The sequence below is a fragment of the Aeromicrobium massiliense JC14 genome (assembly GCF_000312105.1).
GTDB classification, from domain to species: domain Bacteria; phylum Actinomycetota; class Actinomycetes; order Propionibacteriales; family Nocardioidaceae; genus Aeromicrobium; species Aeromicrobium massiliense.
Map to the genome: position 1 here is coordinate 240,386 of NZ_HE978638.1, position 56,895 is coordinate 297,280.

Annotated in this window: 51 protein-coding genes (1 of these 51 running past the window's edge); 37 read left to right on the top strand and 14 right to left on the bottom strand. The window is 73.2% G+C overall.

Annotated features, from left to right (window positions below; genetic code table 11):
• Positions 1 to 78: 78 nt before the first annotated feature.
• On the bottom strand, positions 79 to 2,127 hold the full coding sequence (locus HGAM_RS19480) for an acyltransferase family protein (protein WP_019146109.1): 2,049 nt from the start codon (positions 2,125 to 2,127) through the stop codon (positions 79 to 81).
• A gap of 98 nt (positions 2,128 to 2,225) precedes the next feature.
• On the opposite strand from HGAM_RS19480, the gene HGAM_RS13910 reads away from it, so the two are divergent.
• Positions 2,226 to 4,232: a CDP-glycerol glycerophosphotransferase family protein gene (locus tag HGAM_RS13910; RefSeq protein ID WP_019146110.1), complete on the top strand. Its 2,007-nt coding sequence runs from the start codon at positions 2,226 to 2,228 to the stop codon at positions 4,230 to 4,232.
• Between the two features lies 1 nt (position 4,233).
• On the opposite strand, the gene HGAM_RS13915 is transcribed toward HGAM_RS13910, so the two are convergent.
• Together HGAM_RS13915 and HGAM_RS19485 are read right to left on the bottom strand one after the other, a co-directional pair.
• On the bottom strand, positions 4,234 to 5,184 hold the full coding sequence (locus HGAM_RS13915; RefSeq protein ID WP_019146111.1) for an SGNH hydrolase domain-containing protein: 951 nt from the start codon (positions 5,182 to 5,184) through the stop codon (positions 4,234 to 4,236).
• Positions 5,181 to 6,281, bottom strand: coding sequence for a glycosyltransferase (locus tag HGAM_RS19485; RefSeq protein WP_147543760.1), 1,101 nt, complete (start codon positions 6,279 to 6,281; stop codon positions 5,181 to 5,183). The genes HGAM_RS13915 and HGAM_RS19485 overlap by 4 nt, the downstream gene beginning before the upstream one ends.
• A gap of 72 nt (positions 6,282 to 6,353) precedes the next feature.
• On the opposite strand from HGAM_RS19485, the gene HGAM_RS13925 reads away from it, so the two are divergent.
• A complete protein-coding gene (locus HGAM_RS13925; RefSeq protein ID WP_019146113.1) occupies positions 6,354 to 7,700 on the top strand; it encodes a TrkH family potassium uptake protein in 1,347 nt (448 codons plus the stop codon).
• On the top strand, positions 7,693 to 8,373 hold the full coding sequence (locus HGAM_RS13930) for a potassium channel family protein (RefSeq protein WP_038951840.1): 681 nt from the start codon (positions 7,693 to 7,695) through the stop codon (positions 8,371 to 8,373). Before HGAM_RS13925 ends, HGAM_RS13930 begins: the two co-directional genes overlap by 8 nt.
• A gap of 1 nt (position 8,374) precedes the next feature.
• Here HGAM_RS13930 and HGAM_RS13935 read toward each other — a convergent pair whose 3' ends face one another.
• Both HGAM_RS13935 and HGAM_RS13945 read right to left on the bottom strand, forming a co-directional pair.
• Positions 8,375 to 8,659 carry a protealysin inhibitor emfourin gene (locus HGAM_RS13935; RefSeq protein WP_019146115.1) on the bottom strand — a complete coding sequence of 95 codons (285 nt, stop codon included), beginning with the start codon at positions 8,657 to 8,659 and terminating at the stop codon, positions 8,375 to 8,377.
• Between the two features lie 76 nt (positions 8,660 to 8,735).
• Positions 8,736 to 9,764, bottom strand: coding sequence for a M4 family metallopeptidase (locus tag HGAM_RS13945; protein ID WP_019146116.1), 1,029 nt, complete (start codon positions 9,762 to 9,764; stop codon positions 8,736 to 8,738).
• 123 nt (positions 9,765 to 9,887) lie between these two features.
• Between HGAM_RS13945 and HGAM_RS13950 the strand changes: the two genes are divergently transcribed.
• From HGAM_RS13950 to HGAM_RS19495, 8 genes are all read left to right on the top strand, one after another.
• Complete coding sequence (locus HGAM_RS13950) at positions 9,888 to 11,588, top strand: sodium:solute symporter family protein (RefSeq protein WP_019146117.1); 1,701 nt, start codon at positions 9,888 to 9,890, stop codon at positions 11,586 to 11,588.
• 9 nt (positions 11,589 to 11,597) lie between these two features.
• On the top strand, positions 11,598 to 11,876 hold the full coding sequence (locus HGAM_RS13955; protein WP_019146118.1) for a hypothetical protein: 279 nt from the start codon (positions 11,598 to 11,600) through the stop codon (positions 11,874 to 11,876).
• Positions 11,877 to 11,886: 10 nt separating this feature from the next.
• The gene (gene leuS / locus HGAM_RS13960) at positions 11,887 to 14,655 is read left to right on the top strand and encodes a leucine--tRNA ligase (protein ID WP_019146119.1); all 2,769 of its coding nucleotides are present in this window, start codon (positions 11,887 to 11,889) and stop codon (positions 14,653 to 14,655) included.
• A complete protein-coding gene (locus tag HGAM_RS13965; protein WP_019146120.1) occupies positions 14,655 to 15,494 on the top strand; it encodes a DegV family protein in 840 nt (279 codons plus the stop codon). The genes leuS and HGAM_RS13965 overlap by 1 nt, the downstream gene beginning before the upstream one ends.
• A 93-nt stretch (positions 15,495 to 15,587) precedes the next feature.
• Positions 15,588 to 16,376, top strand: a complete 789-nt coding sequence (locus HGAM_RS19490) for a ComEA family DNA-binding protein (protein ID WP_019146121.1) — start codon at positions 15,588 to 15,590, stop codon at positions 16,374 to 16,376.
• A gap of 5 nt (positions 16,377 to 16,381) precedes the next feature.
• Positions 16,382 to 18,673 (top strand): ComEC/Rec2 family competence protein, encoded by a 2,292-nt coding sequence (locus tag HGAM_RS13975; RefSeq protein WP_019146122.1) that lies wholly within the window; start codon positions 16,382 to 16,384, stop codon positions 18,671 to 18,673.
• A gap of 44 nt (positions 18,674 to 18,717) precedes the next feature.
• Entirely contained in the window at positions 18,718 to 19,689 is a 972-nt protein-coding gene (holA, locus tag HGAM_RS13980; protein ID WP_019146123.1) for a DNA polymerase III subunit delta, read from the top strand.
• 5 nt (positions 19,690 to 19,694) lie between these two features.
• Positions 19,695 to 20,801 (top strand): heparan-alpha-glucosaminide N-acetyltransferase domain-containing protein, encoded by a 1,107-nt coding sequence (locus HGAM_RS19495; RefSeq protein WP_147543762.1) that lies wholly within the window; start codon positions 19,695 to 19,697, stop codon positions 20,799 to 20,801.
• Here the strand turns inward: HGAM_RS19495 and HGAM_RS19500 are convergent.
• Together HGAM_RS19500 and rpsT are read right to left on the bottom strand one after the other, a co-directional pair.
• Positions 20,798 to 22,534 carry a hypothetical protein gene (locus HGAM_RS19500; protein ID WP_019146125.1) on the bottom strand — a complete coding sequence of 579 codons (1,737 nt, stop codon included), beginning with the start codon at positions 22,532 to 22,534 and terminating at the stop codon, positions 20,798 to 20,800. The genes HGAM_RS19495 and HGAM_RS19500 overlap by 4 nt on opposite strands.
• Before the next feature lie 133 nt (positions 22,535 to 22,667).
• Complete coding sequence (rpsT, locus tag HGAM_RS13995; protein WP_019146126.1) at positions 22,668 to 22,928, bottom strand: 30S ribosomal protein S20; 261 nt, start codon at positions 22,926 to 22,928, stop codon at positions 22,668 to 22,670.
• Between the two features lie 147 nt (positions 22,929 to 23,075).
• On the opposite strand from rpsT, the gene lepA reads away from it, so the two are divergent.
• The 3 genes from lepA (at position 23,076) to hemW (ending at position 28,151) form a co-directional block, all read left to right on the top strand.
• A complete protein-coding gene (lepA, locus tag HGAM_RS14000; protein ID WP_019146127.1) occupies positions 23,076 to 24,941 on the top strand; it encodes a translation elongation factor 4 in 1,866 nt (621 codons plus the stop codon).
• Between the two features lie 151 nt (positions 24,942 to 25,092).
• Entirely contained in the window at positions 25,093 to 26,931 is a 1,839-nt protein-coding gene (locus HGAM_RS14005; protein ID WP_019146128.1) for an AMP-dependent synthetase/ligase, read from the top strand.
• Between the two features lie 89 nt (positions 26,932 to 27,020).
• Positions 27,021 to 28,151, top strand: a complete 1,131-nt coding sequence (gene hemW, locus HGAM_RS19505; RefSeq protein ID WP_019146129.1) for a radical SAM family heme chaperone HemW — start codon at positions 27,021 to 27,023, stop codon at positions 28,149 to 28,151.
• Between the two features lie 21 nt (positions 28,152 to 28,172).
• On the opposite strand, the gene HGAM_RS14015 is transcribed toward hemW, so the two are convergent.
• On the bottom strand, positions 28,173 to 29,003 hold the full coding sequence (locus tag HGAM_RS14015; RefSeq protein ID WP_019146130.1) for a DUF3097 domain-containing protein: 831 nt from the start codon (positions 29,001 to 29,003) through the stop codon (positions 28,173 to 28,175).
• Complete coding sequence (locus HGAM_RS14020; RefSeq protein WP_019146131.1) at positions 28,996 to 29,430, bottom strand: hypothetical protein; 435 nt, start codon at positions 29,428 to 29,430, stop codon at positions 28,996 to 28,998. Before HGAM_RS14020 ends, HGAM_RS14015 begins: the two co-directional genes overlap by 8 nt.
• A gap of 73 nt (positions 29,431 to 29,503) precedes the next feature.
• On the opposite strand from HGAM_RS14020, the gene hrcA reads away from it, so the two are divergent.
• From hrcA to era, 8 genes are all read left to right on the top strand, one after another.
• Complete coding sequence (gene hrcA / locus HGAM_RS14025; RefSeq protein WP_019146132.1) at positions 29,504 to 30,526, top strand: heat-inducible transcriptional repressor HrcA; 1,023 nt, start codon at positions 29,504 to 29,506, stop codon at positions 30,524 to 30,526.
• 39 nt (positions 30,527 to 30,565) lie between these two features.
• Positions 30,566 to 31,723, top strand: coding sequence for a molecular chaperone DnaJ (dnaJ, locus tag HGAM_RS14030; protein WP_019146133.1), 1,158 nt, complete (start codon positions 30,566 to 30,568; stop codon positions 31,721 to 31,723).
• Positions 31,724 to 31,755: 32 nt separating this feature from the next.
• Positions 31,756 to 32,097, top strand: coding sequence for an HIT domain-containing protein (locus HGAM_RS14035; protein WP_019146134.1), 342 nt, complete (start codon positions 31,756 to 31,758; stop codon positions 32,095 to 32,097).
• Positions 32,098 to 32,164: 67 nt separating this feature from the next.
• Positions 32,165 to 33,148 carry a PhoH family protein gene (locus tag HGAM_RS19510; protein WP_019146135.1) on the top strand — a complete coding sequence of 328 codons (984 nt, stop codon included), beginning with the start codon at positions 32,165 to 32,167 and terminating at the stop codon, positions 33,146 to 33,148.
• Positions 33,126 to 33,605: an rRNA maturation RNase YbeY gene (gene ybeY / locus HGAM_RS14045; protein ID WP_019146136.1), complete on the top strand. Its 480-nt coding sequence runs from the start codon at positions 33,126 to 33,128 to the stop codon at positions 33,603 to 33,605. The genes HGAM_RS19510 and ybeY overlap by 23 nt, the downstream gene beginning before the upstream one ends.
• On the top strand, positions 33,602 to 34,909 hold the full coding sequence (locus HGAM_RS14050; protein WP_019146137.1) for a hemolysin family protein: 1,308 nt from the start codon (positions 33,602 to 33,604) through the stop codon (positions 34,907 to 34,909). The genes ybeY and HGAM_RS14050 overlap by 4 nt, the downstream gene beginning before the upstream one ends.
• A complete protein-coding gene (locus tag HGAM_RS14055) occupies positions 34,893 to 35,231 on the top strand; it encodes a cytidine/deoxycytidylate deaminase family protein (protein ID WP_019146138.1) in 339 nt (112 codons plus the stop codon). Before HGAM_RS14050 ends, HGAM_RS14055 begins: the two co-directional genes overlap by 17 nt.
• The gene (era, locus tag HGAM_RS14060) at positions 35,228 to 36,148 is read left to right on the top strand and encodes a GTPase Era (RefSeq protein ID WP_019146139.1); all 921 of its coding nucleotides are present in this window, start codon (positions 35,228 to 35,230) and stop codon (positions 36,146 to 36,148) included. Before HGAM_RS14055 ends, era begins: the two co-directional genes overlap by 4 nt.
• 132 nt (positions 36,149 to 36,280) lie before the next feature.
• Here era and HGAM_RS14065 read toward each other — a convergent pair whose 3' ends face one another.
• On the bottom strand, positions 36,281 to 36,676 hold the full coding sequence (locus HGAM_RS14065) for a MerR family transcriptional regulator (RefSeq protein WP_019146140.1): 396 nt from the start codon (positions 36,674 to 36,676) through the stop codon (positions 36,281 to 36,283).
• Positions 36,677 to 36,733: 57 nt separating this feature from the next.
• On the opposite strand from HGAM_RS14065, the gene HGAM_RS19515 reads away from it, so the two are divergent.
• Together HGAM_RS19515 and HGAM_RS14075 are read left to right on the top strand one after the other, a co-directional pair.
• Positions 36,734 to 37,627 (top strand): NAD(P)/FAD-dependent oxidoreductase, encoded by an 894-nt coding sequence (locus HGAM_RS19515; protein WP_019146141.1) that lies wholly within the window; start codon positions 36,734 to 36,736, stop codon positions 37,625 to 37,627.
• 121 nt (positions 37,628 to 37,748) lie between these two features.
• Positions 37,749 to 38,771, top strand: coding sequence for a PHP domain-containing protein (locus tag HGAM_RS14075; RefSeq protein WP_019146142.1), 1,023 nt, complete (start codon positions 37,749 to 37,751; stop codon positions 38,769 to 38,771).
• Here the strand turns inward: HGAM_RS14075 and HGAM_RS14080 are convergent.
• On the bottom strand, positions 38,768 to 39,220 hold the full coding sequence (locus tag HGAM_RS14080) for a flavodoxin family protein (RefSeq protein WP_019146143.1): 453 nt from the start codon (positions 39,218 to 39,220) through the stop codon (positions 38,768 to 38,770). The two genes, HGAM_RS14075 and HGAM_RS14080, sit on opposite strands and share 4 nt — an antisense overlap.
• A gap of 63 nt (positions 39,221 to 39,283) precedes the next feature.
• On the opposite strand from HGAM_RS14080, the gene HGAM_RS14085 reads away from it, so the two are divergent.
• The 5 genes from HGAM_RS14085 to HGAM_RS14105 are packed head-to-tail and all read left to right on the top strand — an operon-like array spanning position 39,284 to position 44,983.
• Positions 39,284 to 40,213 (top strand): AAA family ATPase, encoded by a 930-nt coding sequence (locus HGAM_RS14085; protein WP_019146144.1) that lies wholly within the window; start codon positions 39,284 to 39,286, stop codon positions 40,211 to 40,213.
• Positions 40,210 to 41,454: a DUF58 domain-containing protein gene (locus tag HGAM_RS19520; protein ID WP_019146145.1), complete on the top strand. Its 1,245-nt coding sequence runs from the start codon at positions 40,210 to 40,212 to the stop codon at positions 41,452 to 41,454. Before HGAM_RS14085 ends, HGAM_RS19520 begins: the two co-directional genes overlap by 4 nt.
• On the top strand, positions 41,441 to 43,678 hold the full coding sequence (locus HGAM_RS19525) for a transglutaminase TgpA family protein (protein ID WP_019146146.1): 2,238 nt from the start codon (positions 41,441 to 41,443) through the stop codon (positions 43,676 to 43,678). The genes HGAM_RS19520 and HGAM_RS19525 overlap by 14 nt, the downstream gene beginning before the upstream one ends.
• Positions 43,675 to 44,232: a GrpB family protein gene (locus HGAM_RS14100; RefSeq protein ID WP_038951845.1), complete on the top strand. Its 558-nt coding sequence runs from the start codon at positions 43,675 to 43,677 to the stop codon at positions 44,230 to 44,232. Before HGAM_RS19525 ends, HGAM_RS14100 begins: the two co-directional genes overlap by 4 nt.
• A gap of 31 nt (positions 44,233 to 44,263) precedes the next feature.
• Entirely contained in the window at positions 44,264 to 44,983 is a 720-nt protein-coding gene (locus tag HGAM_RS14105; protein WP_019146148.1) for a VOC family protein, read from the top strand.
• A 7-nt stretch (positions 44,984 to 44,990) separates the two neighbouring features.
• Here HGAM_RS14105 and HGAM_RS14110 read toward each other — a convergent pair whose 3' ends face one another.
• Complete coding sequence (locus HGAM_RS14110; RefSeq protein WP_019146149.1) at positions 44,991 to 46,040, bottom strand: glutathione S-transferase family protein; 1,050 nt, start codon at positions 46,038 to 46,040, stop codon at positions 44,991 to 44,993.
• A gap of 156 nt (positions 46,041 to 46,196) precedes the next feature.
• On the opposite strand from HGAM_RS14110, the gene leuA reads away from it, so the two are divergent.
• Entirely contained in the window at positions 46,197 to 47,930 is a 1,734-nt protein-coding gene (gene leuA, locus HGAM_RS14115) for a 2-isopropylmalate synthase (protein WP_019146150.1), read from the top strand.
• A gap of 61 nt (positions 47,931 to 47,991) precedes the next feature.
• Here leuA and HGAM_RS14120 read toward each other — a convergent pair whose 3' ends face one another.
• Positions 47,992 to 48,591 carry a TetR/AcrR family transcriptional regulator gene (locus tag HGAM_RS14120; RefSeq protein WP_019146151.1) on the bottom strand — a complete coding sequence of 200 codons (600 nt, stop codon included), beginning with the start codon at positions 48,589 to 48,591 and terminating at the stop codon, positions 47,992 to 47,994.
• 112 nt (positions 48,592 to 48,703) lie between these two features.
• Here HGAM_RS14120 and HGAM_RS14125 point away from each other — a divergent pair, with 112 nt between their 5' ends.
• Positions 48,704 to 49,459 carry an SDR family NAD(P)-dependent oxidoreductase gene (locus HGAM_RS14125; RefSeq protein ID WP_019146152.1) on the top strand — a complete coding sequence of 252 codons (756 nt, stop codon included), beginning with the start codon at positions 48,704 to 48,706 and terminating at the stop codon, positions 49,457 to 49,459.
• 58 nt (positions 49,460 to 49,517) lie between these two features.
• Here the strand turns inward: HGAM_RS14125 and HGAM_RS14130 are convergent, their stop codons facing one another.
• Positions 49,518 to 50,711, bottom strand: coding sequence for an MFS transporter (locus HGAM_RS14130; RefSeq protein ID WP_019146153.1), 1,194 nt, complete (start codon positions 50,709 to 50,711; stop codon positions 49,518 to 49,520).
• A gap of 181 nt (positions 50,712 to 50,892) precedes the next feature.
• On the opposite strand from HGAM_RS14130, the gene HGAM_RS14135 reads away from it, so the two are divergent.
• The 6 genes from HGAM_RS14135 to HGAM_RS14160 form a co-directional block, all read left to right on the top strand.
• Complete coding sequence (locus tag HGAM_RS14135; protein ID WP_019146154.1) at positions 50,893 to 51,987, top strand: saccharopine dehydrogenase family protein; 1,095 nt, start codon at positions 50,893 to 50,895, stop codon at positions 51,985 to 51,987.
• Positions 51,984 to 53,492: an L-piperidine-6-carboxylate dehydrogenase gene (gene amaB / locus HGAM_RS14140; RefSeq protein WP_019146155.1), complete on the top strand. Its 1,509-nt coding sequence runs from the start codon at positions 51,984 to 51,986 to the stop codon at positions 53,490 to 53,492. The genes HGAM_RS14135 and amaB overlap by 4 nt, the downstream gene beginning before the upstream one ends.
• The gene (gene hglS, locus HGAM_RS14145) at positions 53,489 to 54,709 is read left to right on the top strand and encodes a 2-oxoadipate dioxygenase/decarboxylase (protein WP_019146156.1); all 1,221 of its coding nucleotides are present in this window, start codon (positions 53,489 to 53,491) and stop codon (positions 54,707 to 54,709) included. The genes amaB and hglS overlap by 4 nt, the downstream gene beginning before the upstream one ends.
• Positions 54,710 to 54,876: 167 nt before the next feature.
• Positions 54,877 to 55,398 (top strand): PadR family transcriptional regulator, encoded by a 522-nt coding sequence (locus HGAM_RS14150; protein WP_019146157.1) that lies wholly within the window; start codon positions 54,877 to 54,879, stop codon positions 55,396 to 55,398.
• On the top strand, positions 55,395 to 56,078 hold the full coding sequence (locus HGAM_RS14155; RefSeq protein WP_019146158.1) for an ABC transporter ATP-binding protein: 684 nt from the start codon (positions 55,395 to 55,397) through the stop codon (positions 56,076 to 56,078). Before HGAM_RS14150 ends, HGAM_RS14155 begins: the two co-directional genes overlap by 4 nt.
• On the top strand, positions 56,075 to 56,895 hold the 5' portion of the coding sequence (locus HGAM_RS14160; protein WP_019146159.1) for a hypothetical protein. Its footprint extends 493 nt past the window's final position; only the first 821 of its 1,314 coding nucleotides appear in the window; its start codon is at positions 56,075 to 56,077; its stop codon lies off the right edge, out of view. Before HGAM_RS14155 ends, HGAM_RS14160 begins: the two co-directional genes overlap by 4 nt.

Genomic DNA, 56,895 nt, shown 5'->3' on the forward strand with positions numbered 1-56,895 from the left:
GGAAGTCGTCCAGGTAGGGCGCGACGTCGTGGACGGCGGCGACGACGGAGAAGCGGCCGCGCGGGGCGGACCCGTCCGTCACTTCCAGGCCTTCGCCAGCTGCGGCTCGAGGAACGGGCGCATCGTCTTGGTGTAGGTCGCGGTGACGTGGTGGGTGTCGTAGTAGACCAGCACGTCGCCGATGATCGGCGCGCACTCGTCGCCCGGGCAGACCCAGCCGTTCATGTCGACCAGGCCGACGCCCTCGACGCCGTCCACGGCCTCCTCGGCGTCCTCGGCCGTCCACACGGTCGAGTAGGCCTTGTCGCGGTCGACCGCGCAGCGGGTCAGGTGGTCCTCGTTGCTGCCGACGCAGTCAGGGATGTTGAGCTGCAGGCGCGGGCCGGCGGTCAGCACGGCGACGTCGATGCCGGCGTCGGTGAACGTGCGCCACCACTGCTGGACGCCCTCGATGCGGGTGCGGCGCAGCTCGTCGGCCGGCACGTCCTCGCTCTCCTGGGCGATCTTGAGCGTGTCGAGCACGGTGAAGACGCGGTCGGGCTTGAGCTCGTCGGTGACGGTCTTGACGACGTTGCGGTTCCACTCGTCGCACTCGGGGTAGTCGTCGAGCGGATCGCTGCCGTTGCGCGTGGGCGCCGCGGTGAACTCGCACGCGGACTTGGTGAACGACTCGATGCGCCAGCCGCGCGCCTTGCCGATCTCGTCCATGACCGGGATCCACTGACGGGTCTTGGAGTTGCCGATCATGGCCACGACCGTCTCACCCTCGGGGTCGCCGAAGGTGCAGGACGCCGGGTCGGTGCCCTCGATGTCCTGGTCGCAGGACCGGGTGGCCTCGTTGGCGTTGTCGTCCTCGACCTCGGTGAGCGAGGGCGCGAACGCCTTGACGGTGTCGACCGGGTCGCCGGCCGGGTTGCCGCGCGGCTTCTCGCCGAGCACCTGGGCACCCTTGGCGTCCTTGGCCACGGGCGCCTGCTCGGCCTCGATCGCGCCGTTGAGCGTGAAGCCGGCGACGACGCCGACGACGGTCAGGGCGAGGCCGGCGACGAGCGCGTTGCGGGTCGACTCCATGACCTTGGAGAAGCGGACCGGGTTCTCGATGACGTGGTGCGTCACCCAGGCGGCCGCGATCGACGCGACCGCGACGGGCAGCAGGTCCAGGGTGGACTCCTCGCCGGGCGACCAGGCCTCGTAGATGACGATCATCGGCCAGTGCCACAGGTACAGGGAGTACGACAGGCCGCCGAACCAGCGCATGACGGACCGGTCGAGCAGGAAGCCCGCGCCGCGCGCACCGGCCGCGGGGCCGCCGGCGATGACGGCGGCGGACGCGACGATCGGCAGCAGCGCGTAGTAGCTCGGCCACGGCATCGAGTCGTCCTGCAGCAGCACCGAGGCGACGATGCCGGCCAGGCCGGCCCAGGTGAGAGCGGCGGCGAGGCCCGGACGCATGCGGTTGAGCAGCGGCACGGCGATCGCGACCAGGCCGCCGAGCGCCAGCTCCCACAGGCGGGTGGTGGTGATGAAGTAGGCGGTGTCGGGCGACTCCTGGGTCCAGTAGACCGAGTAGGCGAGCGACGGCACGAAGATGAGCAGCAGGCCGCCGAACATGGCCGGGCGCATCTGAAGGTGGCCGCGACGCACGAGCACCGCGAGGAGGATGATGAGCAGCGGCCAGACGATGTAGAACTGCTCCTCGACCGCGAGCGACCAGAAGTGTTGCAGCGGGCTGACGGCGTCGTCCTCGGCCGAGTAGTCGACCGCGCGGTCGGCCAGGCGCCAGTTGATGACGTAGAAGGCGCTGGCCACCGCGTCGAACGCGGTGTCCTTCCAGCGGGTCACCGGCAGGAACAGGTACGAGGCGACCATGGTGGCGACGATGACCGTCGCCGACGCGGGCAGCAGGCGCTTGAACCGGCGCGCGTAGAACCGGCTCAGGCTGACGCGTCCGTCGCGCTCGACCTCGCGCACCAGCAGCCCGGTGATGAGGAAGCCGGAGATGACGAAGAAGATGTCGACGCCGACGAATCCGCCCGGGAGCCAGGACAGGTCGATGTGGTACAGGACGACGGTCAGGACCGCGATGGCCCGCAGACCTTCGATGTCACCGCGGAATCTCTTGCTCATCAGTGCTCTCTGTCGTCGGGATGGGCCCACGACAGCCTAACGAAGGACTCCAGGGGAGCCTCGTCCGACGGGGGCGGCGACGCTCCTAGGATGGCCCGGTGGACTCGCCGACGTTGACGCTGCTGCTCGGACCCGCCGCCTCCGAGACCCTGCCCGACGACCTCCGGGCGGAGGGGCTGGACGTCACGGCGGTCACCGTCCCCGACGACGACCCGCTGGCGCTGCGCGACGCGGTCGCCGCGGTCACGACCGAGGCCGTCGTCTTCGTGCGGCGGGCGTCCACCACCGCCGGGCACGTGCAGCGCTCCATCGCCTGGGTCCGCGGACTCGGTCTCGACACGCCCGCCGGCCTGCCGGTGCGGCTCGACCCGTCCGACGACACGTACGTCGACGCGCTGCTCGCCGCCGGTCACCCGGCCGAGCTCGTCCGCCTCGCCGGCTACTACCGCGCGGTGCCCGCGGCCGAGTGGGCCGACGTCGTCGACGACGGACGCACGCTGCGCATCGGCCTGCGCTGGCGCTGGGGAGGCTCGGCCACGCCCGAGCACGCCGACCGCACCGTGGCGCTGGCCCTGGTCGGCCGCCGCGGGACGACGCACGTGCCCACCACCTGCGTCGAGCGCGTCGCCGCCGACGGCTCGGTCGCGTGGTCGGCGTACGTCGCCGACGTGCCCGTCGAGCAGCTGAGCGGCCGCGACCGCCTGGTGCTCGACCTGACGCCGGGACGCCCCGGCCGTCAGGTCGACCTCGAGCCGACCACCGGCCTGCTGGCCAGCGCCCGGCGCATGCGGGCGTCCGGCCTTGACCTGGAGATCGCGCCCAACGCCGACGACGACCAGGTGCTCGTGCACGCCGTGCGGCACGGCGCGGCGCTGCGCCGGCTGCGCTGGGTCGCAGCCCACCTGCGCCAGGACGCCGCCTCGCTGCTGCGGCTGCGCCGCTTCACCTGGGTGCGTGCGGCGCGCGTGCTCACCCGCCCGCTGGTCGGGAGCCGGCCGGTCTGGTTGGTCGGAGAGCGCGAGGACACCGCGCGTGACAACGGCTACCACTTCTTCGCCCACCTGTGCCGCACCCGGCCGGACGCGCAGGTCTACTACGTCATCCAGGGCGGCAGCGAGCAGCGGGCCAAGGTCGAGGCACTCGGGCCGGTGCTCGTGCACTCGTCGTGGCGGCACCGCCTCCTGATCCTGCACGCGGAGGTGCTCGCGAACGCCTACTCGGTCAAGCACATGCTGCCGCGCCAGTGGCACCCCGGCGCGTACCTGAAGCAGGCGGCCTGGCGGCTCGGCGCGCGGCGGGTCTACCTCAAGCACGGCGTGAACGACAAGGTCAACATGCTCAAGCGCGGCACGGGCGGGTACGACCTGTACCTGACCGTCGGCCCGGGGGAGTCCGAGGCGGTGCGCGCGGTGTCGGGCTACGACACCCAGATCGCCGAGACCGGCCTGCCGCGGTTCGACGCGCTGACCCGGCTGGAGGACGGCACGGACGACACCGTCGTGCTGTTCATGCCCACGTGGCGGCGCGCGTTCGTCCCCAAGCTGTTCAGCGACGAGGACGTCGCGGCGATGTCGTTCGAGGGCTCGTCCTACCAGCGCTTCGTCACCGAGCTGCTCGCCGACCCGCGGCTCGCCGACCTGCTGCGCACCCACGGCGCGCGGCTGCAGTTCCTGCCGCACTACAACATGGGCCGGCTGCTCGAGGGCCTGGACGTCGTCGAGGGGGTCGAGCTCGTCGACAGCGCCACGCCGTACATCCAGGAGCTCATGCGCCGCTGCGACCTGTTCCTGACCGACTACTCCTCGGTGCACTTCGACATCGCCTACCTCGGCACGCCGCTGCTCTACACCCACTTCGACGAGGCCGAGTACCTCGAGGGCCACGCCTCGCCGTCGTGGTTCGACCACGAGCGCGACGGCTTCGGCCCGGTCGTGCGCACGGTCGACGAGACGCTGGACGCGCTCGGTCGCTACCTGGCGTCCGGCTGCGTGCGCGAGGAGTTCTACGAGGACCGGGTCAAGGCGGTCTTCACCCACCAGGACCGCGAGAACGGCGCGCGCGTCGTACGGGCGGTCGAGGAGATGGTGCGCCGCACCGCCGTGTAGGTCAGCCGGCGGCGAGCTCGGTCAGCGCGGTCGCGACCCGCTCGCCGAGCGGCTCCGCGAGCTGCAGCGTGTAGGTGCGCGTGAAGTGGTGCGAGTCGCGGAACCGCAGCGTGCCGTCCGAGACCACCGGGCACGGCGGCCCGTCGTCGCCGCACACGACGTCGTTGATCGTGACGAGCCGGGCGCGGCCCACCTCGTCGACGACCTGCTCGGCGGACGCCGTCGGGAATCGCAGCTGCGGGTCGTCGTACTCGTCCTCGGTGATGTCGCACTCGTCGGTGTCGTCGCCGTGCTCCAGGACGCACGCGGGCACGTCCTCGTCCGAGCGCGGGCCGGCGTCGAGCAGGATCGTGCCGATGCCGCGGGCGGCCAGCTCGCCGTACGCGTCCTGGAGCCCCTCCACCATCAGCTCGTGCTGCTCGTCGCCGTCGATGTCGCGGCCGGCCTTGGGCACCCGCAGCTTGTACAGCTCGGTGAAGACGGCGTCGGGCGCGAGCGCCTCGATCGCCCGGCGCGCGTTGGTGTTCCACTCCTCGCACGACCGGTTGACCTCGTCGTCGCGGCTGCCCAGCCTCGCGGCCGTGAACGCGCAGGCGGACTTGGTGATCGAGGTGATCCGCCAGCCGCGCTGCTCGCCGATCGCGTCGAAGGCGTCGACCCACTGCTCGGTCTTGGAGTCGCCGGCCAGCACGACGTGCACGCCGCCGTCGCGGTCGCCGAACTCGCAGGCCAGCACCTCCGAGCGTCCCTTGCGCTGGTGGCAGGTCTGGCCGTCGGTGTAGCGCACCTGGTCCTGCTCGGCCCGGGCCGGGTTCGGCGTCAGGGACGAGCCGGACCCGTCGGTGGGCCGGGTGGGCTCGGCCTCGTCGCCGCCCTCCCCGCCCGAGCAGGACGCGACGAGCGTCAGCGCCAGGGCCGCGACGAGCAGCCGGGCGCCACGACGAGCGGTCACCGCGCCCCACCCTGCGCCGCGCGGCGGACGTGGCCGGCGAAGTCGAGCGCGTCGCGGTTCCAGTTGTGGTGCTCCTGGACGTACGCGTGCCCGGCGGCGGCCATCGCGTGGCGCCGCTCGTCGTCGTCCAGCAGGGCGGTGATCGCGGCCGCCGCGGCGGCGGGGTCCTCGAACGGCACGAGCACGCCGCCGGCGGAGTCCTCGACGAGCGCCTTCGCGGTGGGCAGCGGCGTCGTGACGATCGGCACCCCGTGGGCCAGGTACTCCATCAGCTTGGTCAGGCGGCTGAACCGGTAGTTCGGCTCGTCGCGGACGAACGAGACGCCGACCGCGGCGCCCTCGATCGCCCGCATCGCCACGTCGTTCGGGGTGAAGCCGTGCCAGGTCAGCGCGCCATCGGCTTGGGCCTGCTCGAGCAGCACGTCGGTGCCGTCGTGGGCCGGGCCGTAGACGTCGACCGTGGCGGTGCCCTGCAGCAGGCGGGCGGTGTCGACGAGCATCTGCACGCCGCGCGACTGGGTGACCGAGCCGAGGTACACGACCCGGCGCGACGCCGGCGGCGGCACCTGCTCGGGCACCCGGGTGCTGTTGGGGACGACCGGGTGCGGCTCGTGGAACAGCGGGACGTAGCCGTCCTCGGCCAGCAGGATCGTGAACCGCTTCTCGGCCCAGTCCTGGGCGGCCTTGGCCGCCGCCCGGACGACCGGCCGCACCGGGCCGGGGATCCAGTCGCGCGACTCGACCGCACCCGGGAAGTCCTCGTGGACGTCCCAGATCACCGGGGTGTCGCCGGTGGTGCCCGCCGCAGCGATGAGCAGCTCGGGGTCGTGCAGCAGGACGACGTCGTGCTCGGGGGCCAGGCGGCGCAGCGTCGCGCGCGCCTCGCGGACGGCACCGAGGCGGCGGCGGCCCCGGGCCCGACGGACGTCCACGGCGGTGACGCCGGCCGGTGGCTCGACGCCGTAGCCGGAGAACGGGGCGGCGAACGTGACCGACATCCCGTCCTGCAGCAGGGCGGGGATCTCGCGGTGCGCGATCCGGGCGTCGCCGGGGTGGTGGACGATCGTCATGACGAGGACTCGGGTCGGCCTGCTCACCCGGCCACCCTAGTGCGCGCCACCCGGCGCTCGGCGGCGTCCCGGCGCCCCCGCTGCGTTAGCGTGCTGCCCGTGGTCCGCCTCTCGCTGCCGCGCGCCGTCGCGCACCCGGTCCGGCTCCTGCCGTTGACCTTCCTGGTGCTCGTCTTCGTCGGCACGCTCCTGCTTTTGCTGCCGTTCGCGCGCACGGGGCAGGAGAACCCGAGCTTCATGGCGGCGTTCTTCACCAGTACGTCCGCGGTCACGGTGACCGGGCTGGCCACGGTCGACACCGCGACCTACTGGACCCCGGTGGGGCAGGGCATCATCCTGGCGCTCGTCGAGATCGGCGGCCTGGGCATCGTGGCGCTGGCGACGCTGCTCGGCGTCTTCATCGGCGGACGTCTGGGGCTGCGCACCCGGCTGGTCGCGCAGGCCGACTTCCACGTGCCCACGCTCGGCGAGGTCCGGCCCCTGTTCGCCCGCATCGTCGCCACCATGCTGCTGTTCCAGCTGGTCACCTGGATCGTGCTGACCCTGCGCCTGCGCGGGGAGTACTTCGACACCTGGGGCCAGTCGCTGTGGCACGGGCTGTTCTACGCCGTGATGGCGTTCAACAACGCCGGCTTCGCGCTGGAGTCCGACAGCCTGGTCGGGTACGCCGGCGACGGCCTCATCATCATCCCGATCTCGATCGCGGTCTTCGTCGGCGCGATGGGCTTCCCGGTGCTGGCGGAGCTGCGCACCCGGTGGCGCACGCCGGCTCGCTGGACGATCCACACCCGGCTGACGGTCTGGGGGTCGCTGGGCCTGCTCGTCGTCGCCGTGGTGATGTTCATGGCGGTCGAGTGGACGAACGACGACACGCTGGGCCAGCTGCCGTTCTGGCACCGCGTGATCACCGGCGTCGAGGCCGGCGTCATGCCCCGCTCCGGCGGGTTCAACAGCTTCGACTGGGGAGCCGTGCGCCCGGAGTCGCTCGACGTCGCGACGGTGATGATGTTCATCGGCGGCGGCTCGGCCAGCACCGCCGGCGGCATCAAGGTCACGACGTTCCTGCTGCTGGCCTACGTGATCATGGCCGAGCTGCGCGGCGACCCCGACGTGACCGTGGGACGCCGCTCGATCAGCGCCGCCACGATCCGGCAGGCGCTCACCATCGCGCTGCTCGCGGTGATGCTGGTGATCACGTCCACGTGGCTGGTGCTGACCATGACCGGGCTGGGCTACGGCGCGGTGCTCTTCGAGTGCACGTCGGCGTTCGCGACCGTCGGGCTGAGCACCGGCATCACCCCCGACCTGCCCTGGAACGCCCAGCTCGTGCTCATCGTCTTGATGTTCGTCGGCCGAGTGGGCACCATTACGGCGGCGTCAGCGTTCGTCGTCCGCAGCCGCGTGCGCCGCTACACCCTGCCCGAGGAGCGACCCATCATTGGCTAGCAAGGACACGTCCCCCACCGCGCCGGTGCTCGTCATCGGCCTGGGACGCTTCGGATCCGCCGTGGCCAAGTCGCTCGTGCGGCTCGGCCACGAGGTGCTGGCGGTCGACGAGAGCGCCGCCATCGCGCAGAAGTACGCCAGCGACTTCACCCACGTCGTGGCCGCCGACACGACCGACACCGAGGCGCTGCAGCAGATCGGCGCCGAGCAGTTCCACCGCGCGGTCGTCGGGATCGGCAGCGACATCGAGGCCAGCGTGCTGACCGTGCTCGGCCTGGCCGAGCTCGGCGTCAAGGAGATCTGGGCCAAGGCGGTCAGCGGCAAGCACGCCATGATCCTCGAGCGGGTCGGCGCCACCCACGTGGTGCGGCCCGAGACGTCGATGGGCGAGCGGGTGGCCCACCTGGTGTCGGGCACCATGACCGACTTCATCGAGTTCGACGACGGCTTCGCGATCGCGCGCACCCGCGCCCCGCGCGAGGCCTGCGGCCAGGAGCTCGGCCAGTCGGTGCTGCGGTCCAAGTACGGCATCACCGTGGTCGGCGTGAAGACGCGCGGCCAGGACTTCACCTACGCGCAGGCCGACACGCTCGTGCACCGCGGCGACGAGCTCATCGTCTCCGGCGCCACGGTCAAGGTGGAGAAGTTCTGCGCCATGACCGCCGACCTGTAGGTCAGGCCTCGCCCTCGGCGCGCCGCCGCACGGCGTCGGCCAGCTCGGACCACGGGCCCTGCAGCCGGCTCTCGGGCAGCCGCGCCTCGCGCTCGTTGGCGCGGACGTCGTAGACGAACCGGTCGGGCACCCCGTCGGCGTCGAGGTCGGCGTCCCACGGGCAGGCCTCGACCAGGGGCCACCACGACGGCGCGTCGGTCTCGTCGACCTCGGCGCGCCACTCGCGGCGCAGTCCGGCCAGGCCGCCGGTGCGCACCACCGTCACCACCAGCACGGGCTCGTTCACGGGCCGACCTCCGTGAAGATCGCACGGTACGGAGGCCGGCCCGTGAGGGGTCGGACGGTGCGCTCGCTGCGCTCGCTCACGGGCCCACCTCCTCGGGCTCGACGCCGACGCCGGCCCAGGCCGCCTCGACCGCCTCGCGCTCGCGGTCGCCGACCGCCCGCGCCGCCCGGACGGTGGCCCCGGCGAACCGGGCGAAGGTCGCCGTGGACGGCAGCGCGGGGTCGGTGAGCGCGGCGAACCAGATCGGTCCGGCCGTCTGCCAGGCGAAGCCGCCGAGCGCCGTGGCCGCCAGGTGGAACGCCTTGTTCGGGATGCCGGAGTTCAGGTGCACCCCGCCGTGGTCGTCGCGGGTGCGCACGAAGTCGCGCATGTGCGCCGGCTGCGGGTCGCGGCCCAGCACGTCGTCGTCGTAAGCCGTGCCGGGCGCCGCCATGGAGCGCAGCGCCACGCCCTGCACGGCGTCGGTGAACAGGCCGGCGCCGACCAGCCAGGTGGCCTCGTCGGCCCGCTGCCCGGCCGCGTGCTGCTCGACGAGGACGCCGACGACGTCGGCCAGGGACTCGTTCAGCGCGCCCGGCTCGCCCTCGTAGACGAGCCCGGCGGTGTGCTGGACGAGGCCGTGCGCCAGCTCGTGGCCGATGACCGAGACCGACGCGGTGAACCGTCCGAAGACCTCGCCGTCGCCGTCGCCGAACACCATCTGCTCGCCGTCCCAGTACGCGTTGTCGTAGCCGCGCCCGTAGTGGACGCTGGCCGCCAGCGGCATCCCGGCGTCGTCGAGCGAGTCACGCCCGAACGCGTCGGCCAGGAGGCGGTACGTGGCGCCCAGCCCGTCGTACGCCTCGGCGGCGGCGACGTCGCCGCTGGGCGGCTCGCCCTCGGCGCGCACGGGGCGGCCGGGCAGGTCGGTGCCGTGCTCGGCGTCGCTCACGACCCGGCGCAGGCCGGACCGCGCGGGCGAGCGGCGCGGCAGCATCGTCGGGCGCGGACGCGTGGGACGGTCGAGCAGGGCCCGGCGGGCGGCCTCGGCCGCGACCGGGAAGCGTCCGGGCTCGTCGGCGGCCAGCCGGGCCAGCAGGTAGGGCGGGACGATCGCGTGGGTCATGGCGGCTCCTTCGTGCCGACGAGCGTACGTCCGAGCGCCGACACCGGCTCGAGGTGCGGACGGCAACCGCCGGGTCTACGGTCCCAGGGGCGCACACGGGGTGCGCCGTGAAAGGGGAGGCCCGTGCACCTCGCGGCCGACGACGCGTTCCGGCTGAACGCCGACTTCTTCGACTACACCATCGTGGCGCTGTACTTCGCCGTCGTGCTCGGCATCGGCGTGCTCGCCCGGCGGCAGGTGTCGACCAGCATCGACTTCTTCCTGTCGGGCCGCTCGCTGCCCGCCTGGGTGACCGGACTGGCGTTCGTCTCGGCGAACCTCGGCGCGGTCGAGGTGATGGGCATGTCGGCCAACGGCGCGCAGTACGGTGCCGCGACCTTCCACTACTTCTGGATCGGCGCCGTCCCGGCGATGCTGTTCCTCGGCATCGTGATGATGCCCTTCTACTACGGCTCGGGCGTGCGCTCGGTGCCCGAGTTCATGCGCCGCCGCTTCGGCACCGGCGCCCACCTGGTCAACGCGATCAGCTTCGCCGTGGCGCAGCTGCTCATCGCCGGCATCAACCTGTTCCTGCTCGCCACCATCGTCGAGCGGCTGCTCGGCTGGCCGCTGTGGGTCTCGCTCATCGTGGCGGCCGTCGTCGTCCTGTCGTACATCACGCTCGGTGGCCTCTCGGCGGCGATCTACAACGAGGTGCTGCAGTTCTTCGTCATCGTGGCCGCGCTGCTCCCGCTGACGATCGTCGCGCTGCACAAGGTCGGCGGCTGGGAGGGCGTCAAGGAGAAGATCCAGCCCGGGCCCGAGCAGCTCTCGTCGTGGCCCGGCACCGACCTGACCGGCATCCAGGACCCGGTGCTGTCGGTCATCGGCCTGGTCTTCGGCCTCGGCTTCGTGCTCTCGTTCGGCTACTGGACGACCAACTTCGTCGAGGTGCAGCGGGCCATGGCGTCCGACTCGCCCTCGGCCGCCCGTCGCGCCCCGATCATCGGTGCCTTCCCGAAGATGTTCATCCCGTTCATCGTCATCATCCCGGGCATGATCGCCGCGATCATCGTGCCGGAGATCGCCGCGCTGAAGGGCGGCGACGAGGCCGGCGCCGGGGGAGCGACGTACAACGACGCGCTGCTGCTGCTCATGCGCGACCTGCTGCCCAACGGCATGCTCGGCGTCGCCATCGCCGGTCTGCTCGCCTCGTTCATGGCCGGCATGGCGGCCAACATCTCGGCGTTCAACACCGTCTTCAGCTACGACCTGTGGCAGCAGTACGTGAAGAAGGACCGCCCGGACGGCTACTACCTGGGCGTCGGTCGCGCCGCCACCGTCGGGGCGACGGTCATCGCCATCGGCACCGCGGTGATCGCGTCCAGCTACGACAACCTGATGGACTACCTGCAGACGCTGTTCGGCTTCTTCAACGCGCCGCTGTTCGCCACGTTCATCCTGGGCATGTTCTGGAAGCGGATGACCGCGACCGCCGGCTGGGTGGGCCTGGTCTCGGGCACGCTCGCCGCCGTCCTCGTCGCGATCCTCAGCGACGGCACGCTCGGCGGCCTGAGCGTCGGCGTGCTGCCGCTGTCGGGCCAGGGCGCGAGCTTCGTGGCCGCCGGCGCCGCGTTCGTCGTCGACATCGTGGTCAGCGTGATCGTGACGCTCATGACCCGGCCGCGCGAGGAGTCCGAGCTGCGCGGGCTGGTCTACTCGCTCACCCCGAAGGAGGACTTCGCCGACCCCGACGAGAAGAGCCTCCCCTGGTACCAGTCGCCGACGAAGCTCGCCGGCATCGCGCTGGTCATCGTCATCTTCCTCAACGTCCTCTTCCGCTAGGAGCCCGCCATGGCACAGACCAAGACCGCAGGCGCCTTCGACGTCCGCTACATCGTCGCCGCGCTCATGGGCACGTACGGCGTCATCCTCACGATCCTGGGGCTGGTGAACACCTCGGACGCCGAGCTGGAGGCGGCCGACGGCTTCAACGTCAACCTGTGGGCGGGCCTCGGCCTGCTCGTGTTCGCCGCGGCGTTCGCGGCGTGGGCCAGGCTGCGTCCGCTCGTCGTCCGCGAGGTCACCGACGAGGAGCGGGAGGCGGCGGGGAGGCCCACGGACGACCGGTAAAGTTCCGGCGGTGAGCACCCCCGAGAACTCGTACCGCTACGACAGCACCCTCGCCGCCGACATCGAGTCGCGCTGGCAGGACCGCTGGGACGCCGAGGGCACCTTCGAGGCGCCCAACCCGACCGGCGACCTCGCCGGCGACGTCAGCGACGAGCGCTTCCCGGCGGGCAAGTTCTTCATCATGGACATGTTCCCGTACCCCTCGGGTGCGGGCCTGCACGTCGGCCACCCGCTGGGCTACATCGCCACGGACGTCGTGGGGCGCTACCGCCGCATGACCGGCCACAACGTGCTGCACGCGCTGGGCTACGACGCCTTCGGCCTGCCCGCCGAGCAGTACGCCGTCCAGACCGGCCGGCACCCGCGCGAGACGACGCTGGAGAACATCGGCACGATGCAGCGCCAGCTGCGCCGCCTGGGCCTGGCCCACGACAAGCGCCGCTCATTCGCCACGATCGACCCCGAGTTCGTGAAGTGGACGCAGTGGATCTTCCTGCAGATCTTCGAGTCCTGGTACGACGTCGAGCAGGGCAAGGCCCGGCCGATCAGCGAGCTGGTCGAGAAGCTGGGCACCGACGACCCCGCGGTCATCGACCAGCACCGTCTGGCCTACGTCAGCGAGGCCCCGGTGAACTGGTGCCCGGGCCTGGGCACCGTGCTGGCCAACGAGGAGGTCACCGCCGACGGCCGCTCCGAGCGCGGCAACTTCCCGGTGTTCAAGCGCAACCTCAAGCAGTGGAACATGCGCATCACCGCCTACGCCGACCGCCTGGTCGACGACCTCGAGCGCGTCGACTGGCCCGAGCCGGTCAAGATCATGCAGCGCAACTGGATCGGCCGCTCGCACGGCGCCCGGGTGCGCTTCGACCTGTCGGCGACCGGCGACGCGGTCGAGGTCTTCACCACGCGTCCCGACACGCTGTTCGGCGCCACGTACGTCGTCCTGGCGCCCGAGCACGAGCTGGTCGAGCGCATCACGACGTCCGCGTGGCCCGAGGGCACGCAGGACGTCTGGACCGGCGGCGCGGCGACGCCCGCCGAGGCCGTCGCCGCCTACCGGGCCAAGGCCGCGGCCAAGACCGACGCCGAGCGCCAGGAGGACCGCGAGAAGACCGGCGTGTTCACCGGCGCCTACGCCACCAACCCGGTCAGCGGCGAGTCCGTCCCGGTGTTCGTGGCCGACTACGTCCTGACCGGCTACGGCACCGGCGCGATCATGGCCGTCCCGGCGCACGACGCTCGCGACTTCGAGTTCGCCACCGTGTTCGGCCTGCCGACGCCGCGCGTGGTCGACGGCGAGGGCGACCTGCCGTTCACCGGCGACGGTGTCGCGGTCAACAGCGCCAACGACGAGGTCAGCCTGGACGGCCTGGCCGTCGCCGAGGCCAAGGCGCGCATCATCGCCTGGCTGGAGGAGAAGGGCCGCGGCACCGGCACCACGACCTACCGCCTGCGCGACTGGCTGTTTAGCCGCCAGCGCTACTGGGGTGAGCCGTTCCCGATCGTCTACGACGAGCACGACCGTCCGGTCGCGCTGCCCGAGTCGATGCTGCCGGTCGACCTGCCCGAGGTGCCCGACTACAGCCCGCGCACGTTCGAGCCCGACGACGTCACCAGCGAGCCCGAGCCGCCGCTGGGCCGCGTCCAGGAGTGGGTCCACGTCGAGCTCGACCTCGGCGACGGCCCGAAGAAGTACCGGCGCGAGACGAACACGATGCCCAACTGGGCCGGCTCGAGCTGGTACGAGCTGCGCTACACCGACCCGCACAACGACGCCGTCGTCACCGACCCGGCCAACGAGGCGTACTGGCTCGGCCCGCGCGGCGAGGGCGAGACCGGCGGCGTCGACCTGTACGTGGGCGGCGTCGAGCACGCGGTGCTGCACCTGCTGTACGCCCGCTTCTGGCACAAGGTGCTGTTCGACCTGGGCCACGTGAGCAGCGAGGAGCCGTTCCACCGGCTGTTCAACCAGGGCTACATCCAGGCCTACGCCTACACGGACGAGCGCGGCGCCTACGTGGCCGCGGCGGACGTCCAGGAGCGCGACGGCGGGTACTTCCTGGGCGACCAGGAGGTCCGGCGCGAGTACGGGAAGATGGGCAAGAGCCTCAAGAACTCCGTCACGCCCGACGACATGTACGAGGAGTACGGCGCCGACACCCTGCGCGTCTACGAGATGAGCATGGGCCCGCTGGACGTCTCGCGTCCGTGGGAGACCCGCGCCGTGGTCGGCTCGCAGCGCTTCCTGCAGCGGGTGTGGCGCCTGGCCGTCGACGAGGAGACCGGCGCCCCGCTGGTCACCGACGAGCCGGCCGGCGCGGCGACGCTCAGCACGCTGCACCGCACCATCGAGGGCGTCCGCGCCGACATGGACGCGATGCGCTTCAACACCGCGGTGGCCAAGCTGATCGAGCTGACCAACCACCTGACCCGCGAGGGCGTCCGCTCGCGCGAGGTGCTGGAGCCGCTGGTGCTGATGCTGGCCCCGCTGGCGCCGCACGTGGCCGAGGAGCTGTGGACCCGCCTGGGCCACGAGGGCTCGCTGGCTCACGTGGCGTACCCGGCGTTCGACGCGTCCCTGGTGGTCGAGGAGACCGTCACCTGCGTCGTCCAGGTGCAGGGCAAGGTGCGGGCCAAGCTCGAGGTGGCTCCCTCGGCGACCGAGGACGAGCTGACGGCGCTGGCCATGGCCGACGCGAACGTCCAGCGAGCCATCGACGGCCGTGAGGTGCGCAAGGTCGTGGTGCGGGCGCCGAAGCTCGTCAACGTGGTGGTCTGATGACCGTCGCCCTCGTCACCGACTCCACGGCCACCCTCCCCGGTGGCCTGGTCGAGCTGGCTGGGGCGACCGTCGTGCCGCTGCACGTCGTCGTGGGCGCCGAGACGCACCTCGACGGCACCGTCCCGTCGGCGATGGTGGCCGACGCGCTGCGCCACGGCGTGCCGGTGAGCACGTCGCGGCCCAGCCCGGAGCGGTTCGCCGACGTCTACGCCGAGGCCGCGGAGGCCGGTGCCGACGAGGTGGTCTCGGTGCACCTGAGCTCGGGGGTCTCGGGCACCTACGACGCGGCGCTGCTCGCCGCCCGCGAGGCCCCGGTGCCGGTGCACGTCGTGGACTCCACGCAGGTGGGCATGGCGGTGGCGTTCAGCGTCCTAGCCGCGGCCAGGGCCCGTGATGCGGGAGTGAGCGCCGAGGAGGTGGCCGCCGCAGCCGAGCAGGCCGGACGTGCGTCCACGTCGCTGCTGTACGTCGACACGCTCGAGCACCTGCGTCGTGGCGGACGCATCGGCGCGGCGTCCGCGCTGCTGGGCACGGCGCTGGCGGTCAAGCCGCTGCTGACCATCGCCGAGGGGGAGGTGCGGCCGCTGGAGAAGGTGCGCACCGCCTCGCGCGCGATCGCCCGGCTCGAGGCGCTGGCCGTCGAGGCGGCCCGTGCGTGCGCAGGCGGCTGCGACGTCGGCGTGCAGCACCTGGCCGCGGGGGAGCAGGCGCTCGCCGTGGTGGAGCGCCTGCGCCGCGAGCTCGGCCGCGACGACCTGCTGGTCACCGAGGTGAGCCCCGTGCTCGGCGCCCATGTGGGGCCCGGGCTGCTCGGCATCTCCATCACCCCGTACTGACCCGCGTCCACCGCGCCGACCGCCTCGCGGGCCGTCCACAGGCGGGTGCGCGGGCCTGACGGGGCGGCGCCGGACGCGCCTAGCGTCGCGAGGGTGTGGGACGACCAGGAGACCCGGGCCGAGGTGGCGCGCCGCCGCCTCGCGCGCCTGACCGCGGAGTTCGAGCAGGCGCAGGCCCGGCGTGTGCCGCCCGAACGAGCCGCCGTGACCCCGGCGGTGCCGGAGGAGCCGTCCGCCCCGCCGCGCCTGCGCCTCTCCGGTGCGCACGTGCGGGTCGTCGGGGTCGTGCTGACCGCCGCCGCCGTGGTGACGGTCTGGTGGGTGCTCGCCGGACGTCCCTCCGAGCACGCCGTGCCGGTGACGGTCGAGACACCGGCGAGCGCGTCGCCCGAGCCGGCAGCGTCGGCGGCGACCCCGGGAGCCGGCGGCACGGAGGCCGGCCAGCCGCTCGTCGTCGACGTGGCCGGCAAGGTGCGGCGGCCGGGCATCGTCGAGCTCCCGGCCGGGTCACGCGTCGTCGACGCCATCGAGGCCGCGGGTGGGGTCCGTGGCCGTCCGGACACCACGAGCCTGAACCTGGCCCGCAAGCTCGTCGACGGCGAGCAGGTGCTCGTCGGGGTCGAGGCCGCCGCGGTGCCGGTCGCTCCAGCGCCGGGCGGCGTGCCCGGGGCGGCGCCGGCTCCGGGTGCCGTCGTCGACCTCAACACCGCCACGCTCGAGCAGCTCGACACGCTGCCCGGCGTCGGGCCGGTGACCGCCCAGGCGATCCTGTCGTGGCGCGAGGAGCACGGGTCGTTCACGTCGGTCGACGACCTGTTGGACGTCAAGGGCATCGGCGAGGCGACGCTCGCCGAGCTGCGCGACCTCGTCTCCGCGGGCTGACGCGCGTGCCGGCGGCGCTCGTCCGGGCCCGAGCGTGGCTGCGGCGGGCGGTCCACCGCCACGACCTGCGCATGGTGCCGGCCGCGGCCGCCGCCTGGGCGGTCGCCGCCGTGGTGCTCGGAGCCGGCTCGGTGACCGGGCTCGCGGTGGCGATGGGCGGGCTGGCGGTGCTGCTGGTGGCCCTGCTGCGGCGCCGCCCAGGGCTCGCGCTGGTCGCGGCGGTCGTCGCCGGCGTGGCTGCCGGGTGCGCGTGGCGGCTCGCGCTCAACGAGCACGGCCCCGTCCCGGACCTCGCGGCCGACGGGGCGGTCGCCTCGGTGGAGGCGCAGGTGCGCAGCGACCCGCGCACGTTCGTGCGGGCCGGGCGCACCGGCGTGGTGGTCAGCCTGCGGGTCGAGCGGATCACGACCCGGCACGGCACGGTGACGACGCGGGCTCTCGTGACGGCGTTCGGCGACGAGTCGGCTGCCGCGCTCGTCGTCGGTCAGCGGCTCACGGCACGCCTCTCGCTCGCGCCGGCCGACCGCGGGCCCGAGGTCGCAACCGCGCGCCTGCTGCGGCTCGGCCCGGTCCAGACGCCGCCGTGGTGGTGGGGCGGGGCCCAGGACGTCCGTGACGGCGTCGCCCGAGCGGCGGCCCAGGGCCACCCGGACGGGCGGGCGTTGGTCCCGGCGCTCGTCGACGGCGACGAGCGCGGCCTCACCGACGAGCTGCGCGAGGACTTCCGTCGCAGCGGGCTGACCCACCTGCTGGCCGTGTCCGGGACGAACCTGACCATCGTCCTGGCCTGCCTGCTCGCCCTCGCCCGGGTCGGCGGCGTGCCACCGCGCTGGACCTGGGTCGTCGGGGTCGCCGCGGTCGTCGGGTTCGTGCTGCTGGCGCGCGCCGAGCCGAGCGTCGTGCGGGCCGCTGCCATGGGACTGGTCGGGATCGCCGCGGCCGGCCTCGGCTCGCGCGGCGGCACACGCGCTCTGGCCTGGGCGGTGGTGGTGCTCCTGCTGGTCGACCCGTGGCTCGCGCTGCGTCCGGGGTTCGTCCTGTCGGTGAGCGCCACCGCCGGCATCCTGCTCCTCGTCCCGCCGTTCGCCGACGCGCTCGGACGCTGGATGCCGCGCTGGGCCGCGGTGGCGCTGGCGGTGCCGCTGGCCGCGCAGCTGGCCTGCACCCCGGCCGTCGCGGTGCTCAGCGGCGAGGTGTCGCTGGTCGCCGTGCTGGCCAACCTGCTCGCGGCACCCGCCGTCGCACCCGCCACGGTGCTCGGGCTCGGCGCCGGCCTGCTCGCCCTGCTGCCCGGGCCGTGGGCGGTGCTGCCCGGGTGGCTCGCCGGGTGGTGCGGGCACTGGATCGCGTCCGTCGGTCGCTGGTCGGCGGGCCTGCCGGGCGCCAGCGTCGAGTGGGGAGCGCCGTGGTGGGTGCTCGCGCTGCTGTGCGTCGTCCTCGCGGTCGGCCTGCACCGGGCGGCGCGTCGTCCCGCGCTCGCGGTCGGGCTCTGCCTGGGTCTCGTCGTGGTGCTGGTGCGCCCGCCGCAGCCCGGCTGGCCGCCGCGCGGCTGGCTGATGGTGGCGTGCGACGTCGGGCAGGGCGACGCGACGGTGGTCGACGTGGGCGGTGCGGCCCTGGTCGTGGACGCCGGCCCCGACCCCACCGCGGCCGACGCGTGCCTCGACCGTCTGGGCGTGCGCCGGGTCGCCGCCGTCGTGCTCACGCACGCGCACGCCGACCACGTCGACGGGCTGCCCGGCGTCCTCGAGGGCCGGGCGGCCGGGCCGGTGGTCGTCGGCCCGGGTGGCGGGCGTGGGGCGGGCGACGAGCCGGTGCGGCAGGTCGCGGCCGGCGACCGGTTGGTGGTCGGCGCGGCCCGGGTGGAGGTGGTGGGCCCCGTCGGGCCCGGCGCCCGCGTGACCGACCCGTCGCGCGACGAGCACGGCGGCGAGGGCTCGGCGGTCAACGACGCGAGCCTGGTGCTGCGGGTGCAGGTGCGCGGCGTCGTCCTGCTGCTCACCGGCGACGTCGAGCCGTCCGGGCAGGACGCGCTGCTGCGCGCCGGGGCCGACGTCTCGGCTGACGTGCTGAAGATGCCGCACCACGGCAGCGCCCGGCAGTCGCGCCGGTTCGTGGAGGCCGTCGGGGCCCGGCTGGCCACCGTGAGCGCCGGCCGCGACAACTCGTACGGGCACCCGTCGGCCACCGCCCTGGACCTGCTGCGCGACGTCGGCACGAGCGCCTTCCGCACCGACCGCGACGGTGACCTGGCCGTCGTCCTGCGCGACGGACGGCTCGCGGTCGTCACCCGCTGACCGGACGGCCGTCCCCGTCGGCGGCGGTGACTAGGCTGGCGCTCATGGCGTCCCCCTTCGGCTCGATCCTGCTCGTCACCGGCGGCGCGGAGTTCCTGGCCGACCGCGTGCGGCGCAAGGCCATGGCTCAGATCCGTGAGGCCGACCCCGCGTGCGAGGTGGCCGAGAGCGAGGCCGGACGCCTCGGGGCCGGCGAGCTGGCCGCCCTCACCAGCCCGTCGCTGTTCAGCACGTCCAGCGGCTTGGTCATCACCGGCCTCGAGGACCTCGCCGACGCACCCCAGGCCGAGCTGCTCGCCTACGCCGCCGAGCCGTCGCCCGACGTGGCGGTCGTGCTCGTCCACGGCGGCGGCAACAAGGGCAAGGGCGTGCTCGACAAGCTCCGCAAGACCGCCGCCGTCCACGAGGTGAAGGTCGAGGCGCCCAAGTACGAGCGCGACCACGTCACCTGGGTGCGCCGCGAGGTGACCGACCTCGGCGCCAGCATCGACGAGGAGGCCGCCGCGCTGCTCGTCACCGCCGTGGGCCAGGACCTCCGCGCCCTCGCCGGCGCGGCCGACCAGCTGGTCAGCTCCGTCGACCGAGGCACCCGGGTCGACCGCGACGTGGTGGCGCGGTACTTCGGCGGACGCGCCGACGTGCGCGGCTTCGAGATCGCCGACGCCGCCATCGAGGGCCGGCTCGCCGCGGCGCTCGAGCAGCTGCGCTGGGCCGAGGCCAACAAGGTCGCCCCGGTGCTCGTCACCAGCGCCTTCGCCTCCGGCCTGCGGTCCCTGACGAAGCTCGCCGACGTCCGCGGCGGCATGCGCGACAACGAGGTGGCCTCGGCCATCGGCGCCCCGCCGTTCAAGGTCCGCGCGCTGCGCAGCCAGCTGCGCGGGTGGGAGCCCGAGGGTCTGGCCCGGGCGCTGGACGTCGTCGCCCGCACCGACGTCGAGGTCAAGGGCGGGGGAGCCGACCCGGCCTACGCGCTCGAGCGCATGGTGCTCCAGGTCGCCGCCGCGCGTCGCGGGTAGTGGCCGTGACCAGACGGCTCGACGGGGTCGACCTCGCCCGCGCCGTCGCCCTGATCGGCATGATGCTGGTCCACATCGTGCTGACGATCGACTGGCGCACGGGCCACCCGTCGGTCGCCGGGATGCTGGCCGGCGGCCGGGCCGCCCCGCTGTTCGCGCTCCTCGCCGGCCTGTCGCTGAGCCTCGTGCGGTCCCGCGACCCACGGGGCGCCGGCTCGACTCGCGCCGTCGTCGTCCGGTCGGTGCTGCTGGTCGTCCTCGGCCTCCTGCTGGGCTCGCTGGAGTCGGCGACCGTGCTGGTCATCCTGGCGTTCTACGGCGTCATGCTCGTGGCGCTGCTGCCCTTCCTGCGCCTGCCCACCCGGCCGCTGGGGCTCGTGGCCGCCGCCTGGCTGCTGCTCGCACCGGTCGTCCACCTGCTCCTGCTCGGGCCGCTCGACGGGCGCTACCAGGGCCAGCTCGACCTCGCCGACCTGGCCGACCCGGCCGGGTTCGTGGCCGAGCTGCTCGTCACCGGCACGTACCCGGCGCTCGTGTGGCTCGGCTACCTGCTGGCCGGTGCGTGGATAGGCCGGCTCCCGCTGGAGCGCGCCCGCGTCGCCGCCGGCCTGGCCGGAGCCGGTGCGCTGCTGCTCGTCGCGTCCCTCGCCGCCGGGCTCGTGGCGCTGTGCTCGGGGGCCGTCGACGGCGTCGTCCGCGACTCCTCGTGGCGGGGGCTGTTCACCTCGCCCGGGACGTTGGACGACGTCACCGACCCCGCCCGTCTGCTGGTCGTCGGTGAGCACACCTCGTCCTCGCTGAACGTGCTGTCGGCGACCGGGTCGGCCGTCCTGGTGCTCGGCCTGTGCCTGCTGCTCGTCCACGTGCGGCCGGCGCGCGTCGCGGTGGCGCCGCTGCTGGCCGCGGGGTCGATGCCGCTGACGATGTACACGCTGCACGTGCTCTGGACCTGGAGCGAGAACGCGCACGACTGGCGCATGGCCGACGACCGGCACGTCGAGTGGGCGTCCCAGGTGGTCGTGCTTGTGGTGGCGGCCTGGCTGTGGCGCCGCGCCTGGGGCCGCGGCCCGCTCGAGAGCGCCGTCCGCGCCGTCAGCCTGCCGCGCGGCTAGCGAGCCCGGGGCGCCCGCACGCGCGACGACCAGCGTCCCGCCAGGTCCTGGTGCCAGGCCCGGACCCGGAACGTCGCACGTCCGGCCCGCGGCGTGCTGACCACGACGTGGGTGCGGGTGGTCCTCGCGACCAGACGGGTCGCCCCGCGGTAGGTCCGCCACACCTCGTAGCGGGTCGCGCGCGAGCCGGGCGACCACGACAGGCGCACCGAACGGCTGCTGCGGGTCACGGCCCGCGGACGCCGTGGCGCCCCGGCCGTCGGGCCGCTCGCCCGGTCGCTGACGACGGCGGCCGCTCCGGCGCGTCCGCCGGCGACGGCGCGGACCGCGACGTCGTAGCGGCGGCCGGCCACGAGCCCGGTCAGCCGGGTCCCGACCCGGGTCGTGCGAGCGGTGCGCGTCGTGGACGCCCGCCCCGACTCGCGCCAGGTGACGTCGTACGCGCCGGCACCCCGGACGGCGTCCCAGCCGACGTCGAGCCGCCGGTCGCCCGCGACGAGCCGCACGCCGCGCGGGACGGCGGGGACCACCGGGCGTGCCTCCGGCGTGGGCCGCGGCGAGGCCGTCGCCGGTGGAGCCGTGGGTGACGGGGCCACCGGGGTCGGGGCGTCGGACGGCGGAGCCGAGGGTCCGTCCGGCTCCGGCTCCTGGGGCTGCGGAGATGGCGGAGGAGCCGGCGCCGTCGGCACGACCTGCACCGGCTCGGAGTAGCGCGGGGCCACCGCGGTGCCCTTGCGCGACTGCAGCCGGACCTCGTGGACATGGCCGTTGACCAGCCCGCCCAGCACCGCCTGCGTGCCGGCCACCTCCGTCACCGGGGCCCAGTCGGTGCCGTCGGTCAGGTCGCGCACCCACACCCGCTCGGCGGTCGAGCCGTCGGGCCGCTCCCAGCTCAGCTCGGCGCTCGCGTCGCCGGGCACCGCCTGCAGCGTCGCCACGCGGGCCGGGCCGTTCGGCACGTCCGGGAGCGGCCGCGGGAAGGGCGCACCGACGCCGAGTTCGGCGAGGGCGTCGGCCACGGAGGCGGCGATCTTGACCTCGCCGGACGCGGACGGATGCGCGAAGTCGTACGTGTCGACGTCGATCGCGAAGGTCTCCGGCGCCCGGGCGACGACCACGCGGGACGCCTCGGTGCTGAGCTCGTCCTCGAGCCCGGCGAGCAGGTCGTTGTACTCGGCGGCGCCGGGCAGCCACGACTGGGGCACCTGGCCCAGGACGACGTCGACGTCCGGGCGGGCGGCGCGGGCCTCCTCGACGCCGTGGGCGGCGAGCCGGACGAGGTCGGCCGGGGCGATCCCCAGCCAGGCCAGGTCGTTCACGCCCAGGGTCTCGACGACCACGTCGGGCCGGCACGCGGCCACCAGGGTGCCGAGCGACGGCGTGAGGAGGGCGCGGGCGGTGCCCCAGTACGAGGCGTGGTCGCGGTCGAACGCGGGGTCAGCGTAGGTCTGGTCGTCGTCGCCGGGGAAGCGCTCCAGCAGGTCGTCGCGCGGCCCGACGAGGTCGACGTCGGCACCGACGTCCTGCAGGTGGCGCCACAGCCGGTAGCGCCAGGTCCAGTCACCGGCCGACCCGTGCGCGACCGAGTCGCCGACCACCATGACGCCGGTGCCGTGCGTGGGTGCGGCGCACTCGAGACCGAGACCGGTGTCGGCCGAGGCGGGGGCGGGCGAGACCAGGGTCGAGACGACCACCGCGAGCGCGGCGATGGCCGCGTGCCTGCTGCGTCGCACTGCGAGAGCTCCTGGGTCGGGACGTCGTACGTCCCTCCTGTCGGCACCGGCCCGTGCGACCTGAGCCACCCGCTCCGTGACGAAGGACGCCCCCGGACGATGTCCGGGGGCGTCCTTGCGGGTCAGGCTGGCGTCAGAGCGACGCGGCCTTCTTGAAGATCGAGGACTTGCGGTTCGCAGCCTGGTTCTTGTGGATGACGCCCTTCGAGGCGGCCTTGTCGAGCTTCTTGCCGACCTCGCGGGCCGCGGCCTGCGCCTCGTCGGTCTTGCCGGCGTCCACGGCGTCCTGGAAGCGGCGGATCGAGGTCTTCAGCGCCGAGCGGACGGACTTGTTGCGCTCGCGCGCCAGCTCGTTCTGACGGTTGCGCTTGATCTGCGACTTGATGTTGGCCACGGAGGCAAACCTGTTCTCTCGAAAACGTTAGGGGTAGCGCTGACGCGCGACAGTCGACTCTATCAGGCGCCGGCGTGGTCGCCCAAATCCTCCCCGGCCGCACGGCGTCCGCGGCACCCGGCAGCGTAGGGAACAATGGGGGACATCATGAGTGCCTCCTCCGCGCCCCAGGTCCCGCAGCCCGGCTCCACCGACCCGGCGGTCCTGCGCAACTTCTGCATCATCGCGCACATCGACCACGGCAAGTCCACGCTGGCCGACCGCATGCTGCAGATCACCGGCGTCGTGGACGAGCGCGCGGCCCGCGCCCAGTACCTCGACCGCATGGACATCGAGCGCGAGCGCGGCATCACGATCAAGAGCCAGGCCGTGCGCATGCCGTTCACCAAGTCCAGCGGCGACGACACCGGCACCAATTACGTGCTGAACATGATCGACACGCCCGGCCACGTCGACTTCACCTACGAGGTCAGCCGCTCGCTGGAGGCCTGCGAGGGCGCGATCCTGCTCGTGGACGCCGCCCAGGGCATCGAGGCCCAGACCCTCGCCAACCTGTACCTGGCGATGGAGGCGGACCTGCACATCATCCCGGTGCTCAACAAGATCGACCTGCCCGGCGCACAGCCGGAGAAGTACGCCGAGGAGATCGCCGGCATCATCGGCGGCGACCCCGACGAGGTGCTGCGCGTGTCGGCCAAGACCGGCGAGGGCGTCGAGGCGCTGCTGAACGCGATCGTCGAGCAGGTGCCGCCGCCGGTCGGCGACCCCGACGCGCCCGCCCGAGCGCTGATCTTCGACTCCGTCTACGACACCTACCGCGGCGTCGTGACGTACGTGCGCGTGGTCGACGGCAAGCTCTCGCACCGCGACAAGATCAAGATGATGTCGACCAACGCCGTGCACGAGATGCTCGAGGTCGGCGTCATCAGCCCCGAGCCGGTCAAGTCGCCCGACCTCGGCGTCGGCGAGGTGGGCTACCTCATCACCGGCGTGAAGGAGGTGCGCCAGAGCCGCGTCGGCGACACCGTCACCTCGAACGCCAAGCCGGCGAAGGAGCCGCTCGGCGGCTACAAGACGCCCAACCCGATGGTGTTCTCGGGCCTGTACCCGATCGACGGCGACGACTTCGCGACCCTGCGCGAGGCGCTGGACAAGCTGCAGCTCAACGACGCCGCGCTCGTCTACGAGCCCGAGTCGTCCGGCGCGCTGGGCTTCGGCTTCCGCATCGGCTTCCTGGGCCTGCTGCACCTGGAGATCATCCGCGAGCGGCTCGAGCGCGAGTTCAACCTCGACCTCATCGCCACCGCGCCCAACGTCGTCTACCGCCTGGAGATGGAGGACGGCCGCGAGATCACCGTCACCAACCCCAGCGAGTACCCCAACGACGGCAAGATCGCCAAGGTCTTCGAGCCGATCACGCGGGCGACGATCCTGACGCCGACCGACTACATCGGCACGATCATGGAGCTGTGCCAGTCGCGCCGCGGCCAGCTGCTGGGCATGGACTACCTGTCCGAGGACCGCGTGGAGATCAAGTACACGCTGCCCATGGGCGAGATCATGTTCGACTTCTTCGACGCCCTCAAGAGCCGCACCAAGGGCTACGCGTCGCTGGACTACGAGCCCACCGGCGAGCAGGCCGCGGACCTGGTGAAGGTCGACATCCTGCTGCAGGGCGAGGTCGTGGACGCGTTCAGCGCCATCGTCCACCGCGACAGCGCCTACGCGTACGGCGTCGCGCTGGCCGGCAAGCTCAAGGAGCTCATCCCGCGCCAGCAGTTCGAGGTGCCCATCCAGGCCGCGATCGGCGCGCGCATCATCGCCCGCGAGAACATCAAGGCGATCCGCAAGGACGTGCTCGCCAAGTGCTACGGCGGCGACATCAGCCGCAAGCGCAAGCTGCTGGAGAAGCAGAAGGAGGGCAAGAAGCGCATGAAGATGGTCGGTCGCGTGGAGGTGCCCCAGGAGGCGTTCATCGCCGCGCTGTCGACGGGCGACGCCACCCCGAAGTAGGCCTTCCGGTCGGGGTGCGCAACCGTCTCGGCGCCCAGCGGACACCCGACGGGATCGAGCGGCCACACGCGGGTGAAAGTGCTGCGCCTGGACCCTACGGATCAGTAGGGTGATGCGCACCACACTGGCCGACCCCCGAGGTGATACCCCGATGACCAGGACGCCCTCCCCGCAGGAGCTCAAGATCGTCCAGGACCGTGCCCGCAGCGTGGGCGCGATGTTCCTCGCCCGAGTCCGCGAGTCCGGCAACCGCGAGGCGTACCGCTTCCCGGACGCCCAGGAGAACTGGCACTCGATGACCTGGGCCGAGACCGGGGAGCACGTGTTCAAGCTCGCCGCCGGCCTCGTCGCCCTCGGCCTCGAGCCCGAGGACCGCGTGGCCATCGCCTCCAACACGCGCTACGAGTGGGTCTTCGCCGACCTCGCCGTGAACTCGGCGTCGCTGGCCACCACGACCGTCTACCCGACCACGGTCGCCGACGACGTGGCCTACATCCTGGCCGACTCCGGCAGCCGCGTGGTCTTCGCCGAGGACGACGAGCAGATCGCCAAGCTCCGGGCCAAGAAGTCCGAGCTGCCCGAGGTCTTCAAGGTCATCACCTTCGACGGCACCGCCGACGGCGACTGGGTCATCGACCTGGCCGAGCTCGAGCGGCTCGGCGCCGAGCGCCTGGCCCAGGAGCCGGACGTCGTGGAGAAGCGCATCGAGGCCACGTCGCCGGACTCGCTCGCAACGCTGATCTACACCTCCGGCACGACCGGTCGGCCCAAGGGCGTGCGCCTGTCGCACGACGGCTGGACGTTCGAGGGTGCCGCGATCAACGCCGGCGGCTACCTCTCGGCCGACGACCTGGAGTACCGCTGGCTGCCGATGGCGCACTCGTTCGGCAAGGTGCTGCTGACCACCCAGCTCGAGATCGGCTTCGCCGCCGCCGTCGACGGCCGCGTCGACAAGATCATCGAGAACCTGGCCGTCGTGAAGCCCACGTTCATGGGCGCGGCGCCGCGCATCTTCGAGAAGGCCTACGGTCGCATCGTCGGCATGATGGAGGAGGACGGCGGGGTCAAGCTCAAGCTGTTCCGCTGGGCCGAGGCCGTCGGCCTGGAGCACTCCCGCCTGGTGCGCGCCGGCAAGCCCGTGCCGGCCGGCCTCAAGGCCAAGCACGCGCTGGCCGACAAGCTGGTCTTCAGCAAGATCCGCGCGCGCTTCGGTGGCCGGGTCCGGTTCTTCATCTCCGGCGCCGCGTCGCTGAGCCGCGACATCGCCGAGTGGTTCCACGCCGCGGGCGTGCTGATCCTCGAGGGCTACGGCCTCACCGAGTGCTCGGCCGGCGCCACGGTCAACCACCCCGACGACTTCAAGATCGGCTCGGTCGGCCTGCCGATGCCCGGCTCGGAGATCAAGATCGCCGCCGACGGCGAGGTGCTCATCAAGGGCCCGCACGTCATGCGCGGCTACCACAACCTCGAGGGCGAGAGCGCGTCCGCGGTCACCGAGGACGGCTGGCTGGCCACCGGCGACATCGGCGAGCTGGACGAGGACGGCTTCCTGCGCATCACCGACCGCAAGAAGGACCTGTTCAAGACCTCCGGCGGCAAGTACGTCGCGCCGTCGATCGTCGAGGGCACGTTCAAGGGCGTCTGCCCGCTGGCCAGCCAGATGGTGGTGCACGGCAACGAGCGCAACTTCGTCTCGGCGCTCATCACGCTCGACCCCGACGCCGTCGAGGGCTGGGCCGCCCACCACGACATGGCCGGCAAGCCGTACGCCGAGGTCGTCTCGTCCCCGCAGATGCACGCGGAGATGGAGAAGTACGTGGCCGAGCTCAACGCCAAGCTCAACCGCTGGGAGCAGGTCAAGAAGTGGGCCATCCTGCCCGCCGACCTGAGCATCGAGTCCGGCGAGATCACGCCGAGCATGAAGGTCAAGCGCCGCGTGGTCGAGGACAACTACCGCGACATCCTGGACGGCTTCTACACGAACGCCTAGTCCGCGTCGCCCCGCCGGCCCGGTCGTCCCTCGCGGACGGCCGGGCCGCTGCGTGCTCGGGGCGTGGGGGAGCGCCGTACCCTGGGCCGGTGACCAGGAGCCTCGGTGCGTACGTGCACGTCCCGTTCTGCTCGGTGCGCTGCGGCTACTGCGACTTCAACACCTACACCTCCGACGAGCTCGGCGAGGGTGCCACGCGGGCGTCCTACGCCGTGACCGTCGAGCGCGAGGTCGACCTCGCCCGCGAGGCACTGGGCGACGAGCGACCGTTCGAGACCGTCTTCTTCGGCGGCGGCACCCCCACCCAGCTGCCCGCGGCCGACCTCGTGCGGGTCCTGCGGGCGCTGCGCGACCGGGTCGGCCTGGCGCCGGGCGCCGAGGTGACGACCGAGGCCAACCCCGACAGCGTGACGCCGGCGTCGCTGGCCGCGCTGCGCGAGGGCGGCTTCACCCGCATCTCGTTCGGCGTCCAGTCGGCCGTGCCGCACGTGCTCCGCGTCCTGGACCGCACCCACGACCCGCTGCGCGTCCCGGACGCCGTGCGCTGGGCCCGCGAGGCCGGGTTCGAGCAGGTCAGCGTCGACCTCATCTACGGCACGCCCGGGGAGAGCGTGGACGACTGGCGTCGCACCCTCGAGCACGCGGTCTCGCTCGAGCCCGACCACATCAGCGCCTACGCCCTCATCGTCGAGCAGGGCACGGCGCTCGCGCGGCGCGTGGCTCGCGGCGAGGTGCCGGCCCCGGACGACGACGACCTGGCCGACAAGTACGTCCTGGCCGACGAGGCGTTCGAGGCGGCCGGCCTGTCCTGGTACGAGCTGTCCAACTGGGCGCGCGACGAGGCGGCCCAGTGCCGGCACAACGTCCTGTACTGGCGCAGCGACGACTGGTGGGGCTTCGGCCCCGGCGCCCACTCGCACGTGGCCGGCCGGCGCTGGTGGAACGTCAAGCACCCGGCCGCCTACGCGCAGCGCCTGGACGCCGGGCTCTCGCCGGAGAAGGACCACGAGCTGGTCGACGACGACACCCGGACGCTCGAGCGCGTGCTGCTGGAGTCGCGCCTGCGCACGGGCCTGGACCTGACGGTCGTCCCGGACGACCACCGCGAGCGGGTCGCCGACCTGCGCGACCGCGGCCTGGTCGACGTGCACGGCGAGCGGCTCGTGCTCACGCGCGACGGACGCCTGCTCGCCGACGCGGTCGTCCGCGAGCTCGTCTGACGGCGCGATCGCGCGTCCGGCTCAGGGCGTCGGCGCGGTGACGAAGTCGATGAGCTCCTCGACCCGGCCGAGCAGCGACGGCTCGAGGTCGGCGTAGCTGCGGACGGTGCCGAGGATGCGCTTCCAGGCCCGCGCGATGTCGGCCTGGTCGGCGTGCGGCCAGCCCAGCGCCTCGCAGATGCCGTGCTTCCACTCGGTGCCGCGGGGGATCACGGGCCACTTCTGGATGCCGAGCCGCTCGGGACGGACCGCCTGCCACACGTCGACGTACGGGTGGCCGACGACGAGCACGTGCGGGGTGCCGTTGACCTGGTCGGCCAGGCGCGATTCCTTGGAGCCGGGCACGAGGTGGTCGACCAGCACGCCGAGCCGCCGGCTCTTGGTCGGCTGGAAGTCGCGGACGATCGCGGGCAGGTCGTCGATGCCGCCCAGGTACTCCACGGCGACGCCCTCGACGCGCAGGTCGTCGCCCCAGATCTTCTCCACCAGCTCGGCGTCATGGCGGCCCTCGACGTAGATGCGGCTGGGCAGCGCGACGCGGGCCCGGGCGTCCTTGACCGCGATCGAGCCCGACGCGGTGCGGCCGCCGGTCTTCTGCACGACGACGGGCGCGTGCAGCGCGACCGGCTTGCCGTCGAGCAGGAAGCCCGGCCCGAGCCGGAAGGCGCGCTGCTTGAGGTGACGGTCCTCGAGGACGACCAGGCCGTTCTCGACCTTGACGATCTCGCCGCAGAAGCCGCTCGTGGCGTCCTCGACGACGAGCCCGGCGTCGGCCGGGTGCTCGACGGTGCGTCCGCGCTTGGGCTTGCGCCAGTCGCCGGACAGGACGTCGTTGCCGTAGCGGTCAGCCATGGATCTTCCCGAGGAGTCGTTGGTGCAGGTCCTCGACGTCGGCCCGCGTGAGCGGACGTCCGTCGGCGGTGAGCAGGACGGTCTCGTCGGTGACGAGGCCGAGCGCGAGGTCGAGCGCCACCGGCCACGACGGCGGGACGTGCTCGGGGACGACGGCCGGGGCCAGGTCGCCGAGCGCCACGCGCGGGGGAGCAGTGGGGTCGTGCGGGGCGGTGACGGTCATGACGAGCTCGCCGCCCACCGGGCCGTCGCCCAGGTGCGCGACCTCGACGAACAGCGTGCCCACGGTCGTGGCCCAGGCCGAGACCAGCGTGCCACCGCGCGACTCGTGCTCGACGACGTGGTCGCCGACGGTGACGCGGCGCGGCTCGTACTCGAGGCGGTCTCCACCGTCCTCGACGACGATGACGGGACCCTCGCTGCGCACCTCGCTAGACTGGCACTTGGCACCGACGAGTGCCAGCAGACACGCCACCGACGCCCGGGAGGGGGAGCCAGCCATGAGCGAGGACCGCAAGTGGGACGTCCTGCGGGCGATCGTCGAGGACTACGTCGCCACGCACGAGCCGGTCGGCTCACGCGCCCTGGTCGAGCGCCACGCGCTCGGCGTCTCGTCGGCCACGATCCGCAACGACATGGCGCTGCTGGAGGAGGAGGGCTACATCCACCAGCCCCACACCAGCGCCGGCCGCGTCCCCACCGACAAGGGCTACCGGCTGTTCGTCGACCGGCTGGCCACGGTGAAGCCGCTGTCGCCGCCCGAGCGGCGCGCGATCGAGACCTTCCTGCGCGGCGCCGTCGACGTCGACGACGTCATGCAGCGCAGCGTGCGGGTGCTCGCCCAGCTGACCAACCAGGTCGCGATCGTCCAGTACCCGTCGCTGACCCGCTCCACCGTGCGCCACGTCGAGCTCGTCCCGCTCGAGTCCGCCCGCGTCCTGCTGGTCGTCATCACCAGCAGCGGACGCGTGGAGCAGCGCGTCGTCGAGGTGGCCCAGGCCCCGTCCGAGTCGCTGCTGGCCGACCTGCGCAGCCGCATCGTCACCGCCACCGTCGGCCGCCGCCTGCCCGAGGCGTCGCTGCAGCTCGCCGACCTCATCGGCACCTTCGAGCCGGCCGACCGGCCGATCGTCACCAGCATCGTCACGACCCTGTCGCAGGCGTTCGCCAGCGAGCGGGCCGACGAGCGGTTCGCGGTCGGGGGCGCGGCCAACCTGGCCCGGTTCGGCCACGACTTCGACTCGGCGATCCAGCCGGTGCTCGAGGCGCTCGAGGAGCACGTCGTGCTGCTGCGCCTGCTGGGCGAGGCGACCAGCAGCGACCTGCCGCGCGTCCGCATCGGCAGCGAGACCGGCCTGGAGGGCCTGTCGAGCAGTGCCGTCGTCTCCAGCCCCTACGGCAGCGCCGACGAGGCGCTCGCCACGCTCGGCACGCTCGGGCCGATGCGCATGGACTATCCCGGCACCATCGCCTCGGTGGCTGCCGTCGCTCGTTACGTCGGACGCTTGCTCGCCGACGGCTGACCCCCCGCCGGCCCGTCCGGCGCACCCAGTGAGGACCCCATGGCACAGGACTACTACGACCTGCTCGGCGTGAGCCGCGACGCGTCGGACGCCGACATCAAGAAGGCGTACCGCAAGCTGGCTCGCCAGTACCACCCCGACGTCAACGACAGCCCCGACGCGGCCGACACCTTCAAGGACATCGGCACCGCGTACGAGGTGCTGTCGGACCCGCAGAAGCGGGCGACGTACGACCGCGGCGGCAATCCGATGGGCGGGGGCGGCTTCGGTGGCGCCGGCGCGCAGGGCTTCAGCTTCGACGACATCATGGACGCCTTCTTCGGCGGCAACGGCGGCGGCGGACGCGGCCCGCGCCCGCGTCGCCAGCGCGGCCAGGACGCGCTCGTGCGGCTCACCGTCGACTTGGCCGACGCGGCCTTCGGCCTGACCCACGAGCTCAAGGTCGACACCGCCGTGACGTGCCCGGTGTGCGAGGGCCACGGCTCGGCCGACGGCCGCGAGCCGGTCACCTGCGGCACCTGCCACGGCCAGGGCGCGGTGCAGCACGTGCAGCGCTCGATGCTCGGCGACATCCGCACGTCCCGCCCCTGCCCGACCTGCCAGGGCTACGGCACCGTCATCCCCGACCCGTGCGCCGAGTGCGGCGGCGACGGCCGGGTGCGCTCGCGCCGCACGATCAGCGTCAAGATCCCCGCGGGCGTCGACCACGGCACCCGCGTGCAGCTGTCCGGCGAGGGCGAGGTCGGCCCCGGCGGCGGACCGGCCGGCGACCTGTACGTCGAGCTCGCCGTGCGCCAGCACGAGTTCTTCACCCGCGAGCGCGACCACCTCTACTGCCAGGTGAGCGTGCCGATGACGGCCGCCGCCCTGGGCGCGCAGCTCGACATCCCCACCCTCGAGGCCGACCTCGAGGACGCGGCCGACGACGTCGAGACGTCGGTCGTGCTGGACGTCCCGCCCGGCACCCAGTCCGGCGAGACCGTGACGATCAAGGGCTTCGGCGTGCCCCGCCTGCGCGGCGGCGGCCGCGGCGACCTGCACGTGCAGGTGGTCGTGGAGACGCCGGAGAAGCTGGACGACGAGCAGCGCGAGCTGCTGGCCCGCCTGGCCGAGCTCCGCGGCGAGCAGCGTCCGGCCGGCCGCATGGGCTCGGGACGCCACGGCGTCTTCGAGCGCCTGCGCGAGGCGTTCCGCTGACCGGTAGCCTGCGAGCGACGAGAGGAGCGTCCATGTCCGACGACTGCCTGTTCTGCAAGATCGTGAGCGGTGACGTGCCGGCCGAGGTCGTGGCCGAGAACGAGCACACGGTCGCGTTCCGCGACATCAGCCCGCAGGCCGCCTCGCACGTGCTCGTCGTGCCGCGCGAGCACCACCCCGACGTGGCGAGCCTCGCCGCGGCGCGTCCCGAGGTCGCCGCGGCGCTCCTGGTCGACGTCGCCAAGGTGGCCCGGGCCGAGGGCAGCAGCAGCTTCCGGCTGGTGTTCAACACCGGCCCGGACGCCGGCCAGACCGTCTTCCACTGCCACGGCCACGTGCTGTCCGGCGAGCCGCTCGGCTGGCCGCCGCGCTGACCCCGCCGGACGGGCTCGCGCCGAGACGTCGCGGCCCGACCGGCGCGCCCGTAGACTGGGGATGCCTATGACAGAACCACTGCCCCACACCTTCACCATCCCGGCGAGCGTCCCCACGGTCTCCCTGTTCGGGCCCGCGGACGAGTACCTGCGGGTCATCGAGTCCGAGGTCGACGCCGGCATCCACGCGCGTGGCAACACGATCACGGTCACCGGCACGCCGAGCGAGGCCGCGTTCCTGGAGCGTCTGCTGGACGAGCTGGTCGCCATCGTGCGCACCGGCCAGCCGCTGTCGCGCGAGTCGGTCCAGCGCAGCATCGCGATGCTGCGCACCGAGACCGAGGAGCGCCCGGCCGAGGTCCTGAGCCTGAACATCCTGTCCAACCGCGGACGCACGATCCGGCCCAAGACGCTCAACCAGAAGCGCTACGTCGACGCCATCGACAAGCACACCGTCGTGTTCGGCATCGGCCCGGCCGGCACCGGCAAGACGTACCTGGCCATGGCCAAGGCCGTGCAGGCGCTGCAGAGCAAGGACGTCAACCGGATCATCCTCACGCGTCCGGCCGTCGAGGCCGGCGAGCGCCTGGGCTACCTGCCCGGCACGCTGAGCGAGAAGATCGACCCGTACCTGCGCCCGCTCTACGACGCGCTGCACGACATGGTCGACCCCGAGAGCATCCCCAAGCTGCTCACCAACGGCACCATCGAGGTCGCGCCGCTGGCGTACATGCGCGGCCGCACCCTGAACGACGCGTTCATCATCCTGGACGAGGCGCAGAACACGACCCAGGAGCAGATGAAGATGTTCCTGACCCGGCTGGGCTTCAACTCCCGGATGGTCGTCACCGGCGACGTCACCCAGGTCGACCTGCCCGGCGGCAGCCGCAGCGGACTGCGCGTCGTCCAGGACGTCCTCGGCGACGTCAAGGACGTCCACTTCTCCTACCTCGACTCCCAGGACGTCGTCCGGCACCGCCTGGTCGGCAAGATCGTGGCCGCCTACGACGACTTCGAGGCAGGTGCCGGTGAACGTCGACGTTCTCAATGAGTCCGGCGCCGAGGCCGACGTCGTCGACCTGACCCGGCTCGCCCGGTTCGTCATGCGGCGCATGCGGCTGCACCCGGGCACGGAGATGACCGTCCGGCTGGTCGAGCCCGACACCATCGCGCTGCTCAACGAGCAGTGGATGGGCAAGAAGGGCCCGACCGACGTGCTGTCGTTCCCGATGGACGAGCTGAGCCCCGGGCGCGAGGACACCCGCCCCGAGGACAACGACGAGGGCTACCTGGGCGACATCGCGCTGTGCCCGCAGGTCGCCGCGCAGCAGGCGCCGGCCGCGGGGCACACCCCGCAGGACGAGATGGAGCTGCTGCTCGTCCACGGCGTGCTGCACCTGCTCGGCTACGACCACGTCGACCCCGAGGAGCACCGCGAGATGTTCGGCGTCCAGGGCCGCCTGCTGCTGGAGTGGCAGCGGGCCGCCGAGGGAGTGGACCCGGAGTGAACGTCCCGCTGCTCGTCGCCGCGGTCGCCCTGGCCGCGTTCGCGGGCCTGCTGGCCAGCGTCGACGCGGCGCTGTCGGCGTTCTCCAAGGCCCGCGCCGAGGAGCTGGACGACGAGGGCCGCGGCGGTGCGAAGAACCTGCTGGTGATCCTCGAGGACCCGGCCCCGTTCATCAACACGATCCTGCTGCTGCGGGTGCTCGCTGAGACCGCCGCGGTGGTCATCGTGGCCCTGCTCGTCGGTGACGCGGTCGACGGCCTGTGGCCGCCGCTGCTCGTGGCCACCGGCATCATGGTGCTGGTTAGCTACGTGCTCATCGGTGTCGGCCCGCGCACGGTCGGCCGCCAGCACTCCGAGCGCATCGCGCTCGCGGCCGCCGCCCCCGTCCGCGGCGTGCGCACCCTGCTGGGCCCGCTGCCGCAGCTGCTCATCCTCATCGGCAACGCGCTGACCCCCGGCCGCGGCTTCAGCGAGGGCCCGTTCGCGTCCGAGGTCGAGGTGCGCGAGCTGGTCGACCTGGCCGCGGCCACGAGCGTCATCGAGTCGTCCGAGTCGCGCATGATCCACTCGGTCTTCGAGCTCGGCGACACGCTGGCCCGCGAGGTCATGGTGCCGCGCACCGACGTCGTGTTCATCGAGCGCACCAAGACGCTGCGCCAGGCGATGAGCCTGGCCCTGCGCAGCGGCTACTCGCGCATCCCCGTGGTCGACGACAGCCTCGACGACGTCGTGGGCATGGCCTACCTCAAGGACATCACCAAGCGGACGTTCGACAACCGCGACGCCGAGAGCACCGAGCGGGTCGACTCCGTGGCCCGCGAGTGCCTGTTCGTCCCCGACACCCAGCACGCCGACGAGCTGCTCAAGGAGATGCAGCTCAAGCGCACGCACGTGGCGATCGTGGTCGACGAGTACGGCGGCACCGCCGGCATGGTGACCATCGAGGACATCCTCGAGGAGATCGTCGGCGACATCACCGACGAGTACGACGTGGAGCCGGACGCGGTCGAGCACCTGGCCGACGGCTCGGTGCGGGTCAGCGCCCGCTACGAGGTCGACGACCTCGACGAGCTGTTCGAGGTCGAGATCGACGACGAGGACGTCGACTCGGTCGGCGGGCTCATGGCCAAGCACCTGGGCAAGGTGCCGATCCCGGGCAGCGCGGTCGAGATCGACGGCCTGCGGTTCGTGGCCGAGGCGCCCTCCGGACGCCGCAACCGCATCGGCCGCGTGCTGATCAGCAGGGCCGAGCCCGCCGGTGCGGACGAGGACTCGGTAGCGTTGGACCATGGAACTCGCCCCTGAGGACGCCAAGCTCATCACGCTGGCCAAGGCCGCTCGTGCCCGGACGAGCACCGTCGAGGGGGCCGCGGTGCGCGACCAGGACGGCCGCACCTACGTGGCGGTGAACGTCGACCTGCCCTCGCTGCAGCTCGACGCGCTGCCGCTGGCGGTCGCCATGGCCGCCTCGTCCGGCGCTCAGCGGCTCGAGGCCGCCGCCGTCGTGCGCGACTACGAGCCCGACGAGCCGGTCGACACCGACGTGGTCGCCGACCTCGGTGGCGACGGCGTCCCGGTGTACGTCGCGGACGCCGCGGGCAACCTCGTCGCGGAGCTGGCCTCGTGACCGGCTTCCGCTCGGGCTTCGCCTGCTTCGTCGGACGTCCGAACGCCGGCAAGTCCACGCTGACCAACGCGCTCGTGGGCGAGAAGATCGCCATCACGTCCTCGCGCCCGCAGACCACGCGGCACGTCATCCGCGGCCTCGTGCACCGTGAGGACGCCCAGCTGATCCTCGTCGACACCCCGGGCCTGCACCGCCCGCGCAACGTCCTGGGGGAGCGGCTCAACGACCTCGTGCGCACGACGTGGGCGGAGGTCGACACCATCGCGATGTGCTTCCCGTCCGACCAGCGGGTCGGGCCCGGCGACAAGTACCTGGTCAAGGAGCTCGCCGCGCTGGGCCGCAAGAAGCCCGTGCTCGCGGTGGCCACGAAGACCGACCTGGTCTCGCCCAACCGGCTGGCCGAGCACCTGCAGGCCATCCAGCGCGCCGGCGAGGAGGCCGGTCTGCGCTGGCACGAGATCGTCCCGGTCTCGGCCGTCGCGGGCGAGCAGGTCCAGCTGCTGACCGACCTCATCGTGGCCACGCTGCCCGAGGGCCCGGCGCTGTACCCCGAGGGCCAGCTGACCGACGAGCCCGAGGAGACGCTGGTCGCGGAGATCATCCGCGAGGCGGCGCTCGAGGGCGTCCGCGACGAGCTGCCGCACTCGCTGGCCGTCGTCGTCAACGAGATGGTGCCGCGCGAGGACCGGCCGGCCGACAAGCCGCTGGTCGACGTCCGGGTCGACGTCTACGTGGAGCGCGACAGCCAGAAGGGCATCATCATCGGCCACAAGGGCACACGGCTGCGCGAGATCGGCGCCAGCTGCCGCGGCCAGATCGAGAAGCTGCTGGGCACGCCGGTCTTCCTGGACCTGCACGTGAAGGTCGCCAAGGAGTGGCAGCGCGACCCCAAGCAGCTCCGCAAGCTCGGCTTCTGACGTCTGTCGGTTTCCCTGGGGCCCCAGGGAAGCCGACAGAACCTCGGGAAGCATCCCGGGGGTCTGGCGAGATGCCCGGGACGTGGCTTCGCCTCCGAGGGCGACCCCTGCTCGCCGCCCGTGACCGGCCGCCTACGACGAGCGGGCGAGCAGGTCGTCCAGGTGGCCGCGGAAGTTCGGGCAGCGGGTGATGTCGTGCGCCTCGCAGTGCAGCGCGTGCAGGGTCATCTCGCGCGAGAGCGCCATCTCGGCCATCCGCCGGTCCAGCTCGGCCACGTGCTCCTCCAGGACGACGTGCCGGTCGCGGGCCTCCTGGTCGAGCAGCACGGCGATCTGCTCCAGGCTCATGCCGGCCGCCTTGCTGCGCACGACCACCGCCACGCGGACGACGTCGTCGTCGGCGTAGACGCGCCGCCCGCCCGCGTCCCGCGCGGGACGTAGCAGCCCGACGTCCTCCCAGTGGCGCAGGACGTGGGTGGCCAGGTCGAAGCGAGCGGCGAGCTCGCCGATCGAGAGAGTTGACTTCATGTCGACCTGAACATACAGGCTCGTTCCTGACAACGATTCCCAGGAAGGAACCTGATCATGCGCGACGTCATCATCATCGGCGGCGGACCCGCGGGCCTGCAGGCCGCGCTCACCCTCGGCCGGCTGCACCGCTCGGTGCTGCTGCTGGACGCCGGCAGCTACCGCAACGACCCCGCGGCCCACATGCACAACTTCCTCGCCCAGGACGGCACCCCGCCGGCCGAGCTGCGTGAGGCGGCGCGGTCCGACCTCGCCGCCTACGACACCGTCGAGGTACGCGCGGCCGCCGTCGACCGCGTGTCGGGGGTGGCGGACGACTTCGCCGTCCACCTGGCCGACGGCTCGGTCGAGCGGTCCCGCCGGATCATCCTGGCCACCGGCCTGCGTGACGAGGTGCCGGACGTGCCCGGCGTGGACGAGCTGTGGCGCGAGGGCGACCTCGTGGCGCACTGTCCGTTCTGCCACGGCCACGAGATGGCTGGCCAGGTCGTGGGCGTGCTCGGGGCCGAGCGGGCCGGGCACCTCGTGGCCATGATGGCGCCGGTCGCGGCATCGATGGTCGTGCTGGCAGACGGCGAGCCGGTGGACGAGGACGCGCGCGCGTTCCTGGCCGCCCGCGGGGCCTCGGTCGTCGAGGGCAAGGTCGAGCGGGTCGAGCGCTCCGGCGCGGGTCTGGTCGCCGTCGTCGAGGGCGAGCCGGTGGCGCTCGGCGGGCTGTTCGTCGGCCCGACCAGCCACCAGGCCGCCCCGTTCGCCGAGCAGCTCGGACTGGCCACCCTGCCCTCGGGCGGGGTGGAGGTCGACGTCATGGGACGCACCAGCGTCGACGGCGTCCTCGCCGCCGGCGACATGGCGCACGAGGCCTCGTTGCCCATGGCGCTGGCCGCGGTGCTCGTCGCCGCGGCGTCCGGCCTCAAGGCGGGCGCCGCCTGCGTCCAGAGCCTGCTCTGATCCCGCGGCGGTGAGCCTGCGTCCACCGCGAGTGGGTCGGTGGACGCAGGCTCACCGCCACCGGGCGGGCGCGGCCGGGCTCCGGTGGACGCTGTCGCACCGCTCCGCGACGATGGGCGCCATGGATCCGGTGGACGCGCTCAAGGAAGTCGGCTTCTGGCTCGAGCGGGAGCGGGCCAAGACCTACCGGGTCGAGGCGTTCCGCAAGGCCGCCGCCGCCCTCGACGAGCTGGGTCCCGAGCAGGTCGCGCAGCGCGCGGACGCCGGGAGCCTGGGCAAGGTCAAGGGCCTCGGCCCCAAGACGCTCGCGGTCGTCGAGCAGGCGCTGGCCGGGGACGTGCCCGACTACCTCGCCGACCTGCGTGAGCGGGGCGACGGGCCGCTCGCCGACGGTGGTGCCGAGCTGCGGGCCCTGCTGCGCGGCGACCTGCACAGCCACTCGGACTGGTCCGACGGCGGCTCGCCGATCCAGGAGATGGCCCGCGTGGCCCGCGAGCGCGGCCGCGAGTACCAGGCGCTCACCGACCACTCGCCCCGGCTCACCGTCGCCAACGGCCTCAGCGCCGAGCGGCTGGCGAAGCAGCTGGACGTCGTCGCCGAGCTGAACGACGGCTGGGACGACTTCACGCTGCTCACCGGCATCGAGGTCGACATCCTCGACGACGGCGCGCTGGACCAGACCCCGGCGATGCTCGACCGGCTCGACGTCGTGGTGGCGAGCGTCCACTCCAAGCTGCGCATGGACCACGACGCCATGACCCGGCGCATGGTCGGCGCGATCGCCAATCCGCGCACCAACGTGCTGGGGCACTGCACCGGACGTCTGGTCGAGGGCAGCCGGGGCACGCGTCCGCAGTCCGCGTTCGACGCCGAGATCGTCTTCGAGGCCTGCGCGCAGCTCGACGTCGCGGTCGAGATCAACAGCCGTCCGGAGCGCCAGGATCCGCCGGACGACCTCATCGAGCTCGCGATGGAGGCCGGCTGCCTGTTCGCGATCGACACCGACGCCCACGCGCCGGGCCAGCTCGACTTCCTCGACTACGGAGCCGAGCGCGCCGCCGCCCACGGCATCCCGGCCGAGCGCATCGTCACGACCTGGCCCAAGGACGAGCTGCTCGCCTGGACGCGGCGCAAGAAGGGCTAGCCGGCGACGAGCGCGGCCACCGTGCCGCCCAGCTCGTAGGCGCGCTCGCGGTGCTCGTCGTCGAGCTCGCCGAGCATCGTCAGCGGCGCGGCGACGAGGTTCCAGCCCAGACCGGTGGTGATCGCCACCATCGCCCGCTCGGCGCCGGACGTGTCGGTGCTGCCGTGGATCGCGTACCCGAACGGACGTCCGGCGGTGGGCTCGCGCACGGCGTCGTAGGTGGTGTCGAAGAAGTGCTTGAGGGCCCCCGACAGGTACCCGAAGTTGGCCGGGGTGAGCAGCACGTAGCCGTCCGCGGCCAGGACGTCGTCGGCCGTCGCCTCGAGGGCCGGACGCTCCACGACCTCGACGCCCTCGATCGCGCCGTCTCCCGCCCCGGCCAGCACCGCGTCGGTGAGCTCGCGCACGCGCGGCGTGGGGGAGTGGTGGACGACGAGCAGGCGGGCCATGGGGCCCACGCTAGCCCGCCCGTTCACCGGGAGCGGGTTGTCACCGTGTGGTTAGGATTCGGCATGGCGGTGACGGAGCGCATCCTGGCCAACGTGTCCAGCGTGATGGACGGCAAGCCCGAGGCGGTGGAGACCGCGCTGGTGGTGCTGGTCGCCGAGGGGCACCTGCTGCTCGAGGACGTCCCCGGCGTCGGCAAGACCGTCCTGGCCAAGTCGCTCGCCCGCTCGATCGGCTGCTCGGTGCGCCGCATCCAGTTCACGCCCGACCTCGTGCCCTCCGACGTCACGGGCGTCTCGGCGTTCAACCAGAGCGCCGGCGAGTTCGAGTTCAAGCCCGGCGCGGTGTTCACCAACATCCTCATCGGCGACGAGATCAACCGCGCCTCGCCCAAGACCCAGTCGGCGCTGCTCGAGGCCATGGAGGAGCGGCAGGTCACCGTCGACGGCACCACGCACCAGCTGGGCAGCCCGTTCTTCGTCGTCGCCACCCAGAACCCGGTCGACATGGAGGGCACCTACTCGCTGCCCGAGGCCCAGCGCGACCGGTTCATGGCGCAGATCTCGCTCGGCTACCCCGGCGTGGATGCGGAGCTGGCGATGCTGCGCCACCGCGACGCGACCAACCCGCTCGACGCGCTGGCGCCGGTCGCCACGGTGGAGGACGTCCACCAGATGATCGCCGAGGCGCGCGGCGTCTACCTGTCCGAGCCGGTCGAGCGCTACGTCGTCGACCTGGTGCGGGGCACGCGCGAGGACGCCGACCTGCGGCTCGGCGCCAGCCCCCGTGCCACCCTGCAGCTCGCCCGCGCGGCGAAGGCCCGGGCGTACGTCCAGGGCCGCGACTTCGTGCTGCCCGACGACGTCGACGCGCTGGCCGTGCCGGTGCTGGCCCACCGGCTGCAGGTGCGCCGCGGCGGAGCCACCGCGACCGAGGTGGTCGACCGCCTGGTCGCCGCGACGCCCGTCCCGGCCGGGGCCCGGCGGACCTCGTGATCGGGGAGCGGGTCCGTCGCCTGCGCGACGTTCTCGGCACCTACCGGCTGACCCGCCGCGGGCTCGGCTTCCTGGTGGCGGGACTGGCCCTGCCGGTCGTCGGAGCCCGCGCCGACGTCGGCCCGTTCGTCCACGTGGGCGTCCTGCTGGTCGCCCTGGTCGTGTGCGCCGCCGTGCACGTCGCGGCAGGCCACGCCCGGGTCGCCGTCGTGCGGTCGTTCCGGCCCGAGGTGGCCGATCCCGGCGAGCCGGTCGTCGTCACCCTCTCCGTCCGCAGCACCGCCGTCCTGCCCAGCCTGCACGTGCGCTGGACCGACCGCGTCGGCTCGTCGCTGGTCGCCGACGCCCACGGCGTCCTGGACGCGCTCGGCGGCTCCAGCCGCCAGGTCCAGGTCCGCTACGCGCTGCGCGGCACCCGGCGCGGCCGGCACCCGGTCGGCCCGCTCGCGCTGGAGGCCGGCGACCCGTTCGGCCTCGTGACCCGCCACCGCAGCACCACCCACGTCGACCACGTCGTCGTCCTGCCGCGGCGCCACGGGCTCGGCGACGACGACCGGGCCGGACGGGCCGAGAGCGGGGCCACGATGCCCGCGCCGCAGCACGTCGGCGTCGGCGAGGACGACGTCATCGCCCGTCCGTACGTCCCCGGCGACGAGGTGCGCCGGCTGCACTGGAAGGCCACCGCGCACCGCGGCCAGCTCATGGTGCGCCAGGAGGAGCAGCGCGTGAATCCGTCGGTCCTCGTCGTCCTGGACGGGTCGGCGGCCGCGCACGACGCCCAGCGCGACCGGCAGGGCGCCTGGGAGCACTCGCCGACGCTGGAGTGGGCCATCTCCGCCTGCGCCTCGTTGGTCGAGCACCTGGCCGGGGGCGGGTACGTCGTCCACGTCGAGGTGCCCGGCACGGCGGTGCAGCGGGTCGTCGGCGAGGGCCAGGACACCGTCCGCGACGTCCTGGTCGACCTGGCGATGCTCGAGCCGTCCGGCGACACCGCACCGCTCACCGGCGCGGCCGGCGACGTGCCCGTCGTCGCGGTGCTCGGCCGCGTGGACGAGCGCTCGGCCCGGACCTGGGCCCGCCTGGCCGGACGCCGCTCGGTCGCCCTGGTCGCGCACGGGTCGCCGCCGGCGGCGATCGGCGTGCTGCACGACCGCGGCTGGCGCTGCGTGACCTACCGGTCCTCGGACGACCTGCGCGCCCTCTGGCACGAGCACGTGGAGGCCACCGGTGCTGCGCGCTGAGCGTCCGGCGCCCCGCTCGGCGTCGGTCACCCCCTGGCTCCAGTCCGCGCTGCTGCTCGTCGCGGTCGCGGCCCTGCTCAGCGGGTTCCGCATGGTCGTGGAGGGCTGGGCCTGGTGGTGGACGTCGGTCAGCGTCGTGGCGGCCAGCCTGCTGGGGTCGGCCGTCGGCCGCGCCGTGCGGCTGCCGGCCATGCTCGTCGGCCTGGTGGTGTGGTTCGTCGTGCTGGTCGCGGTGTTCGCGCCGACGACGACGATCGCCGGGTTCGTCCCGACCCCGTCGAGCATCCCCGAGCTGCTGGACGTCGGACGCCGCGCCGGCCGGGTCGTGGTCGAGGAGGTGGCGCCGGTCGACCCGGTGGCCCCGATCTCGTTCGTCCTCGCCGCCGCCTTCGGCCTGCTGGCGATCGTCCTGGACACCCTGCTGGTGTCGCTCACGTCGGCCGTGGGCGTCGGCGTCGTCATGGTGGCGATGTACGTCTGCCCCGCGCTGATCGTGGGCGACGAGCCGTCCATGACGATCTTCGTGGTCGTCGCGGTGGTGTGGCTGGTCCTGCTGCGGCTCGAGGACGTCGCCTCGGCCCACGGGGCGCCGCTCGGCGTCCACCGGGTGCCGGCGACCGTCATCGGCGTGGGCGCCGTGGTGCTGAGCGTCGTCGTGCCCACCGCCCTGCCGCGCGTCGTCACCCTCGCGTCCGAGTGGGGCGGCGCGCCGCCCGAGGTGTTCTCGCGCGGCATCAACCCGATGGTCGAGCTCGGCTCGAACCTGCGCCGCGGCGACACGGTGACGTCGCTGGAGTACTCCACGACGTCCGAGGACCCGCAGTACCTGCGCGTGGCGACGCTGCGCGAGTTCGACGGGTCCACCTGGGCGCCGTCGCGCCGCTCGGCCCGCTTCGGGGCGGTCGAGCTGCCGCGCGAGGCGGACCCCGACACCGAGCCGGTGCGCACGTCGATCCGCATCCGCGAGCTGGACTCGTCGCGCCTGCCGCTCACCTACCCGGTCGACACGGTCGAGGGCCTCGAGGGCACCTGGAGCCTGGACGAGCAGGGGCTCACGATGTCGTCGTCCAGCGCCACCACGGACGGGCAGACCTACACGGTGGAGTCGCGGCCGCTCACGCCCACCGACGACGAGGTCCGCGACGCCGGGAGTCCGAACGGCCTCGGCGTGCGCCCCTACCTCGACCTGCCCCGGCTGCCCGACGTGATCTCGCGCACGGCACGGCAGGTGACCGCCGGGGCGGGCACCGACTACGACAAGGCCCTGGCCCTGCAGTCGTACTTCCGCGACGGCTCGTTCGAGTACTCCGAGACGGCGCCGGTCGAGGCCGGCTACGACGGCAGCGGCATCGACGTCATCGCCGAGTTCCTCGAGGCCCGGTCGGGCTACTGCGTCCACTTCGCATCGTCGATGGCCGTCATGGCCCGTGACCTGGGCATCCCGTCGCGCGTGGTGGTCGGGTTCGCCCCGGGCGAGCGCATCGGCACCGACGACCAGGACCGGGCGGTCTTCCAGAACACCTCCGACACGCTGCACGCCTGGCCCGAGCTGTACTTCGCGGACGTCGGCTGGATCGGCTTCGACCCGACCCCCGGCATCGGCTCGGCCACCGACCTCGCCGAGGACGAGGAGGCGGGGGAGACGACCGGCGACACCGCGACGCCGGAGCCCACGACGCCCACGGAGACCCCGCAGGCCCGTCCGGACGAGGCGGACCAGGGGCCGCAGGCCCAGCAGCAGGACGAGCCGCAGACCTCGTTCGGCCCGCTCCTCGGCGCGCTCGCGGCCCTGCTCGTCGTGCTCGGCGTCCCGGCCGCCGTGCGCGAGGTGCGCCGGCGGCTGCGCCTGCGCGCCGCCGAGGGCGCGGTGGCCCCGGCGTGGGAGGAGCTGCTCGACACGGCCTACGACCTGGGACTCCCCGCACCGCCGGGCGCGACCCCGCGCGAGGAGGCGGCGATGCTCGCCGCCGTGCCCGGGAGCGACCGCGAGGCCGTCGAGCGCCTGCTGCGCGCCTACGAGCGCGAGCGGTTCGGCCCGCCGTCGGACGACGCGTCCCCCGACGTGCGCGCCGACCTGCGGACCGCGCTCGCCGGCCTGCGCGACGGCGCGGGGCGGGCGGCACGCTGGCGGGCCGTCGTCCTGCCCCGCTCGCTGACCGGACGTCGAGACACCGGGCCTCGGGTGGCCGACGACGACCGGCCCGGTGCGAGACTGGACGCATGACTTCGGGGGACGTCATCCGACCAGGCGTGCTGATCGGCGGCCGTGAGCGCCGCCGCATCGAGATCGTCGACTACGACCACGGCTGGCCCGTGCGCTTCCGCGAGGAGGCCGAGCGCATCCAGCGCGCGCTGGACGGGCAGGCTCGCCGCGTCGACCACATCGGTTCCACGAGCGTCCCCGGCCTCGCCGCCAAGCCGATCGTGGACGTGCTGGTCCAGGTGCGCGACCCCGACGACGAGTTCGCCTACGTGCCGCCGCTGCTGCGCGCCGGCTACGAGCTGCGCGTCCGCGAGGAGGGGCACCGCATGCTCCGCACGCCGGCCCGCGACGTCCACGTGCACGTCTGCGAGGCGGGCAGCGACTGGGCGTACCGGCACCTCGTGTTCCGCGACTGGCTGCGCCTGGACGCCACCGACCGTCGCGCCTACGAGGAGCTCAAGCGCGAGCTGGCGCAGCGCGACTGGGACGACATGAACGACTACGCCCAGGCCAAGACGACGTTCGTCGCAGCTGCCACCTCGCGGGCCGAGGCCTGGGCGCTGGCGACCTTCTAGGCCCGGTCCCGACGTCGCCAACGGTGTCCGGATGCACCTGGAGAACCTGGTCGTCGACGCGGCCGACCCCGCTCGTTTCGGCCGGTTCTGGCAGGCGGCGCTCGGTGGGGAGCCACTGACCGACGACGCGGACGGCTTCGAGACGAGGGTCGCCGTGCCCGGAGGCCCCGTGCTCGACGTCTGCTTCCAGCCGGTCCCGGGAACCCCGCCGCCGTCGCCGCGGCTGCACCTGGACCTGCGCGGCGGCACCGAGCAGGACGCGGTGGTCGAGCGCCTGCTCGGCCTGGGCGCGCGTCACCTGGACGTCGGTCAGGGTGCCGTCCCGTGGGTGGTGCTGGCCGATCCCGAGGGCAACCCCTTCTGCGTCCTGGAGGAGCGGGCGGTCGACCCGGTGAGCGGCCCGGTGTCGGCCCTGCCGCTGGACTCGGCCGACCCCGGACGCGACGTCGCCTTCTGGGCCTGGCTGAGCGGATGGACCGAGGTCGACGGCCTCGCACCCCGTACGCTCCAGCACCCGTCGGGACGCGGGCCGCTGCTCGAGCTGTGCCCCGAGCCCGGCCCGAAGGGCGCGGCGAAGAACCGCCTGCACCTGGACATGCGGCTCGACCCCGGCGACGACCCGGACGAGGTCGCCGCCGGCATCGCGGAGCGGGGCGGACGCGCGCTGGCGCCGCTCGCGCCCGGGCTCCCGTGGTGGCTGTTCGCCGACCCGTCGGGCAACGAGGTGTGCCTGCTGCCCGCGCCGGCCTAGCCGCTTCTCAGACGTCCGCGCGCGGTGCCGGCGGGGTGCCGTCGCCGAACGGCGAGCCGCCGAGCTCCTCGCGTCCGTGCGGGGTCAGCCACACGAGCGGGTCCGGGCCCTGCGGCACGATCTGCGTCGGGTTGATGTCGGTCTGCACCACGTAGTAGTGCTGCTTGATCTGCTCGAAGTCGGTCTCGTCGCCGAAGCCGGGCGTCTGGAACAGGTCGCGCGCGTACGCCCACAGCACCGGCATCTCGGTGAGCTTCTGCCGGTTGCACTTGAAGTGGCCGTGGTAGACCGCGTCGAAGCGGGCCAGGGTCGTGAACAGCCGCACGTCGGCCTCGGTGATCGTGTCGCCCATCAGGTAGCGGCGGGTCGAGAGCCGCTCCTCGAGCCAGTCCAGCGCCGTCCAGAGCCGGTCGTACGCCTCGTCGTAGGCCTCCTGCGAGCCCGCGAAGCCGCAGCGGTACACGCCGTTGTTGACCTCGGTGAAGACGCGCTTCATGACGTCCTCCATCTCGTCGCGCGTGGCCTCGGGCCACAGGTCGGGCGCGCCGGGACGGTGGTGCTCGGTCCACTCGAAGAACAGGTCGTGGGTGATCCACGGGAAGTCGTTGGTGACGACCTGGCCGCTCGCGACCTCGACCATCGCCGGGACGGTGATGCCCTTCGGGTAGTCGGGGTAGCGGGCCAGGTAGGCGTCCTGCAGCCGCTCGATGCCGAGCACGGGGTCGACGCCGCCGGGGTCGAGGTCGAACGTCCAGCTGCGCTTGTCGTGCGTCGGGCCGGGCGTGCCCAGGCTGATCGCGTCCTCCAGGCCGAGCAGCCGGCGCACGATGATCGAGCGGTTCGCCCACGGGCACGCGTACGCGGCGACGAGCCGGTAGCGGCCCGGCTCGACCGGCCACAGCGGGGCGTCGGCGGGGGAGGGGTGGCCCGTGCCCGCGCGGCCGTCGACCGGCGCGCGGCCGCCGGCGGTGATCCGGTCGGGGATGTAGCTCATGTCGCGGTCGAACTGGGCCCCCGGCTTCACGTACGAGCCGGTCGTCGAGAGGTCGTCGGTCATGCTGCTAGCCTAGGTGGCGATGCGTTACGCGAACCTCCTCCTTCGCTGCCGCGCCGAGGCCCTCTAGGTCGGACTCCTCGGACGCGGGTTCTCGTCATGGCCGGCCGCCTGCCACCCACCGGTGGCGCCCCCTGACACCCAGCACGAGGAGTCCCCATGAAGAACAACGCCGTCTCTCCCCAGCAGCCCTCGCCGATGCCGTTCGGCCGCTACCACGCGTTCCCGCCCATCGACCTGCCCGACCGCACCTGGCCGAGCAAGCAGATCACGCAGGCGCCGCGCTGGCTCTCCACCGACCTGCGCGACGGCAACCAGGCGCTCATCGACCCGATGACCCCGGCCCGCAAACGCCGCATGTTCGACCTGCTGGTGCGCATGGGCTACAAGGAGATCGAGGTCGGCTTCCCGTCGGCGTCCGAGACCGACTTCGCCTTCGTCCGCTCGCTGATCGAGGAGGACGTCGTCCCCGACGACGTCACCATCTCCGTGCTGACCCAGGCCCGCGAGGACCTGATCGAGCGCACCACGCAGTCGCTGGCCGGCGCCCGGCGCGCGAACATCCACCTGTACAACGCCGTCGCCCCGCTGTTCCGCCGGGTCGTGTTCAACGCCTCGCGCGACGAGGTCAAGGCCATCGCCACCCACGGCACCGAGCTGGTCATGAAGCACGCCGAGCTGAACATGGCCGGCACCGAGTTCGGCTACCAGTACAGCCCGGAGATCTTCTCCAGCGCCGAGCTGGAGTTCTCGCTGGAGGTCTGCGAGGCGGTCATGGACGTCTGGCGGCCCGAGCCCGGCCGCGAGATCGTGCTCAACCTGCCGGCCACCGTCGAGTCGGCCACGCCGAACGTCTACGCCGACCAGATCGAGTGGTTCAGCCGCAACGTCTCGCGTCGCGACTCCGTGTGCATCTCGGTGCACCCGCACAACGACCGCGGCACCGCCGTCGCTGCCACCGAGCTGGCCGTGATGGCCGGCGCCGACCGGGTCGAGGGCTGCCTGTTCGGCCACGGCGAGCGCACCGGCAACGTCGACCTGGTGACGCTGGGCATGAACCTGTTCAGCCAGGGCGTCGACCCGCAGGTAGACTTCGGTGACATCGACGAGGTCCGCCGCACGGTCGAGTACTGCACCAACCTGCCGGTCCACCCGCGCCACCCGTACGCCGGCGACCTGGTCTACACGGCGTTCTCCGGCTCGCACCAGGACGCGATCAAGAAGGGCCTGGAGGACCTGGAGCGCCGCGCCGCCGAGCAGGGCGTCGAAGTCTCCGAGATCGACTGGGAGGCGCCCTACCTGCCGATCGACCCGCACGACGTCGGCCGCACGTACGAGGCGGTCATCCGGGTCAACAGCCAGTCGGGCAAGGGCGGTGTCGCCTACATCCTCAAGGCCGAGCACCAGCTGGACCTGCCGCGCCGCCTGCAGATCGAGTTCAGCCGGGCCATCCAGACGATGAGCGAGGGCGAGGCCGGCGAGATCGACGCCGGCGAGATCTGGGGCGCGTTCCAGCGCGAGTACCTCGAGCGCGAGGAGCCGTACTCGCTGCGCAGCTTCAGCTCGGTCACGCACGAGGACGGCCACGACGAGCAGGTCGTCGACCTGGTCGTCCGCGGCGAGAAGCGCTCGTTCAAGGGCGAGGGCAACGGTCCGGTCGCCGCGTTCGTCGACGGCATGCGCCAGGCGGGCTCGGAGATCCGCGTGCTGGACTACAGCGAGCACGCGCTCTCGGCCGGCGGCGACGCCATGGCCGCGGCGTACGTCGAGTGCGAGATCGCCGGCGAGGTCGTGTGGGGCGTCGGCATCCACGCCAACATCGTCACGGCGTCGCTGCGGGCCGTCGTGTGTGCCGCCAACCGCGCCGAGGCGGAGACCATCCCGGCGCACTGAGCCGGCTCGGCCACGGGGCCGTCCGTCCACGCCGGTCGTGGGTGGGCGGCCCTCGTGCGTCCTACGGGGTCGCGGCGGTGAGGTCCTTGGGCCACCAGGCGGGCAGCAGGCTGACGTACACCCGCATGAAGTCGTCGACCTTCGGCTCGGGCGCGTCGAGCCAGCCCTCGATCACGCCGACCGTGCCGTCGGCGATGAAGCGGATGGCCGCGTCGGCGACGACGTCGTCCGCGACGTCCGGCACCGGCACGCGGACGTCGACCCGCGCCAGCTCGCCGAGCCGGCGGCTGGACTCCAGGAAGTGGCCGCTGAGCATGGCGTGCAGGCTGGCCGCCCCGCTGCCGGCCCCGAGGCCGCGGCGGTAGATGTCGGCGTGCCGCTCGACGTGGTCCAGCACCGCCCGCGTCGTGCGGGTGACCGCCTGCTCGACGTCGGTGGTCGTGTCGGCGAGCAGCTCGTCGCGCAGGGTGTCGAGCTCGCTCACGAGCGCCTGCTGCAGCAGCGCGACGGGGGAGGCGGCGTGCTCGTAGAACGTCGAGCGGTGCACCCCGGCCGCCGCGGCGACCTCCGTGACCGACAGCTCGTCGACCGCCCGCGTGTCGGCCAGCTCGAGCACCGCCGCGTGCAGCCGCTCGCGCGAGCGTCGCTGTCGTGCGTCCATGACCCCACCTCCGCGCGGAATGATTCCGCACCGGAGTAGGTTGGGGAAAGTGTTCGACACTTGTCGGATAGAGTCCCGGCGCCGCCGTCGCGACGCCAGAAGGAGGAACCCCATGGCTACGTACGACGTGGCGGACCGCTCGGCGATCGTGACCGGAGCGGGATCGGGCATCGGGCGCGCGGTCGCCACCCTGCTCGCGCAGAACGGCGCGGCCGTCCTGGTCGCCGACATCTCGCAGGACGCGGCCGACGCCGTCGTCGAGGAGATCACCACCGCGGGCGGCACCGCCCGGGCCTTCGTCGGCGACGTCGCCGCCGACGGCGTGGCGGACGCGATGGTCGCCGCCGCCCAGGAGCTCGCTCCGCTGCGCGTCGCGGTGAACAACGCCGGCATCGGCGGTCCGGCCGAGACCGTCGGCGACTACCCGCAGGACGCCTGGCGCAAGGTGATCGAGGTCAACCTGAACGCGGTCTTCTACGGCGTCCGCGCCCAGGCGCCGGCGATGGCCGCGAACGGCGGCGGCGCGATCGTCAACATGGCGTCGGTGCTCGGCTCGGTCGGCATCCCCGGCTCCTCGGCCTACGTGACCGCCAAGCACGGCCTGCTCGGCCTGACCAAGAACGCCGCGCTCGAGTACGGCACGCAGCAGGTCCGCGTCACCGCGGTCGGCCCCGGCTTCATCGCGACGCCGCTGCTCGAGGCCAACCTCGACGACGCCGCGCAGCAGGCGCTCGCCGACAAGCACGCGGCCGGCCGGCTCGGCACCTCCGACGAGGTCGCGAGCCTCGTCGCCTTCCTGGTGTCGGACGCCGCGACGTTCGTGACCGGCAGCTACCACCTCGTGGACGGCGGCTACGCCGCGCAGTGAGGCCCGTGGACGTGACGAGGCCCCGCCGGACGCTTCCGGCGGGGCCTCGTCGCGTCGGTCAGACGGTGGCGGGCTGCGTGCGGCGCTGCTCCACCACGAGCGCGGCGAGGGCCAGCAGCGACAGGGCGGCGACGCCGAGACCGAACGACTCCGCGGCGGCCTCGAGGCCCCACTCCTGGGCGGCCAGGCCCGCGCCGATCACCGGCAGCGAGATGGCGACGTAGCCGACGATGAAGAACGCCGAGCTGACGCCGGCGCGCTGGTGCGGCTCGACCCGCTCCAGCAGCGAGGCCAGGCCCTTGCCGAAGCTCAGCCCCTGGCCCGGGCCGATCAGGAACGCCGACGCGAGCAGCACGGCGTACGAGTCGGTCCACAGGCCGGCGACGAGCACGAGGGAGCCCAGGGCGAGCAGGGCGCAGCCCAGGTCGACGCCGGTGTTCGTGGGGATGCGGCGCAGGACGACCTGCACGACCACCGAGACCATGAGCGCGACGACGATGATCGAGTCCTGCACGACGGCCGACGGGTCGTCGAGCACCTGCGCCACGAGGCGCGGTGACACGGCGGTGAGCAGCCCGGTGACGGCGAACCCGGCGAACCCGGCGATGCCGGCCGCGACGAACGCGGAGCGGATGGCCGTGGGCACCTCGGGATGCTGCAGCTGGAGCTTCGCCCCGGGCACCCGCTCCACCGTCTCCGGAACACCCCAGACGAGCACGGCGACGACCAGCGTCAGCACGGCGTGGACGACGAACGTCAGGTGCAGCGGCCACGGCGCCAGGTCGACGAGGAGACCGGCGAGCAGCGGTCCGAGGCCGAGGCCGCCGATGTTGGCGGCGGTGGCGGCGACCGGGGCCCAGGCGCGGCGATTCTCGGGCGCGGCCTCGACGACGGCCGCGGTGGCCGTGCCGACGAAGACGCCGGCCGAGATGCCCGACAGCACGCGGCCCAGCAGCAGGATCCAGGTCGCGTCCGCCACCAGGAACACAAGGTCGCTGGCCAGCGCGAAGGCAAGGCCCCCCAGGAGGAGCGGCCGGCGGCCGACGGCGTCCGACCAACGTCCGGTGACGAGCAGCGCCGCCAGGACGCCCATCGCGTAGACCGCGAAGATCACCGTCGACGTGCTCAGCGAGAACCCGAGCTCGGCTTGGTAGTGCGTGTAGAGCGGGGTCGGCATCGTCGTGCCGATCATGGTGACGGTGAAGGCGAGCACGAGGGCCCACAGGGCCCGCTCGCCGCGCAGGAAGGTCACGGCGACCAGCCTGCCACCGCGGGCCAGCCCCGACGACGGCGGCTCGGGACGACACGAGAAGTTAACCCGCGGGTGCTGTACCGGCCGGACGGTACAGCAGTATGCTGGCTGTGACGCACGTCACCTCGCGCGTCGATCGCCCGCGCGCCGCGAACCGGCTCGCCGACGGACAGGAGCGTCCATGTCGCGCATCATCAACCAGGTCGCCGTGCTCGGCCTCGGCAAGGTCGGCGAGCTCGTCGCCACCCTGCTCACCGAGTCCGGGTTCAAGGTCGTCGGGCTCGACGCCGCCGTCCGCGACCGCCCGGGCCTGGAGGTGCACCAGCTGGACGCGTCCGACCGCGGTGCCCTGCGCGAGGCGCTGCGCGGCGTCGACGCCGTCGTGTCGTGCCTGCCGTTCCACGCCAACATCCCGGTCGCCGAGACCGCGCACGAGCTCGGCGTGCACTACTTCGACCTCACCGAGGACGTGCCGACGACCGACCGGATCATCCAGCTCGCCGCGCAGGACGCCCGCGGGCTCATGGCCCCGCAGTGCGGGCTCGCGCCCGGGCTGGTCGGCATCGTCGCCGCGTCGCTGGCCCAGGAGTTCGAGTCGCTGCGCTCCATGGAGCTCAAGGTCGGCGCCCTGCCGCAGAACCCGACCGGCCTGCTCGGCTACGCCTTCACCTGGTCGGCCGAGGGCGTGGTCAACGAGTACCTCAACGACTGCGAGGTCGTGCGCGGTGGGCGTCGCCAGCTCGTCCCGGCCATGAGCGACGACGAGCGCGTCGTGCTCGGCGGGCTCGAGCTCGAGGCGTCGTTGACGTCCGGCGGCCTGGGCACGATGTGCCGCACCTACGAGGGCCGCGTCGACCGGCTCGACTACAAGACGATGCGCTACCCGGGGCACTTCGCCCAGATGCGCTTCCTGTTCGACGAGCTCGGCCTGCGGGCCGACCGCGAGCTGGCCGGACGCATCCTGCAGGACGCCAAGCCGCCGGTCGACGACGACGTCGTGCACGTCCACGTCGCCGTCGAGGGCGTGCGCGACGGACGCCCGGCCCGTGCCAACCACGTGCGCAGCTACCTGCCGATCGAGATCGCCGGACGCACCTGGCGGGCCATCTCCTGGACGACCGCCGCGTCGTGCGTCGCGGTCGTCGAGCTGGTCGCCGACGGGGTGCTTCCCGCGTCTGGTTTCCTGAGGCAGGAGGACGTCGCGCTGGCCGACCTGCACGCCACCAGGGCCGGCGCGCTGCTCGACCGACCCACCCAGACCGGAAGGCCCGCATGACCACCTCGCTGGACGCCCTGACCACCGACCTGCTCGCTCGCCTGGGCGTGGGCGACCCGTTCGACGCCGACGGCACGCTCGTCGCCCGCACCCCGGTCGACGGCAGCGAGCTGGGCCGTCTGGTCGAGCACACCGCCCAGGACGTCGCCGACGTGGTCGGACGCTCGCACGCCACCTTCCTGCAGTGGCGCACCGTGCCGGCGCCGGTCCGCGGCCAGGTGGTGCGCGAGATGGGCGAGCTGCTGCGCGAGCACAAGGAGGACCTCGGCCGCCTGGTCTCGATCGAGGCCGGCAAGATCCTGTCCGAGGGCCTGGGCGAGGTGCAGGAGATGATCGACGTCTGCGACCTCGCCGTGGGTCTGTCGCGCCAGCTGCACGGCCTGACGATCGCGTCCGAGCGTCCCGGCCACCGGATGATGGAGCAGTGGCACCCGCTGGGCGTCGTCGGCATCATCTCGGCGTTCAACTTCCCGGTGGCGGTGTGGTCCTGGAACTCCGCGCTCGCCCTGGTCTGCGGCGACCCCGTCGTCTGGAAGCCGTCGGAGAAGACGGTCCTGACCGCCTTGGCCTGCCAGGCGATCGCCGCCGAGGCAGCCCGCCGGGCCGGCGCGCCCGAGGGCCTCGTCCAGGTGCTGGTCGGCGGACGCGAGGTCGGCGAGGCGCTGGCCGACGACCCGCGCGTCCCTCTGGTCTCGGCCACCGGCTCGACCCGCATGGGCAAGCAGATCGCCCCGCGCGTCGCGGCGCGGCTGGGCCGCTCGCTGCTCGAGCTCGGGGGCAACAACGCGGCCGTCGTGGCGCCGAGCGCCGACCTCGACCTCGCCGTGCGCGGCATCGTCTTCTCGGCCGTCGGCACGGCGGGCCAGCGCTGCACCTCCCTGCGCCGCCTGATCGTCCACGAGTCGGTGCGCAGCGAGCTGGTCGAGCGGCTGGCGAAGGCGTACGGCACCCTCGCGATCGGCTCCCCGCTGGAGGAGCGCACCCTCGTGGGCCCGCTCATCGACGCGTCCGCGCGCGAGGCGTTCGAGGCCGCGATCGCCCAGGCCCAGGCCGACGGCGGCACGCTCGTCACCGGCGGTGGGGTCGCCCCGGTCAAGGGCGGTGGCCAGTACGTCGAGCCCGCGATCCTCGACATGCCCGCGCAGACCGACGTCGTCCGCACCGAGACGTTCGCGCCGATCCTGTACGTCCTGGGCTACGAGACGCTCGACGAGGCCGTCGCTCTGCACAACGACGTCGCGCAGGGCCTGTCGTCGGCGATCTTCACCTCCGACGTCCGCGAGGCCGAGACGTTCGTGTCGGTCACCGGCTCGGACTGCGGCATCGCCAACGTCAACATCGGCACCTCCGGGGCGGAGATCGGCGGCGCGTTCGGCGGCGAGAAGGAGACCGGCGGCGGTCGCGAGTCCGGCTCGGACTCGTGGCGCGCGTACATGCGCCGCGCCACCAACACGATCAACTACTCCACCGAGCTGCCGCTGGCCCAGGGGGTCGAGTTCGTGTGAGCCCTGCGGTCACGCCCACGACGCTGAGGGCGCGGTTCGCCGCCGCGCTCTCGGCGCTCTACGGCACCGAGGTGCCGGCCTACACGACCCTCGTCGAGGTCTCCGAGCAGGTGAACGCGGAGGTGCTCGAGCGGCTCGGTGACGTCGCCGAGCGGCTGGGCACGATCGAGCGGGTCACGGCCGAGCGGCACGGCGCGATCCGGGTCGGCACCCCCGAGGAGCTGGCCCAGGTCGCCCGCGTGTTCGGGGCCTGCGGCATGCACCCGGTGGGCTTCTACGACCTGCGCGAGGCGACGCCGCCGATCCCGGTGGTGTCGACGGCGTTCCGTCCGGTCGACCGCGCCGAGCTGGCCGCGAACCCGTTCCGGGTGTTCACGTCGCTGCTGGTGGTGGACGACCGGCGCTTCTTCGACGAGGCGCTGGAGGCCGAGCTGCGCGAGTTCCTGGCGGCGCGCCGGCTGTTCCCCGAGGAGCTGCTCGCCCTGGCCGACCTCGCCGAGCGCGACGGCGGGTTGTCCGAGGCCGACGCCGACCGCTTCCTGGAGCTGGCCACCGCGTCGTTCGCGCTGTCGCCGGAGCCGGTCGACCGGGCCTGGTACCAGCGGCTCGAGGACGTCTCGAGCGTCGCGGCCGACATCGGCGGCGTCACCTCGACGCACATCAACCACCTCACGCCGCGGGTGCTCGACATCGACGCCCTCTACGAGCGCATGCAGGCGCGCGGCATCGAGATGATCGACCGCATCCAGGGCCCGTCGCGCACGGAGAAGCCGGACGTGCTGCTGCGCCAGACGTCCTTCAAGGCGCTGGCCGAGCCGCGACGCTTCCGCGAGCCCGACGGCACCGTGGTCGACGGGACGCTGCGGGTGCGCTTCGGCGAGGTGGAGGCGCGGGGCGTCGCGCTGACGCCGGAGGGCCGCGCGCTGTACGACGGGCGGGGGATCGACGCGTTCCCCGACACCGAGGCCGAGCTCGACGCGGCCAACCTGGCCTACTACACGCGTGACGAGCACGGTGGCCTGCAGCCGATCGTCTACGAGGACTTCCTGCCCAAGTCCGCCGCGGGCATCTTCGCCTCGAACCTGACGAGCGAGGGCCGCGCGGACGCCACGCGCCGGGCCGCGGCTCGTGACGCGACGTGGATGCAGGACGTTCTCGGCCGCGAGCTGCACGACCCCTACGCGCTGTACGAGGCCGAGCGCGCCGCGTCCCGCTGAAAGGGGCCAGGACGTAGGTGACCCCGGCGAGGGTGGAGCCTCCCGGGGTCGTGGACGCCACCCGGCGAGAGGTGACGACCCGTCGAGCCTAGGCCACGGATGGATGATCATCCAACTCAGGCCTCGGAACGGCGCACATAAGTATTCACTCGGTGTATAGATGAGCCATGGCACTCAACCACGTGGTGCTGGGGTTGCTCGCCGAAGGGCCCCAGCACGGGTACGACCTCAAGCGGGCGCACGACGTGCGCTTCGCCGCGGCGCGCCCGCTCGCGTTCGGCCAGGTCTACGCGACGCTCGGCCGGCTCGAGCGCGACGGCTTCGTCGAGCGTGTCGGCACCGACCAGGACCAGGGCCCGGAGCGCGTCGTCTTCGCGCTGACCGAGGCGGGCCGCCGCGTCCTGGACGAGTGGCTCGCCGACCCGGAGGAGCCGCACCGCTACGCGGCCGACGAGCTCGTCCGCAAGACCGTCACCGCGCTCGCCCTGGGGGCGGACGCGTCTCGGTTCCTCCGCACGCAGCGCGTCGCCCACCTGGAGGTGATGCGCCTGCTGCTCGCCGAGCAGGACGCCGTCACCGACGTCGCCCACCGCATCGCCCTGGACCACACGATCGCCCACCTGGACGCCGACCTGCGCTGGCTGGAGTCAGCACACGACCGCGTCACCGCCGAGAGGAACGCGTCATGAACAGCACGACCCTGCTGCACGCCACCGGGCTGCAGAAGTCCTTCGGACGTACGCCCGCCCTCCGCGGGGCGTCGCTGACCGTCGGCCCGCGCGAGCGGGTGGCCGTCCGGGGACGCTCCGGCAGCGGCAAGTCGACCCTGCTGCTGTGCCTGGCCGGGGTGCTCCTGCCGGACGCCGGTGGCGTGACCTACCTGGGTCGCCGCTACGACGCGATGACCGCGGACGAGCGGGCGCGGCTGCGCCGGCGCGAGATGGGCCTGGTGCTGCAGCACGGCCAGCTGGTCCCGGAGCTCACCGTCCTGGAGAACGTGGCCCTGCCGTTGCTGCTGGAGAAGGTCGAGCGCAGCTCGGCCGCGCTCCTGGCCCATGAGTGGCTCGCCCGCCTGGGCGTCGCCGAGCTCGCCGACGCGCGACCTGCCGAGATCTCGGGCGGGCAGGCGCAGCGGGCGGCGATCGCCCGGGCGCTGGTGACCGGTCCGCAGCTCGTCCTGGCCGACGAGCCGACCGGGTCGCTCGACACGGTCGGCGCGGACGAGGTCATGGCCGTGCTGCTGGAGGCGACGCGCAGCTGCGACGCGGCCCTCGTCGTCGTCACGCACGACAACCGCGTGGCTGCGCGCATGGACCGTGAGGTCTCCGTCGAGGACGGCAGCACCGAGCCGGCGGGAGCGCTTCGATGAGGCCGCTGTGGCTCGTCGTCGTGCGCACCGGCGGTATCGGGCGGGCTGCGACCGTCGCCGTCTGCACGGCGTTCACGAGCGGTCTGCTGCTCGTCGCGGTGTCGGTGCTGCGCCTCGGCTCCGGATCCATCCCTGAACGCCTGCTGGCTCCGATCGCCGACCCGGGAACGCGCGGCGGAGCCGTGCTGGGCATCGTGCTGGCTGCGCTCCCGTTCCTGCTGCTGCTCGACCAGTCGCTTCGCCTGGGAGCGGGGGAGCGGGAGCGCAGGTTCGGCGCGCTCGCGGTGGGCGGGGCCGCGCCGGCCGACCTGCGCCGCTGGGGCGCGATCGAGGTCGGCGTGCCGGCCGCCGTCGGTGCGGTCGGCGGCCTCCTCGTGCATGGCGGACTCCGGCTGCTGCTGTCCGGGCCCCACATGGGCCGAGTCGGCTCGGTGGTACCCGAGCAGACGGGGCCGGGGTGGTGGACGGTGCCGGTGCTGCTGACGGTCGCCGCCTACGGCGCGTGGGCCGGCCGTCGGGCAGCCGCCCGCGCCGCCGACTCGTGGCTCGTCTCCCGAGGGCTGCGCCGCCCTCCGCGTCCCTGGGGCTTCATCCCGCTGGCCGGCGCCCTGGTGCTCGCGCTGGTCTCGTTCGGCGGAGGAGGGCGGACCGTCACGACAGCGGCGCTGCTGGCGGCCATCGTCCTTCTCGTGGTCGGGGCGGCGAGCCTCGCGCCCTGGCTGGTTCGGCGTTCGGCCCTGCGGGCCCTGCACCGTCCTCGCCACCCTGCCGCCGTCCTCGGGCTGCGCCGCATCGCCGCGGATCCGGGGCCGGCCGC

Excerpts from the sequence above, each read along its gene's own strand:
- hrcA (WP_019146132.1), top strand. The coding sequence starts at position 29,504 with ATGAGCGAGGACCGCAAGTGGGACGTCCTGCGGGCGATCGTCGAGGAC.
- HGAM_RS14100 (WP_038951845.1), top strand. The coding sequence starts at position 43,675 with ATGACTTCGGGGGACGTCATCCGACCAGGCGTGCTGATCGGCGGCCGT.
- HGAM_RS14085 (WP_019146144.1), top strand. The coding sequence starts at position 39,284 with ATGGCGGTGACGGAGCGCATCCTGGCCAACGTGTCCAGCGTGATGGAC.
- HGAM_RS13955 (WP_019146118.1), top strand. The coding sequence starts at position 11,598 with ATGGCACAGACCAAGACCGCAGGCGCCTTCGACGTCCGCTACATCGTC.
- lepA (WP_019146127.1), top strand. The coding sequence starts at position 23,076 with ATGAGTGCCTCCTCCGCGCCCCAGGTCCCGCAGCCCGGCTCCACCGAC.
- HGAM_RS14135 (WP_019146154.1), top strand. The coding sequence starts at position 50,893 with ATGTCGCGCATCATCAACCAGGTCGCCGTGCTCGGCCTCGGCAAGGTC.
- HGAM_RS13945 (WP_019146116.1), bottom strand. The coding sequence starts at position 9,764 with ATGACCCACGCGATCGTCCCGCCCTACCTGCTGGCCCGGCTGGCCGCC.
- dnaJ (WP_019146133.1), top strand. The coding sequence starts at position 30,566 with ATGGCACAGGACTACTACGACCTGCTCGGCGTGAGCCGCGACGCGTCG.
- HGAM_RS13965 (WP_019146120.1), top strand. The coding sequence starts at position 14,655 with ATGACCGTCGCCCTCGTCACCGACTCCACGGCCACCCTCCCCGGTGGC.
- HGAM_RS14035 (WP_019146134.1), top strand. The coding sequence starts at position 31,756 with ATGTCCGACGACTGCCTGTTCTGCAAGATCGTGAGCGGTGACGTGCCG.
- HGAM_RS14105 (WP_019146148.1), top strand. The coding sequence starts at position 44,264 with ATGCACCTGGAGAACCTGGTCGTCGACGCGGCCGACCCCGCTCGTTTC.
- HGAM_RS19515 (WP_019146141.1), top strand. The coding sequence starts at position 36,734 with ATGCGCGACGTCATCATCATCGGCGGCGGACCCGCGGGCCTGCAGGCC.
- HGAM_RS14150 (WP_019146157.1), top strand. The coding sequence starts at position 54,877 with ATGGCACTCAACCACGTGGTGCTGGGGTTGCTCGCCGAAGGGCCCCAG.
- amaB (WP_019146155.1), top strand. The coding sequence starts at position 51,984 with ATGACCACCTCGCTGGACGCCCTGACCACCGACCTGCTCGCTCGCCTG.
- HGAM_RS14125 (WP_019146152.1), top strand. The coding sequence starts at position 48,704 with ATGGCTACGTACGACGTGGCGGACCGCTCGGCGATCGTGACCGGAGCG.
- HGAM_RS19480 (WP_019146109.1), bottom strand. The coding sequence starts at position 2,127 with ATGAGCAAGAGATTCCGCGGTGACATCGAAGGTCTGCGGGCCATCGCG.
- HGAM_RS14080 (WP_019146143.1), bottom strand. The coding sequence starts at position 39,220 with ATGGCCCGCCTGCTCGTCGTCCACCACTCCCCCACGCCGCGCGTGCGC.
- HGAM_RS14055 (WP_019146138.1), top strand. The coding sequence starts at position 34,893 with ATGGAACTCGCCCCTGAGGACGCCAAGCTCATCACGCTGGCCAAGGCC.
- leuA (WP_019146150.1), top strand. The coding sequence starts at position 46,197 with ATGAAGAACAACGCCGTCTCTCCCCAGCAGCCCTCGCCGATGCCGTTC.
- holA (WP_019146123.1), top strand. The coding sequence starts at position 18,718 with ATGGCGTCCCCCTTCGGCTCGATCCTGCTCGTCACCGGCGGCGCGGAG.
- HGAM_RS14005 (WP_019146128.1), top strand. The coding sequence starts at position 25,093 with ATGACCAGGACGCCCTCCCCGCAGGAGCTCAAGATCGTCCAGGACCGT.
- HGAM_RS14065 (WP_019146140.1), bottom strand. The coding sequence starts at position 36,676 with ATGAAGTCAACTCTCTCGATCGGCGAGCTCGCCGCTCGCTTCGACCTG.
- HGAM_RS19510 (WP_019146135.1), top strand. The coding sequence starts at position 32,165 with ATGACAGAACCACTGCCCCACACCTTCACCATCCCGGCGAGCGTCCCC.
- HGAM_RS14110 (WP_019146149.1), bottom strand. The coding sequence starts at position 46,040 with ATGACCGACGACCTCTCGACGACCGGCTCGTACGTGAAGCCGGGGGCC.
- HGAM_RS14155 (WP_019146158.1), top strand. The coding sequence starts at position 55,395 with ATGAACAGCACGACCCTGCTGCACGCCACCGGGCTGCAGAAGTCCTTC.
- HGAM_RS14075 (WP_019146142.1), top strand. The coding sequence starts at position 37,749 with ATGGATCCGGTGGACGCGCTCAAGGAAGTCGGCTTCTGGCTCGAGCGG.
- HGAM_RS14015 (WP_019146130.1), bottom strand. The coding sequence starts at position 29,003 with ATGGCTGACCGCTACGGCAACGACGTCCTGTCCGGCGACTGGCGCAAG.
- HGAM_RS14120 (WP_019146151.1), bottom strand. The coding sequence starts at position 48,591 with ATGGACGCACGACAGCGACGCTCGCGCGAGCGGCTGCACGCGGCGGTG.